Genomic DNA, 42,429 nt, shown 5'->3' with positions numbered 1-42,429 from the left:
GGCGATGTGTGACCCGTCCAAGCCATAATCTCGCGCTCCGACGCCCCGGCCTTCGCCAACCGTGTGGCGCAAGCGTTTCGCAACCCGTGGGACGTGCAGTCGGGCAGCTTGGCGGCGTTGCACCATTTGCGCATGGCGTTGGCATGAATCTCAGGTTATCGAGATACACGATATTGTAAGTCAGCGAGAACTTGGTTCCGGCGTTTCCGCGATTTCCATGGAGGGGACGCGTCGCGCGTTTGATGGGCTTTCCTAGCGCGACTCGGGAATGTCAGCCTATTGCGGGAAAATCGTTTTCCAGTCGGACTTCATGTCGATCAGAAGCCAGTTGTTTTCTTTGGCCGCGTCGAGACCCTTGTCGAGTTTTCCGAAATGCGAGTCCCTGTCATAGGCATACTCGCGAACGCCATCGGTGTGATGCACGAAGGCGCCAAGGCGCGGCCCATCGGCGCCGATGGTTGTGTACTGCAACATCTCGAAATCGCCATCGGAATTGCCGAAGGCAGCGAGCGGACGCCGACCGATGTGGGAATTGATGCCCACTGGTTTGCCGGCCTTGTCGTCAATGAAATCGATCTTTTCGGTGCGCATCAGGGCCGGTTTGCCCTCGATCATCTTGAACTCAGTTGTGATTGAGGAGCCAACGACCTGCTGGGGAGGGATGTCGTAGATCTGCTCGGTCCAGGGGCGCATGAACTCGATGCCGCCGCCGGATACGACAAAGGTCTCGAAATCGTTGTCCTGCAGGTAGTCGATCAGTTCCAGCATCGGTTGGTAGACCAGTTCGGTATAAGGCCTGTCGAATCTTGGGTGCTTCGCGGTTGCCAGCCATTGCGTGGTGATCTGTTCAAACTCTTCGGTGCTCATGCCCGAATGGGTTGCCGCGACGATCTCAAGCAGTCCCTTTTCGCCAGACTCGCCAAGCGTCTTCATGTCGCCCTCAAGGACAGCCTGAAACGGCTGAGTGTTTTTCCACTCGGGATGGCTGTCGGCCATGGCCTTCACCCGGTCGAAGGCAAAGGCGAGCTGGGTGTACATCGGTTGCTCGACCCAGAGTGTTCCGTCGTTGTCGAAGGTGGCGATGCGCGCATCTTCTTCGACGTAGGTCTCGCTGCCCTCGGACGTTACGCTCTCGACGAAGGTGATGATCGCCGTCTTGGTGTTGCCGTCGTTCCAAGAGGGCAGCGGATCGTCATCAGCCAGTGCGGGAAGGGCCAGGGCAAGAGCAACGGCAAGGCCGGGGACAAGAGGTTTCATATGGTTATCGCCTTTGGGCTTTTGGTCAGTTAGCGGACAGGAAAGGGCGGACCCCGTGGGATCCGCCGAGTTGATGTTTGGTTTCAGTTGCCGGTTGGCATGCCGATGCTGACACCATCCTTTGCCAGTTCATCGCGAACGTGCTTGAACCGCTGGTACGCGCTCAGCGTGACAGGACCGGTATAGGTCTCGCTTTGCAGTTTACGCGGCGGATAATCGACATAGGTCTTCATGATTTTCTGCATCGATTCATTCGCCGGGACCATGGCCCAGGTGCTTTCGGTGAAGGTGGTCATAAAGATGTCGTAGCGTTCTTGCGGATCGGCCAGCAGGTCAAAAACCTGAGGTACGGTTGCAACGTATTTCTCGGCGCCTTTCCATCCAAGGTTGGTGTCGACCGAAAGGCCACCGGTGGCCGCGCCATTGTCGCCGCGCAAATTGAACACGTATTTGAAGTTGCCAACACGGACGGCACCCGGAGTAAGCTCGTTCTCGGTGAAGTAGAACCATTCGTTGCGGTCCGATTTGCCTTTGCCCGTCCAGACGGGGGTCATGTCGTGACTGTCAAAGGTCATCGGCTCACCCGCGCGATCTTTCTCGGGAAGATCCTGACCAGCCAGCGCCGCAAAGGTCGCCATGAGGTCGAGGCCGCCAAGGATATCGTCACTCTTGGAGCCTGGTGCTACGTTACCGGGCCAGCGGACCATTGACGGAACGCGGCTGCCGCCTTCGCGGTCGGTGCCCTTGGTGCTGCGGAACGGTGTGTAACCGGAATCTGGGTAGACATCCTGCCACGCGCCGTTGTCGACGGTGTAGAAGACAACGGTGTTGTCCTTGAAGCCAAGCTCGTCGAGCTTGTTCACGACATTGCCGACGCGAGTATCGAGCTCAACCACCGCATCTGCATAATCGGACTTGGAGATGGATTTGCCCTCAAAATCCGGGTGCGGTAGGTTTGGCTGGTGGTTCTTCATGAAGTTGACGTTGATGAAGAACGGTGTGTCGGGGTCTTTGGCAGCATCTTCGAGGAACTCAAACGCGGCCTTTTCGACATAGGCATCAAGATATTTGATCCCGACCTTGCCCTCTTCGGGCGTGTCGGCGTCTCCGATCACCTTGAAGTCTTCTTTTGCTTCCTCACCGGCGTTGCCAGACAGCGATCCCTTGGTGATCTTGGCAAACTCGGCGCGCAACTCGTCGCTCATGTTCTTGTGCCAGGCCGGATCGGGATAGGTGTAGGCATTCAGGTGATAGAGAAACGCGTTCTTCATCACGTCGTAACCCTGGGCATTGGGCAGCGCATAGTCTGACTCTCCCAAATGCCACTTGCCGGTGAAATAGGTTTTGTAACCCGCTTCTTTGAGCACCGAAGCGATCGTCCATTCCGCCTCGGGCAAACCGCCGCCCTGACCCTGAAAGGCCACGGTGGTCATGCCAGAGCGGTTGGGGTTACGTCCGGTCTGAATTGCGGCGCGGCCAGGGGTGCACGAGGGTTGACCGTAAAAGTTGGTGAAAAACATGCCTTCGGACGCCAGCTTGTCGAAATGTGGTGTCTGCATGCCGCGTGCTTCGCCACCGAGATATGGCCCAAGGTCGCCCCAACCCGTGTCGTCCGAGACGATCAGCAGGATGTTGGGCTTTGCCTCGTCCTGCGCCCGGGCTTCGAAAGCCCCGAGGCTGCAAATCGTAGCAGCAACGCCGAACGCCAGCGCCCTTCCTGCCCCGATTGGTCCGTTTCCGGTGTGTTTCATCTGTATATCTCCTAGATGTGTCTGGTGTCGATTCCCCGTCAAAGCGGAGAAAATCAGGTGTTCAGACCCTGTTCGATCTCTGCCTCGAGTTCACAAACGAGTCTTTCGTAATCTGCGATTCTGTTCGAATCTGCAGGGTCTACCCCGCGCCATCGATCAAGCGCGGTCCACGCTTCCTCGTAGTCGGAAAGGATCTGGGAAAAGTTCGGGTTAAGGGCGCAGCGCTTTTGAAGTTCAAGCATGTGATCCGGCCAGCGCTTTGCGAAGATCGACCAGGATTGCATGTTGATCTCCCACTGAAGTTGCCGCTCCTTGGCCTTGGCGCATCTCAAATCGTGTGTGGTGAAGAGCCTGCTAAAACCATAGGCGTTTAGCCGCGCGTGGGGGAGTGACGAACATGTTCGTACCCCCTGTTTTCATGGCCCAACCCGTGCCGTTTTGCTGTTTCAACCAGAGGCTGGATCGATATATAAGCCCGTTAGAAAAGGCTGAAACTTGAACGCCAATCGGCGTGAGGCAAACACCGCAAAAGATGGAAAACCCAGTCGATACACCGAATCATCAAGCGGGTGCGAACCCCTCGCATGATGAGATCCGACTGGAGCTGAAGCGGATTCTTTCGCATCCCAACTTTGGTGGGAGCGAGAGGCGGCGTGACTTTCTTCGGTTCGTCGTTGAAGAGGCTCTGGCCGGTCGCGCTCGGGCTCTCAAGGGGTTCACCATCGCGCTCGCTGTTTTTGGGCGCGACGAAAGCTTTGACTCCAAGACCGATCCGGTTGTTCGGTTGGAAGCGCGACGCCTGCGGCAGGATCTCGATAGCTATTACGTCGGACCGGGTGCTGCGGACCCGGTTCGCATAAACATCCCAAAAGGGGGGTACGGACCCCACTTTGAGGCCCGAAACCCAGTTCCGGAACCGGACGTCGATGATGGTGCGGACCTAGATCCAACTCCCCCACCAGCGGGCGTGTCCGAAAGGCGACCGATTCTGACGATTGTCGCCGTTGGTTTCGTCGTTTTAATCGCCGCCCTTGGCGGGGTCTGGTTGGGGTCGCGCGACGATAATGGCGCGCTGACGACATCTGAGACAGACAGTCTTCCACGGGTCGCAATTCTGCCGTTCGAAGCGCTCGACGATTCCCAAACCACGCGGACACTGACTTTGGGGCTGAGTTCAGAGCTTATTCTGAACCTTCGGGGCTTTGACAACCTGCGCCTGTTCGCGCCTTTCGCGGCCCGGGACCTCAAAGATAAGCTGGCGTTTTATAGCAACGACGGGATACCGACCTACGTCGTGCACGGTGCCGTACACACCGAAAGCGATCAGGTTTCGGCCAGCGTGCAACTTTTGTCGGGGGACACAGACGAGTTGGTCTGGGGCGCCTCTTATGATTTGGAACTCGCGCCAGATGCGATTATGGCCCTGCGCGATACCGTATCGGCCGAAATCGCGGCAGTCATTGGGCAGCCCTATGGACCGCTGACCAACGACATCAGGGCACGCGGCGGTGCGCACCCGGCGAGCCTTGATAGTTACCTGTGCGTGCTGCAGGCCTATGCATATCGACGAAGTTTCGCGGAGGCCGAGTTCGACTCTGTGCGACATTGTCTTGAGGCATCTGTAACGCAAAACCCAGAATATGCCGACGCATGGGCCATGCTCGGATGGCTTCATCTTGACGCGGTACGCCACGGGTTCGTCTCATCAGAGCAGATCGAAGCCGAGAGCAAAGCGGCACTGGATGCGGCAGAGCACGCCCACGCTCTTGCGCCAGAAAACACCTTGGCGTTGAAGGCGCTGTCCTCGATCCATCACTATGCCGGGAATTACGAAGATGCGGAGCGGTTTGGCCGAATGGCGCTTGATCTGAACCCGCATGATCCGGACACGCTCGCACAGGTTGGCTGGCGCTTGTCGGCACGGGGAAACTATGACGAGGGCGGCCCCCTCATGGAGCGGGCGATCCAACGCACAGTCGATCCGCCAGGTTGGTATTATCATCTCCCATCGCTCCAGAGTTTTATGCAGGGTGACTACGAACGCGCGCTCAATGAGGCAGAAATCGCGGCAGCGAAGGGAACCGAATTCGCTTGGTTTCTCGTTGCGATCAACGCGGCGGCGTTGGGGCAAACGGATAAGGCTGCGATGGCGTTGGAAGCGCTCGCAACCCGCCCGAGGATTGCCATGGATCCGGAAGGCTTTATGAGGCGACACGGAGCGAGTGATGCGATTATCTCGAAAACGATGAGTGAATATCGTGAAGCACAGGATCTTGTTTCTGGTCGCAATAGTCCGGGCGCGACCATCAATCACTGAACCACCAAGCGTTCCAAATTTCGTTTATTCCGAAGGCAAAGCTCGGACCCGCCGCATCAATACTGCGCGCCTGATCGCGGGCACTTTAACGCGTTGACGGTTCAGATGCCGGACAGACCTGCGTTTGTATTCAGCAGGTATTGCGAGAAGATCGGCGTGCTGGCCGCACCGATGCCACGGGCGTTGCGGCCGATGCTTCCGGCTTCGATCGTCGGCTCGATCAATCCGCGCTTGTCCTGATTGACCAGGTATCGCCGGGTTCTTTCCGCCAGTTCGTCACGAACGTAAGGCGGGAAAGCACCATCTATCAGAACAGCCTGAAAATCGATGACCGAGCAGATCGACAGCGACGCCTTGGCCAGTTCTTGCGCTGTCTGCCCGATCCACGGCTCGACATAGCGATCAAGACCGCTCCAATCCTGAGGGTACTGCCATATCACCGAGGGATCGATGCCAACCTCGACCAACCGCGCCTCGAGCAGATGCAGCGAGGCGACGTCGATCAGCATCTGCGCCTCGCCCAGCGGGCCAGTGCTGCGCATGGAGCCCAGGGCACCGGCATTGCCCATATTGCCCTGTAGCACCGTGCCGTTCAGGACGACGCCGCCGCCGATGTAAGAGCCGATGAAGAAATAGGCATAGTCGCGGAACTGGTTGCCGCGCCCGTAAAGCTGTTCGGCGTGGCAGGCGGCAGTAGATTCGTTGACCACATAGACAGGAAGATCACAGAATGCGCCGACCTCGGCTTCGAAATCTATATCTTTCCACGATCGGAACTTTTCGGCTTCTATTTGGACGAGGTCATGCCATTTCCAAAGTTCGAAAGGTGTGCCGATGCCGATGCCGCAGACACGGTCCTGCAGAGCGGCGGGTATGTGCCCCAGAAGCTGGTCGATGCCGTCGCGCAACAGGCCAAACACGGCTTCAGGCATTGGATAATCATAGGTTTCATGGATCTGGGCGCGTACCGCGCCGGTCAGATCAAGCAGCAGCAGATCCGCGCTCCTTCGCCCAATCTTCAGACCGATGGAAAACACCCCGTCGGGATTCAGCTCCAGCGGGATCGAAGGCTTGCCGATCTTCCCCCGGACAGGTTCGCCGCGGCGCACCAGCTCTTCGGTCTCCAGCTTGCGCAAGATCGTGGACACCGTCGGTTTTGAGAGCCCGGTGCGTCGCGCGAGGTCCGCCGCAGGCACGGCGCGGTCGAACTGCAAGATCGACAGGATCAGCCGTTCGTTATGATTTCGCAGGCCGCTTTGGTTCACGCCCGCGCTTGTCTCGTTTCTGATTACGCCGTCCATGGTCCTGACCATAGAATCCTCCAACATGAAAGGAAATGTACCGCAGAACATTTAGTAAGTAAAGTTTACAAACAAATTGACAGGCGGGGTGGAATCAGTGTTTGTACAGCCTGACTGCAGAGGAAGCCTTTGCAGAACTTGTGCGGGAGGGAGCCCGCAAAAGCACACTGGAATTGATATCCTGGGAGGATACCATGAAGAAACTTATGACCATTTCCGCTTTGGTCCTGACCGCTTCAGCAGGAGCGGTGCTTGCCGAATCCCATTCGATCAGCGCGTGCCTGATCACCAAGACAGACACCAACCCGTTCTTCGTCAAAATGAAAGAAGGCGCGACGGCGGCGGCTGAGGAAAAAGGCATAGAACTGTCGAGCTTTGCCGGGAAATATGATGGCGATGTTGAAACCCAGGTCGCCGCTGTCGAAACCTGCATCGCATCGGGAGCAAAGGGCATTCTGATCACGCCGACCGACAGCCGCGCGCTGGTGCCTGCCATCAGCCAGGCGCGCGAAAACGGCGCTGTGGTCATCGCGCTCGACACCCAGTTCGAGCCCGCGGATGCCGCCGACGCGACCTTTGCCACCGACAACTTCAAGGCCGGTGAATTGATTGGCGAATGGGCCCGCGGCAAGATGGGTGACGATGCCGAAAACGCCAAGATCGCCTTGCTCGATTTGAACGCATCGGAAGTTTCGGTCGACTATCAGCGCAACAACGGCTTTCTTCAGGGCTTTGGCATCGACATCGGCGATCCGACCGACATCGGAGACGAAGACGATCCGCGCATCGTCGGCAACGACGTGACTGACGGCTCGTCCGACGGTGGCCGGACTGCGATGGAGAACCTGCTGCAGGTGGATCAAGACATCAACCTTGTCTACACGATCAACGAACCTGCTGCGGCCGGTGCTTATGAAGCGCTGAAATCCTTCGGCAAAGAAGAGGGCGTGATCATCGTCTCCGTCGACGGCGGTTGCCCCGGCGTGCGCGACGTGGCCGACGGCGTGATCGGTGCGACCTCAATGCAGTTCCCGTTGTTGATGGCGTCCAAGGGCATCGAAGCAATCGTGAGCTTTGCCGAAACGGGCGAAAAACCGCAAAACAGCGAAGGGTTGGACTTTACCAACACCGGCGTTGAGCTGGTGACGGACGATCCGGTCGAGGGCATCACGTCGATCACCTCCGAGGAAGCTATGGAAAAGTGCTGGGGTTGATCCCGGCTTGACCATCCGGCGGGGCGTTTGCATGCCCCGCTACCCCCTAGCTCCCCATTGCAAATTTTGACCGAATCGCACGCCGCAACTATGCTTGTCGGCACAGGAGAGACTTATGTCTGAACCAAACACACCCCCGAAGAAAGGCCAGGATTTCGAACAGGTCCTGGACGGTAGCGCCAGCGAGGTCGCCGCCTTTGATGTACAGCACAATACGATGCTGAAACGCATTCAGCATCTGCTTCACAACAACCCCACGCTCGTTCCGGTGATCGTTCTGCTCATCAGCTTGATCGCCTTTGGGCTGGTTGCGGGCGGAAAGTTCTTCTCGGCCTTCAACCTTAGCCTGATCCTGCAGCAGGTATCGATCATCGGCATCCTTGCCGCCGCGCAGTCGCTCATCATCCTGACCGCCGGCATTGACCTTTCGGTCGCCGCAATCATGGTGCTCATGTCCGTGGTTATGGGCAATCTGGCGGTGTTTGCCGGTGTGCCGTCGTTCTTTGCGATCATCATCGGCCTCTTCGGCGGTGTCGGCGCCGGCCTGATGAATGGCTGGTTCATCACCCGGATCAAGCTACCACCCTTCATCACTACGCTGGGCACATGGTCGATCTTTTACGCACTGCTGCTTTGGCTTTCGGGCGCGCAATCCATCCGCGGCCAGGACATTGACGCCGAAGCACCGTTCCTGAAGTTCTTTGGCGCCTCGTTTGACATCGCAGGCGCAAGGATCACGCTCAGCTCGGTGCTGATGATCGTGGTCTTTGTCGCGCTCTGGTACATGCTGAACAAGACCGCATGGGGTCGGCACGTCTATGCGATCGGCGACGACAAAGAAGCCGCTGACCTTTCGGGTATCCGCACCGACCGCACGCTTTTGTCGGTCTACGGGCTCTCGGGCTTTATCTGCGCACTGGCGGGCTGGGCCTCCATCGGCCGGGTCGGGTCAATCTCGCCACAGTCGTTCTATGAGGGCAACCTAGATTCGATCACCGCTGTCGTCATCGGGGGCATCTCCCTTTTTGGTGGACGTGGCTCAATCCTCGGTGCTCTCTTTGGCGCGCTCATCGTAGGGGTCTTCCGCTCGGGTCTGCGTCTGTCGGGCGTTGACGTGCTCTGGCAGGTGTTTGCCATCGGTTGGCTCATCATCATCGCAGTCGCTATCGACCAATGGATCAGAAGGGTTTCGGCATAATGGAACAGCCAGTTGTACAAGCCCGCGGTATCGTGAAGCGCTATGGCCACGTCACCGCGATCGACCACTCCGACTTTGAGCTCCGCCCTGGCGAGGTTCTGGCAGTCATCGGCGACAACGGCGCTGGCAAATCCTCGATCGTCAAGGCGATCTGCGGTGCCACCATCCCCGACGAAGGCGAAATCCTGATCGAGGGCAAGCCTGTCCACTTCACCTCGCCCATCGAGGCGCGCGACATGGGGATCGAGATTGTCTATCAGAACCTCGCCCTGTCTCCGGCGCTGTCGATTTCCGACAACATGTTCACCGGTCGCGAGATTCGCAAGGAAGGCTGGCAGGGCAAGTACCTGCGCATGCTCGACAATGCGGCGATGGAGAAGTTCGCCCGCGACAAGCTGACCGAACTGGGGCTGATGACGGTGCAGTCGATCAAGCAGCCGGTCGAAACGCTCTCGGGCGGTCAGCGCCAGGGCGTCGCAGTAGCGCGTGCGGCGGCCTTTGCCACCAAGTTCATTATCATGGATGAACCGACGGCGGCCTTGGGAGTCAAGGAAAGCCGCAAGGTGCTGGAACTAATTCAGGATGTGCGGGCACGCGGCATTCCGATCATCCTGATCAGCCACAACATGCCGCATGTCTTCGAAGTGGCCGACCGCATCCACATCCACCGACTGGGCAAGCGGCTCTGCACCATCGACCCCAAGGACTATACCATGTCCGACGCGGTCGCCTTTATGACCGGCGCGAAACAACCGCCCGAGAAGGACGCCGCTTGAGGTTAAATCAAACGCGCTGCCGAGTTTTCCGGCGGCGCGATGCGGTACAGGAGCGGCCACGGGAGGTTTGGCCTGCGAAATCCTTAGGACTGCCTTCGCCTTGAGCTTCGCAGAACGGCGTTTTGCTCTCGTCATTTCGGGTAAGCCGCTAAAACTCAGGTGCTGATCTTAATGCCTGCGACCATCTCTTAGCGAGATGGGCAGCTAGGGCACCCTTGTTCGGATGTATCCGTGATAGATGGAGAATCGCTCATCTCGCCGAGAGCGGGTCGACACCGGGTTGGTGTCGACCGACATGTTCGGGTTGGTCTAGAGGCACCCGGCTAATGTTGTGGCAATGTTGCGGATGAGTTGCGGGTAGAGTGTCGAGCCGGGTTCAAGATCCACACCGATTGGGTCGATCACGGCGGTGTTTGCCTCGGTCCCGCCAAGGACGGTGGTCACAAGGCCTTGATTGAACTGAGGCTCGGCCAGCACGCAATCAATGCCTTCGTTCTGAACACGGTCCTGAATTTCCGCGATCCGCGCCGGGCTTGGGTCCGCTGCGTCACTGAGCGAGATGGCCCCTGACGCGGGGAAATCAAAATCCGTTTCAAAATACTGGAAGGCATCATGGAAGGTAATGAAGCTGCGATTTCGGACGGGTTCCAGGATTGTGTTTACTTCGGCAGTCAGTGCGGCCAACTCTTCACGCGCCGCTGCCGCATTGGCGAAATAGGTGCCCGCATTGTCGGGGTCTGCAGACGACAGTTCGGCCGCAATCAGGTTGAGCCAGACCGCCGCATTTGTAGGTGAGAGCCAGGCATGTGCGTCATGCGCACCATGGCCGTGATCGTGATGCGCGTGGTCTTCGTGATCGTCGTGGCCCTCGTGGTCGTGCTCCGCATGATCATGTTCACCTTCGTGATCGCCCTCGTCTTCGGCATGTTCGTGTCCGTGATCCTCGTGACCATGATCGTGTTCTTCGAACAAGGCTCCTTCACGCAATTCGAGAAAATTCGTGCCTTCTGCCTCTAGCAGAGTGAGGTGCCCGGCATTTCCAGCCAGCGTTTCAACCGCATCTTCCATCCACGGCGCGAGATCTGCACCCATCCAGACTACGATATCCGCGTTTTGCAGTGCCGCAGCTTCTGAGGGGCGCAGGCTGTATTCATGAGGCGACGCACCGGGGGGCAGGATCAGGTCTGGCGTACCGACCCCGTCCATGACACGGGCCACAAGCGAATGCACCGGCGCAATATCGGCAACCACGTTCGGCACGTCTGCCATGGTCGTTCCGGCCATCAGTGTGGCCACAACGGAGAGTGAAGCAAGCTTTCTGGACATTGGAACCTTCATGTGATTTTATAACATGACGAGCCGCATATATGATATGGAATAACATGACAAGCAAGGCTGATGGCATATCTGCTGAAACCGCATCTTTGATCGGGTTCGAAAAGCACGACCACGATGCGTGCGTCGCAGAAGGGCTGGCCGCCGTCGAAGCCCGTTGCGCCGCAGAAGGACTGCGCCTGACGCCTGTTCGCCGGAAGGTTCTAGAGTTCCTCTTGCAGGAACATCGCGCACTTGGCGCTTATGCGATCCTCGATCTCTTGCGGGACGAAGGGTTTGGTTCGCAGCCGCCCGTTGCCTATCGTGCTCTCGATTTTTTGGCGGAACATGGCTTTGTCCACAAGATCGAGCGCTTGAATGCATTCGTGGCCTGCTCTCATCCCGGAGAAACCCATTCACCGGCCTTCATGATTTGTCGCCTTTGCGATGCTGTCGCCGAAGCCCAGTCTATGCCGGCGAAAGGTGCGCTCGGCACTGCGGCGCGCGCCGCTGGATTTCATATCGAGAAGACGGTGGTGGAAGCGGAAGGGGTCTGCCCCTCCTGTGCGGACAAGGCCAACGCATGAGCCTGATTTCAGTGAAGAACCTCAGCGTCGCCTACGGCGCCCACACAGTGTTGCACAACGTGGCGCTGGTGCTTGAGCCGGGTGAGATCGTGACCATCGTAGGCCCTAACGGCTCCGGCAAGACTAGCCTTTTGCGGGCCATCATCGGCGCGAGCGAACCCACCAGCGGAACGATCACTCTGAAGCCCGGCCTGAAGATTGGATATGTGCCGCAAAAGCTTCATATCGACCCGACTCTGCCCATCACGGTTGAGCGCTTTATGCGGCTGACTGATCGGGTGCCACGCGAGGCTTGCCGGTCGGCACTGGAGGCTGCAGGCGTGCCAGATCTGCTGCATCGGCAAATGTCGCAGCTGTCCGGGGGACAGTTTCAACGGGTTCTGCTGGCGCGAGCCCTGATTAACCACCCGGACGTTCTGTTGCTGGATGAGGCAACGCAAGGGTTGGACCAACCCGGTTCGGCCGCGTTCTACCGACAGATCGAAGACGTTCGGCGCGACACCGGATGCGCCGTCTTGATGATCAGCCATGAGTTGCACGTGGTGATGAGCGCCTCTGACCGGGTGATTTGTCTGAACGGTCATGTGTGTTGCGAGGGGGCTCCGGCGGTGGTGGCCTCGGCGCCAGAATACCGGGCGCTGTTTGGGACAGGTACCGGGGGTGCCCTTGCGCTCTATCGACACGATCATGACCACGATCACGATCATCACCACGACCATAGCCACAAGGCGGCAGAGTAATGCTTGACGATTTCATGACCCGTGCCACGCTTGCCGGGGTTGGCGTGGCCTTTGCCGCCGCGCCTCTGGGGTGCTTTGTGGTTTGGCGGCGGATGGCCTATTTCGGGGACGCGACGGCGCATGCGGCCATCTTGGGGATCGCATTGGCGCTTGCGCTCCAGATTTCCGTCTTTGCGGGTGCTACGATTGTCGCTCTGATCATGGCCTTGGCGGTGACACATCTGGCCGGGCGCGGATATGCGATGGATACGTTGTTGGGGGTGCTTGCCCATTCCTCGCTCGCCTTTGGACTGGTTGCGGTTTCGTTCCTTTCGGGCGTTCGGATCGATCTTATGGCCTATCTGTTCGGCGACATTCTTGCCGTGTCGCGTACCGATTTGATGGTGATCTGGGCCGGAGCTGCCCTGGTGGTCGCGCTGATTGTCTGGCGATGGTCAGCTCTGCTGACGTCGACATTGAACGAAGAGTTGGCCTATGCGAGCGGGCTTGATCCGAAGCGCGAACAGCTGATCCTCACCCTGTCGCTGGCGATCACTGTTGCCGTTGCAATCAAGGTGGTCGGCGTGCTTCTCATCGCGGCGATGCTGATCATTCCCGCCGCCGCAGCCCGTGGCCTTGCCCGCACGCCCGAGGCGATGGCGGGGATCGCGGCGGCGATCGGAGCGATTTCTGCGGTCGCTGGTCTGCGAGGCGCCTATATTTTCGATACGCCTGCAGGGCCGTCCATCGTTTGTGTCGCGGCTCTTCTTTTTGCCGGGCTGAACCTCTTGGGCTGGCGCAGTCAAAACGGTGCCTGAGACGATCTGAGCTGACCGAAAGCTATCGCGCCAACATGCCCGCAAGCAAAGTCGCTTAGCGCTGCGCCAATACGAATTCCGCGCATCGGTCGCCCAACATCATTGCCGGGGCATTGGTGTTTCCGGCATTGATGTCCGGAACGGCCGACATGTCGCAAACACGCAGGGCATCAATGCCGCGCACCTTCATATAGGCATCAAGCACCGCGCCCGCATCTCCGTCCGCCCCCATGCGGGCGGTTCCGGCAGGGTGGTAATTGGTCTTCACGAACCGCTTGCAATGGGCCCTTAGGGCAGCATCGGATCGATCCGATGGATCGGGGATCGCGACCTTTGCGATGCGCTTTGCCAAGGGGCCGGCCGCCATGACGTCCAGAAAGAACCTTTGGCCATCAATCATGGCGGCCATATCGTCAGGATGCTTCAGCAGGTTTGGTGAGACCAGAGGCATCGCAGCCGGATCTGACGACGCTAATCGTACTTCTCCGCGCGATTTGGGTTTGACGACAACGGTGGTGATCGTGACACCGTAGTCATCCTGCAGCGCATCCAAGGCGTCTCTGTCGAGATACACAATCGGAACGCAGAATGCCTGAATAGTCGGCGGGGCATTGGGATCGGTGGGATTGACGAAAGCACCGGCTTCGACGCCAGCCGAGGTCACGGGACCAGAGCCGAAAACCTTGAACTGAAGGCCGTTTCGTAACATTCGCCAGCCTTCGCCCTGCTTGTAGTAGCCGTAGGGGCCATTTGCTATCGCGGTGATTGGAACTTCGGGGTGATCGATCAGGTTCTGGCCGACGCCGGGCAGATCGACCTCAACCGGTACGTCAAATTCGGCGAGGTGATCGGCTGGTCCGATACCTGACAGCATCAGTATCTTTGGAGTGACCAAAGCGCCCGCCGCAAGAATGACCTCGCCCGACACGCGGATTTCATGTGTGCCGGTGGCATCGCGATAGATCACGCCGCTTGCGCGGCCATCTTCGACCAGCACCTTTTCCACTTCGGATTGGAGCCTGACGACAAGATTGGGATTGTCTTCCTGTGGTGTGACAAAGGCATAGGCCGCCGAGCTTCGTTTTCCGTATCGGTTGGTAAACTGATAGAAGCCGGTGCCCCGCTGAACAGGCCCGTTAAAGTCGGGGTTATAGGGCTCGCCCAATGTTTGCACGGCCTGCACGAACCAACGCGAAAATTCGTCGATATGGCCCGGGTCCGACACTTGAACCGGCCCGTCCGAGCCATGCAGTTCATTCGCGAGGCGGTTGTTGCCTTCCATCCCGGTGAAATGTGGAAGCACGTCTTTCCAGCCCCAGCCGGGATTGTCGTTGTTGCCGCGCAGTATGTCCTGCCACGCGTCATAGTCAGCGGGCCGCCCGCGCATGTAGACCTGTGCATTTACCGACGAACCTCCGCCCAATACATGGCCTTGGGGGATCTCGTGTACCCGCCCGTCCAGATGCGTCTGAGGCGTCGTGCGATGATAACGCATGAATTTTGAGCCATTGATCATCTTGAAAATACCCGGAGGCATATCGAGCAACGGGTGGCGATTGGAATACCCCGCCTCAAGCAACAGCACGCGGGATGTTCCAGCGGCACTCAGCCTCGCGGCAGCAACGCAACCCGCCGAGCCGCCGCCGACAACGACATGATCAAATTCTTCCACGCTCATTCATCCAGTTCAAAGGTCACGCGCACATATTCCCAAGCTGCGTTGAGATGGTTTGTGAGCGCCTCGTCGGCGGCTTCGGGGTCGCGATCAATGATGGCGTCAAAAATGGATCTATGAGCGCGGTAATTGACCTGGTTGCGTTCGGGCGAGCGCAACATCTTTTCCCAGTGGGGTGCCAGCCAAGAGGTGTATCCCTGATGAACGGCAGGAAAGATCGGGTTCTTTGGCATCCGGTACAGGACGCCATGAAACTGTATGTCGGTCCGATAGAATTCATTGGAGTCAGGTATCGCCAACTCGTTCAGCCGCAACGCTTCTCTGAGCAGCTCGATCTCTGGCTTTTGCGCGGCTGTCGCCGCCTCTCTGACCAGCGCGCGTTCGATGAAAATGCGGCTCCGATAGAGATTTCGGACGCCACCGGAATCCGCAAGGAGATGGCGCACAACGTCGCCCGTGGCGTGCAGCACGGTTTCATAATCGGGTTTGCGCACGATAGGGCGGTATCGTGGCCTGCTCTCGACGAGACCACGATTGGAGAGCGCCGAAATCGCCTCACGGATAACGGTGCGGCTGGCGCCGAATTCCTCCATAAGGTCCCGCTCGGCAGGCAGCGGGTGCTTGTCGGGCAGCTCTCCGGATGCAATCCGCGCGGCAATCGCCGCGACGATGACATCGGCTGCGCGTGGGTGATTGTCTGAATCCATCTTCACGGCCTGCGCACCTTTCACGGCATTCGATAATTTGATCGGACCAAAGTCACGACCCAACGCCGTGATACACAAATCTTCGCTAAAGTTCAGCAGTGAAATTGCGGATTTGCAAGTTTTTTCACGAATGCGTTGACATATTATCTACCAAAGCAATAACTACTCCTAAGTTTGGTCATACCAAAATTAAAGGGAGATAGTTGATTCTCAGATTGCTGACAGGAAATCGCACTCTCAGTGGCGTGGCGGAATGCGCGGAATCGTTCAGCACGGTGTCGGACAGGGCGCGCTTCGGCAACGGAGGCGGGGGAGGGCTGTGATGGATGTCTTGGCAGGCTGACGATTTACGTGAACCGGGGGCAGGCCCCAAACAATCGCGCCAGAAAAAGCGGCGCACACCAGTGGAGGAAAAATTCATGAACCGTAAAGTATTGCTTATGGCGGCGACGGCATTGGGGCTTGGCGCGTCTTCGATTGTGTCCGCACAATCCCTGCCGCCTCTTGAGAAGAAAGATCGCTACACGGTTGGATTCTCGCAGATGGAATCAAACAACCCGTGGCGCATTGCGGAAACCAAGTCATTTCACGACACCGCCGAAGCGTGCAACTGGAACCTGATCGCCACCGATGCCGCGGGTTCGGCTGCGAAACAGGTTGCGGACGTGGACAGCATGATCGCGCAGGGCATCGATGTTCTCTTTCTGCCGCCACGCGAAGAAAAGCCGCTGATCCCTGCCGTCAAGAAAGCCCGAGCGGCGGGCATTCCGACGTTCCTTGTTGATCGTTCGGTTGATCCTGCCGCCGCCAAGCCGGGCGAGGATTTTGTCGCGTTCCTTGGATCGGACTTTATTGATCAGGGCCGCCGCGTCGCCGAATGGACCATCGAGAATTTCGACGGCGAAAAGGGCGTGATCGTACAGCTTGAGGGAACAACTGGTTCGTCGCCCGCCAATGACCGCAAGAAGGGGTTCGACGATGCGATTGCCGCCGATGATCGGTTTGAAATCGTCGCCTCCCAAACCGGCGATTTTGCCCGCGATCTTGGTCGTCAGGTCATGGAAACGCTGCTGCAGGCGCACCCGGACGTCAACATCGTTTATGCTCATAACGACGAAATGGCGATCGGTGCCATTCAGGCGCTCGAACTGGCCGGTCGCAAACCGGGTGAAGACGTGATGGTCGTATCCATCGACGGCACGCGGGATGCCTTGCAGGCCATCATCGACGGCAAAATGGGTGTTACCGTGGAAAGCTCGCCGTTCTTCGGGCCCCTCGCTTGCGAAGTGATGAACCGCTATGCCAACGGCGAAGAGATCGAGCATTGGGTGCAGGTTCAGGATCGCATTTTCACGCAGGACAATGCGGCTGATCACATCGACGAAGCGTATTGAGGCTTTGGTAATCCGGCGGGGGCGTGACGACGTGTTCGCGCCCCTTCCAGACCAGGCGTTCTCATGTCCAAGGGTCTCAATATGACAGAGCTTCTATCGATGACGGGGATCGACAAGGCGTTTGCAGCTGTCAGCGCCCTGTCGCAAGCGTCGCTGTCCGTTGCTCCGGGCGAAGTCCATGCGCTGATTGGACAAAACGGCGCTGGCAAATCGACACTGATCAAGATCCTAACCGGGGTTTATCGACGAGATGGCGGGATCGTTTTGTTCAACGGGGCGCAAAGCGAGATCTCCAACCCGCGCGAGGCGCAGGCTGCGGGGATCGCGACGATCTATCAGGAGCTTAATCTCGTCCCCCTCCGTTCGGTGACTGAAAACGTGGTTCTTGGGTACGAACCCAAAAGGTTTGGTATTCTCATCAACTGGAAAGAAGCGCATCGCCGCACGCGCAAAATTCTTGCGCGGTTCGGGATCAATATAGACGTGCGCGCGCCACTGGGCAGCTATTCGACCGCGATTCAGCAGCTAGTCGCGATTGCGCGCGCAGTATCGCTCGACGCGCGACTGGTGATTATGGATGAACCGACATCGTCGCTGGATTCGTCCGAAATCGAGGTCCTGTTCGGGGTCGTTCGCAGCCTGCGCGATGCCGGGGTTTCGGTTCTGTATGTCTCGCATTTCCTCGACGAGCTTTTCGAGATCTGTGACCGGGTCACGACCATGCGCGACGGGCGCACTGTCGATTGTCGCGACATTACCGGAACCACTAAGCTCGAACTGATTGCAGGCATGCTTGGGCGTGATGCAAAGGATATAGAGCAGGCCGGAATGACCGAATTCGGAGGCGGCGGCACAGGCAAAAAGGGCGAGATTCTTCTGACGGCAAAAGGTGTTTCGACCGGACCTCGGCTCACTGATTTTGACATGACGCTCCATCGTGGAGAGATTGTCGGCCTTGGCGGCCTGCTTGGCGCGGGACGGACCGAGGCGGCAAGAGCGATTTTTGGGGTCGATCGGCTGACCAGTGGGGCGATTTCGGTCAAGGGCAAAGGCGCCGGGCCGGATAATCCTGCTTCTGCAATCAACGCTGGTTTCGGTTACCTCACCGAGGATCGCAAAGCCGAAGGCATCATTCCAGACATGTCGGTGCGAGAAAATCTGACACTGGCTTTGTTGCCCAAGCTTACCAAGAACGGACAGATTGATTGTGCTCGCGAACGCGAATTGGTCACATCTTACATCAAGGCGCTTGGCATCAAGACCGCCAGCATGGAGCAACCCATTCGCGAACTGTCGGGTGGCAACCAGCAAAAGGTTCTGCTTGCCCGGTGGTTGGCGATTGAGCCCGATCTGTTGATCCTTGATGAGCCGACGCGCGGCGTGGATGTTGGGGCCAAGCGCGAGATTCAGGCCATCATCCGTGACAGCGTCGCAAAAGGGGTCGGGGTGGTTCTGATCAGTTCCGAATTCGAAGAGATCGTCGAAGGCGCGGACCGGATAATTGTCTTGAACGAAGGCCGCATCGTAACCGAACTGACCAACCCCGGCATCACCGAGGACGCACTTGTTCGCGCACTTGCCCATACCGAAGGGGCGGCGGCATGAGCACGCAGGACACAGAACTCCAACCCGTCAGAAAGCCGTTTGCGTTGGGGCGGTTCCTGCGTCGCAACGGTGGGATCGTCGCCCTTGTCGTGTTGCTGGCCTTCAATATCCTGGTGACACCGAACTTTCTGCAACTGCAGACACTGTTCGTGAACATCAGCCAGGTGGCGACGATTGCGATTGTCGCAATGGGGATGACGCTGGTCATTGCGACAGCAGGGATCGACCTGTCTGTCGGGGCGATCATGGCCTTGGCCGGGGCGCTTGCTCCCTTGATCTTCATGTCGGAATTCGGGCAGCGTTACCCGTCTCTGGGGATCGCCGCGGCGATTGTCGTGCCGCTCATTGCGGCGCTCGCATGCGGGCTGTTCAACGGCGTGATGATCGCGACGTTGAAGGTTCAGCCGATCATCGCCACCCTCATCCTGTTCATTTCCGGTCGCGGTATCGCGCAGGTTTTGACCAATGGAAACCTGCAAACATTCTCCAACCCCGCTTTCAGTTATCTCGGGACCGGCAAGATACTTGGGTTGCCGTTTCAGGGGTGGCTGGCCATTGCCATCGCCTGCATCCTTTATCTGGTCATGACCCGCACGACGTTCGGGCGTTATGTTCTGGCCATCGGAGGCAATGAACGCGCGGCGGAACTGTCAGGCGGTCCGGTCAAGCGCGTCAAGATCGGCGTCTATATGATTTGCGGTGTGCTTGCAGGTCTGGCCGGGCTGATTGTTGTTGCGATCAATTCGGCCTCGGATGCCGCCCGTAACGGTAACCTAATGGAGCTTGACGCAATCGCGGCGGCGGTTGTCGGCGGAGCGCTGCTGCAAGGTGGGCGGGCTCCGATTTTCGGCGCCATTCTCGGCGCGGTCATCATCCAGTTGGTCAAATACACGCTGCTTGCCAACGGTGTCGAAGATGAAGTCGCCCTTATCGCCAAGGCCATCATCATTCTGGCGGCTGTTTACGTCCAGCAATCGCGGAAGGAATAATCATGCTCGATGCGGACGCATTTGACCTGCGCCATTACATATCGCGCAATCCGCAATCCACCGCTGTCTGGATCGCGCTTGTCGGGCTGATCCTGTTCGGCGTCTTGCGCTATGACAACTTTGGAGGGGCTTACAACATCACGTCCTTCCTGAACTACAACTCGATGTTCATCGTGATTTCCGTGGGCATGTGCTTTGTCATCATGACCGGTGGAATTGACCTGTCCGTTGGCTCTGTCGCGGCGTTTACATCGGTCATCGCCGCCTATCTTTCGCCTTATGGGATCGAAGTCGCTTTGCCTGCGGCGGTTCTGGCGGGTGTCGGTTTTGGTGTGATCAACGCCATCAGTATCATTTTGCTACGCATCCCGCCGTTCATCGCAACGCTGGGTACCATGCTGGGCGCTAAAGGAGGCGCGCTGGTGATATCCGGTGCACAGACCATTGCGGTCGACTGGGGATCGAATTTCACCAAGATGGGGATGGAGAAGGCCCTGGATATTCTGCCGTGGTCCATTGTTGTCGTCGGCGTGGTCGTCATCGGCCTTTGGATCGTGCTGGAAAAAACGTCGATCGGGCGCACGGTTCTTGCGATTGGTGGCAGCGCCGACGCTTCGACCCTGATGGGGCTCAAGGTCAACCGCGCAACGGCTTTTGTCTATCTCATATCCGGCGGCTGCGCAGGCCTCGCCGGGGTCATTCTGGCGTCGGGATTTGGCGCGGGCCAACCGCTTGAAGGGATCGGGTGGGAGCTTTCGGCCATCGCATCGGTTGTCGTTGGCGGTACGTTGCTGACCGGCGGGCTTGGCTCGGTGCCGGCCACCGTGGCTGGTGCGCTTCTTCTGGGGTTGGTGTTCAATATCCTCAATTTCGAAAACGGACGCGGCACCATCAGCTTTAGTGCCTATTGGCAGATGGTGATCCGGGGCGGTTTTCTGTTTGTCGTTATCCTGTTTCAGGCCAAGGTAATGTCTGGACGCAGAACCCGGGAGCCCTCGTCATGAGCGTTATCAAATCCATCAAGACCCGCTTGTTTCATATCCCTCTGGCCGAAGTTCTGGTGGACGCCAAGCATGGGGATCATCACTTTTTTGAACTTGTCACGGCGACCGTTCAATTGGACGATGGCAGCGAGGGAACCGGGTACACCTATACCGGCGGCAAGGGTGGCCATGCCATCAAGGCGATGCTCGATCATGATCTGGTGCCATTCCTCACCGGACAACAGGCCGACGATGTCGAGGCGCTCTATGATGCGATGCAGTGGCACGTGCACTATGTGGCGCGCGGCGGCATTGCGTCTTTTGCGATCTCGGCGGTTGATATCGCGCTATGGGATCTGCGCGGTAAACGCACGGATCAGCCGTTGTGGCAAATGGCGGGCGGAAATGGTCAAACCTGCAACGCCTATTGCGGCGGCATCGATCTGGGCTTTGATCTGCCAAAGCTGCTCGCCTCGGTGCAGGGATACCTTGACCGTGGCTTTAACGGGGTAAAGATCAAGATCGGGCAACCCACGCTTGCCGAAGACCTCGCCCGCATCGGCGCCGTTCGTGATTTGATCGGTCCGGATATCGCATTCATGGTCGATGCCAATTATTCGATGACCGTGGATCAGGCGATTGCAGCGGCCAAGGCCTTTGTGCCCTTTGATCTGCTCTGGTTCGAGGAACCTACGATACCCGACGACTATGTAGGTTATGCCCGTATCGCGGATGCAACCGGCATCCCGCTTGCCATGGGTGAAAACCTGCATACGATCCATGAATTCGAATACGCATTCGAGCAGGCCAAACTGAGCTTTATCCAGCCGGACGCGTCCAATTGCGGGGGCATCACCGGCTTTCTGCAAGTTGCCAAGAAAACGTTGGAGCATGGCATTCCGATCTGCAGTCATGGCATGCAGGAACTGCATGTCAGCCTGGTCTCGGGGCGGCCCAACCCCGGGTGGATCGAAGTCCATTCCTTTCCGATCGACACCTATACCACCCGGCCACTCGTGGTCAGGGATTCCAAGGCCGTGGCACCTGATATTCCCGGTACCGGCGTGACCTTTGACTGGCGAAAACTCGAATCCGCAAATCTCCTGACTTAACAACGGAAACAGACATGAAACATCAGGCGGCCTTTTATCGGGGCGACAAGAACTTTTCCATTGATGCTGTAAAAACCCAGCCCCCCGGCGCAGGTGAGGTTCAGATCGATGTTGCCTATTGCGGCATTTGCGGTACCGATCTGCACATCTATCTCGGGCACATGGATCCGCGGGTGGGGTTTGAACGCACCATCGGTCACGAAATGTCTGGTGTCGTGTCTGCGCTCGGCGAAGGTGTCCAGGGGCTGTCTGTCGGGCAGCGGATCGTTGTGCGCCCGCTGGATCATTGCGGCGACTGTCCTGCCTGCAATGCCGGGCATCAGCATATCTGTCATAACCTCAAATTCATCGGCATCGATTCCGACGGGGCATTTCAGCAGAAATGGAACGTGCCGGCCCATACGCTTCACGTTCTGCCTGACGACCTTGACCTAAGCCATGCCGCCCTGATCGAACCACTTGCCGTGGCCGTGCACGATGTGCGGCGAGGGAACGTGCAACCGGGCGAGGATGTTCTGGTCATCGGCGGTGGCCCCATCGGGATGCTGGTCGCGATGGTTGCGCGCGAAGTGGGTGCAAACGTGACAATATCGGAAATCAATGAAAACCGGCTCGCCTTTGCCGACAAGATCGGGTTCACCACGCTGAACCCGAAAGAGACAGATGTCGCAAAGACGATCCATGAAGCTACCGGCGGCAAAGGGGCGGATGTGGTGTTCGAAGTGTCCGGCAGCCAGCCGGGCGTTGACCTCATGACGGCTGCGGCCGCCACGCGCGGACGGATCGTGATGGTCGCCATTCATGCAACCAAACCGCAGATAGACATGTTTCAGTTCTTTTGGCGCGAACTGGATTTGCTCGGTGCGCGGGTGTATCTGCCTCAAGACTACGACGGTGCCATGGCGTTGCTTGCAAAGGGCGTCGTAGATTGCGACAGCTTTATCACCGACATTCAGGGACTGGATGATATTCAGGGCGCGTTCGAGACGCTGACACGAAACACGAACGCCATGAAATCCATGATCCGCATCTCGGAGGACCTGTGATGTCCCTACGTGACAAATTCGATCTGACCGGCAAGACAGCGCTGGTGACAGGCGCCAAACGCGGCATCGGACGCGGCATGGCAGAAGCCTTGGCCGAGGCCGGTGCCGACATCATTGGGGTGAGCGCCACTCTGTCTCCGTCGGGCTCCGAAGTGGCTGATGCGGTAACGTCTCTGGGGCGTACGTTCACCGGCTATGCCTGCGATTTCTCAGACCGCGCCGCAGTCAAAGCGTTTGCCGCGCAGGTTCTGCAAGAGCATTCTCCGATTGATATTCTGGTCAACAACGCCGGGACAATTCTGCGCAAGCCCGCGGCGGAACACCCGGACGAGATGTGGGATGAGGTGATCGAGGTCAACCTGAACTCGCAATTCATACTGACCCGTGAAATCGGCGCCGGTATGGTGGAAAGAGGCAGCGGAAAGATCATTTTCACTGCCTCACTGCTGACCTTTCAGGGCGGGATCACGGTACCGGGCTATGCCGCCTCAAAAGGTGGTATCGGACAGTTGACCATGGCGTTTGCCAACGAATGGGCAGGCCGTGGGGTGAACGTCAATGCGATCGCGCCGGGGTATATCAACACCGACAATACCGTAGCGTTGCGCGGCGATCCGGAGCGGTCCAGGTCGATCCTTGATCGGATACCCGCAGGGCGATGGGGCACGCCGGACGATTTCAAAGGGCCGATTGTGTTCCTCGCCTCCGATGCGGCGGCCTATATGCACGGGCATGTGATGCTGGTGGATGGTGGATGGATGGGGCGCTAATCGGCGACCGCATTCCCCGCTCACTTCGTTTGCCAGTACAATCCTGATTGAAAATGGGCGCAGACATGCCTGCGCCCATTCGGATGTCTAGAATTTGATCGACGCGGTCAGGAACACGCTTCGTCCGGGTTCATTCAGAGCAACCACGTTGGACAGACCCGCACCGTCCGATCCACGCGACACATAGGTTTCGTCAAACAGGTTGCGGACATCCAGCCGGAACTCGACATTCTGGTAGGATGGTGGCGTGTAGGTCGCATAAACATTGACCACACTGTATCCGGGCAGCGACGACATCCCGTTGACGCCATCGGTTTCGTCGTTCTTCAGCGCGATCTCTGCCGTACCACCGATCGCAATGTCTGGCGTTACGGCATAGCCAGCGGAAATTCCGAAAATCTCACCGACGGGGCGGCCATAGTAATAGGCCGTCGATCCGATTGGCTCACCATCCAGTTTGACATCTGCATTGGTATAGTTGACGCGCACAAAGCCGCGCCCGCCAAAATAGCCAAGCGAGGCGTCAATGCCCTGAGATGTCAGATCAGCAACATCCCTGCTTGCACTCAGCACGTCATTGATGTCGCTGACCTTGGTATAGAACAACGCGCCGCTGGCCTCCCACGGACCGTTTTCATAGCGCAGCCCGATCCGCGCGTTGTTGCCGCGCGAGGCTTCTGGCGTGCCATAGACCCAGGCACCGCCGAGGTTGATCAACGACGCTTCGCTCAACTCATATCCGCCCCAGCTGGAGGCGGCACCGATGTTAAAGCTCAGCGTATCTGTCAGGATGACATCGGCCTGGGCGTTCAGACTGACGCCGGTATCGCTGTATTCGCTTCCATCGGCGAGCTCGAACCGTTGCGAATCGATGCGTCCGCCATAGGACAGGGACAACCTGTCGCCGATATCTTGACGCATCTGGGCGTAGATGCCGATGTTATCCAGCGTTTCCTTGCCCGTTGGTGTCGTCAACGGACCTTCGGGCGTGGCGGTGTCGTGGAAGAAGTCGACACCGGCGGTCAGAGTGCCGTTGCCCAGAGCAAAGTCGTTTTCGATCTTGCCGCTGAGGCTGTCGTTGGTCCCGACCGCTGCACCTGCCTCGGTATACTGCTCGTTATAGCTGAGCTGAACCATCGGGGAAAACGCAGCGCTGGGGGCCTCGTCAGTATAGGTGAAGGTGTAGGATGTGCGTTCTGACAGGGCTGGCAGATAGACACTGTCGCGCCCCACGACGCCTGCAAAATCCGGGCGTGCGAAATACAGCCCTCCCGGCCCTTCTTGCATGGCGCGCAGGCCGTTGTCCTTGGTGCGGTTGGCCGCAAGTTCGAAACGTTTGCCGTCATCAGTGGTGTAGGCGAATTTGCCCGTGATTGCGGACAGGTCAGGTTCCGTACCGGGGACGACGTTGCCCGAACCGTCTTCGTAGTCGTCACCGGTGGTTGCGACTCCGTTCAACAGGTACTCGAACCCACCGCTTTGCCCGTAGACGGTCAGCGATCGCCGAAAGCTGTCGCCGTTGTCACCATAACTCACCGTAGCCTGCCCGCCAAAGGTTTGCCCCGCCTCCAACACATCGCGCGCATCGATTGTTTCATATGCAATGACACCGGCCAAAGCACCCGGCCCTGCGTCTGCGGGTGCGAGGCCCGAACTGATATCGACCTGTTTCAACAGGGACGGGTCCATCAGAACGTTCCCGGTATGGTGAAATGCAGATTTGTTCTGCCGCGCACCGTCAATTGTTACGGCAAGAAGGCTTTCCTCGATACCATGCACCAGGACCTTTTGGGCGATGGCCGCACCACCGCTTGAGATCACTTCGGATTCACCATCAAACACCTCCGCCATCGAGGACGGGTTCCGGGCCTGGATTTCTTCGGTTGTGATTTCCGTGTTGCCCAGTGCTTCCTGCGCCTCATCGGCCTCGACCCGGATAACGTCCAGTTCGAATGCTTCTTGCGCCGAAACTGTGGACGCGCAAATTGCGGCAACGGATGCCAGCAATGCAGCCTTTCTTGTCAGAACCATGTGTCCTGCCCTCTCGTTCATTATATTGGAATTGGCTGGCAGGCCGTGGCTTGTGCGACGGAGTATGCTGGCTGTTGCCATCCGCCTAGGTAAGCTTAGTTAATTAGTCAAGTATTCGCGCCAAGTTTCACACCAACACCACTGGTCTGTCGCCAAGTGTGTGCACTTCTGCATCAGTTTCGAAGACATCAGACATCAAATCCGGTGTAATCACAGCATTTGACGCGCCATCCGCCACGATCCGTCCGTGGCGCATAACCAGCACACGATCGGCAAAGGCAGCGGCAAAGTTGATATCATGCAGCACGATCACGATGCTTTTCTTTCCGGTATCAGCCATCTGGCGCAGCAGGCGCATCAGGTGACGCGAGGCGGCGATATCGAGGTTGTTGAGCGGTTCATCAAGCAACAGGTAATCCGTCTCTTGCGCATAGGCCATCGCCACAAGCGCGCGTTGCCGTTGCCCACCGGAAATCTCGTCAAGAAACTGGTCCGCGAGCGGCTCCAGAGAAAACAACGCCAGCGTTTCGTCGACAATTTCGCTGTCGCGCTTACCAGGGCGACCCCGGTGCCACGGGTAGCGCCCCATCATCACGGCCTCGCCAACACGCAACCGGGCCGAAACGTGTGCCGATTGCGGCATGATCGCAAGCACCCGCGCCAACGCCGCATCCGAACAGGCACCGATCTGCAAATCATCGACCATGATTGTACCGGTCTTTAGCGTCTGCAACCGCGCAACCAGCGACAACAACGTAGATTTGCCAGCTCCGTTCGGACCAATCAGCGCGGTCACACCGCCGCGTGGCAGTTCCAGATTGATGTCCTCAAGGATGGGCCTTCCCTGGATCGTGTGCCCGACACCGCGAATGGAAATCATCGGATATATCTCCGCAGAACAAGGAATAGAAACACCAGCCCGCCGAGCATCTCGACAACAACCGGGAGCGGCGTGGAGAGGTCAAGAACCCGCTCCATCACGGTTTGTCCTGCGACCAGAACAATGCAGGCAACCAGCGCCGCAGTGGGCAAAATCACTGCGTGACGCGAGGCCGGCGCGACAAGATAGGCCAGTGCGGTGACTATCAAACCAAATAACCCCGATGGCCCCGCAAGCGCCGTTGCAGAGGCAACCAAAACGCAGACCAGGGCCAAGACCTGTTTTTGCCCGCGTTGCGGGTTTTCGCCCAGACCTGTCGAAACCTCGGTCCCGAGGGCGAGAACATCCAGCCTGAACCTCATCCGCCAAACCAACACCAGGGCCGGGAGGCTCACCACTGCGGTCAGGGCAAGCAAACCCGGATCGACATGTGTGAAGCGGGCAAAGCTGGCGGCCTGTACCATCTGATATTCATTGGGGTCGATCATGCGTTGCAGGAAATCGGTCAGTGAGCGGAGCAGGATTCCCATGACGATCCCGGTCAGCACCAGTTTGATCATGTCGCTCTTGGCGCCAATCATGAGAACACCGAACAACACCATGCCCAAGACGGTCATCCCGGCAAGATTTATAGCGAACATGACAGGTGCCGGTATTGCGGCAAAACCCGCTGCCCCCAAGGTGTGAACCATACTCGTCAGCACCATTATATAAAGCGCGTCAAAGCCGATGATGGAAGGCGTCAGAATGCGATTGCCCGCGATGGTCTGAAACAGCACCGTGGCGGTGGCAAGACAAACTCCGACCAGCAACAATGCCGCAAGGCGGCGCAGACGAAAGGGAAACAGAAAGTCCCACGAACCGACCGCATCGAAGGTCATGAACGCGAAGCACGAGAGGACGAGGAGCCCGGTCAACACGACAAGCCGTTTATCCATGGCGGGGTTCGCGATAGAGCAGGATCAGGAACAGAACAGCCCCGACAACGCCGATCACCGAGGCTACCGGCACATCGAACGGAGCCCGGATGGTGCGCCCGCAGATGTCCGCCGCAAGAACCAGTCCGGCCCCCGTCAACGCCGTGACGGGAAGTGTTTGTGGCAAGTTGTCTCCCATTTTCCGCGCCACGAGATTGGGCACGACCAGCCCGACAAATGGGATGGCCCCCAATGTCACCACGACCATCGCCGTGACCACCGAAACCGCGAGCAATCCAGCAGCGGTAACGCGTTTGACGTTGATCCCCAGGCCACGCGCCACATCGTTGCCAAGGCTGAGCAAGGTGATGCGTCCGGCTATGAACCACGTGGCCCCTGCCGCCAGCCCCGCGACCCAGAGTAATTCGTACCGTCCCTTAAGAACCCCGGACAATTCACCGGTTAGCCAGACCTGCAAGTATTGCATCATGTCGCCCTGATAGGCGACAAAGGTGACCCCAGCCCCAATCAGCCCGCCATAGATCAACGCAACCAGCGGCACCAACAAGGGCTGCGCAGGCGGCAACGGACGGATCAGCATCAGCAATCCGACACTTCCGGCCAGCGTAGTTGCCCCCGCCAGCCCCATCTTGATCCAGATCGGTGCGGTCGGGATCAGCAATGTCGCGAGCAGCACTCCTAGTGCTGCGCTTTGCCCGGCTCCTGCGGTCATCGGTTCGACAAATCGGTTGCGGGCCAGAACCTGCATGATCTGCCCGGTGATCGCCAGTGCCGCACCCGCCAGCAGCGCCGCGAGGGTTCGGGGTAGGCGGCTGGTGAGGATCAAGCGGCGTGCCTCGGGGTCGGTCAGAAGATCCCGCGGACTCAGCGGAATGACCCCAATAAACAGCGATGCGCCCGCAAGGAGACACACGACACCAAGTCCGACCCACAAGCGCATGGAGGGATCAGGCCGACGCGGCCAGCGCGGCGATCAGATCGTCCAGAGTGCGTATCATCGCTTGGGCGCCGCCGGCTGCGATGTAGGTTTCAGCTGGCGCCAGATAGATGACGCGATCCGATTTCCATGCCTTGGTGCCGTGAACAAGTTCGTTGTCCAGCGTCGATTGCGCAGTTTCGGCTCCGTCACCAACGGCCTGCCCGCGATCAATGACAATCAGCGTGTCCGGATCCGCAGCAGCGATGTATTCAAATGTCACGGCTTCGCCATGGCGCGACTCGGCAACGTTCTCTACGGCCTCTGGCCAGTTCAGGTCGTTGTGTAGCCATCCAAACCGGCTGTCCCGGCCAAAAACCGAGAGCTTTGGGCCATTGGTCATCAGGATCAGCGCGTTGCCCCGATCCGCGACCATCGCACGCGCCTGGTCAAGCCGCTCTGCGATGGCACTCTGCAACGCATCGGAGGCTTCTTGGGTTCCGGTGAGCGCAGCATAGGCCTCAAGCCGCGACAACCCATCCGCGATCGTATCGGTGCCGATGGTCATATCGGCCACCGGGGCAATCGCGGACAGCGCCTCTGACATGGCCGCCGACCGACCGCCAACCACGATTAGGTCGGGTCTCAGTGCGGCAATCGCCTCGAAATCGGGTTCGAACAATGACCCGACCACGGGCAAGTCGGTCGTCGCCCCATCCAGATAGGCGACAAACAGCGGCGCCACCACGCCTGACGGGTTCGATCCGAGGGCCGTCAGCGTATCAATCGCTGCAACGTCGAGCGCCACGATGCTCTGGGGCTGATCTTGCAATGTCATCGACCCGGTTGCGGTGTTGAACGTGACAGGGTCCGAGATCGCGGCGGTTGCGGACAAGGTCAACAGCAAGGGCAAATATCGTAGCAGTCGCAAGGGCATGTCCAACTTTAAGAGATGTGCTGGCTCACGCTGTTGGCGTTGGCTACTGACGTTGAGCGCCGCAATAGGCCGTTGTTCGCAGCGCGTCAAGTTTTTACCATAGTAAAAGAATCGGAATTAGGAATGCAGAATGCTGTCGTCACAAAGTCGCTTTGAAACATCCAACGGCTCGAAATACCTGCAGCAGCTGTGCAAGCATTTCGCCCACAAGGTCGCTGTTGAATTCGATGACAAATCGGGTCACGCCGACCTACCACCGGGCCGCGCCACTCTTGTTGCGGATGCCGAAGGGTTGAGTGTTGTGGTCACGGCAGAGGACGAAAAAGGTTTGGGCGTTGCCCGGTACATTGTCGAAGATCATCTGAAACGGTTCGCGTTTCGCGAGGACTTCTCGGCACTGGATTGGACAGATCAGTAGGTCCATGGTGATCTGAGAAAGCCCGGATTGACCAACATAATGTCGAATTGGACCGATGCCCAACCTGTCTGCGTTAACCGACGTTCAGTCTGGCAAAGCTGTTTGCAATTCGCGTTCTAGGGCGCGTTCCACAGCACCTCGCGGCTTGGTAAACCGCGCCAGCAGATCATAGAGAACCGGAGTCACGACGAGCATCAGCGTGGACGACATGGCCAAACCCGCAATGATCACTGTGCCAATCGCGTTGCGGCTTTCGGCGCCAGCACCGGTTGCTAGAACCAATGGCAGCGCGCCAAGGATCGTGGACAACACCGTCATGACAATCGGCCGCAACCTCAAGACGGCGGCCAGGATCACGGCTTCGCGCGTCGTCTTGCCTTCGTCGCGCAGTTGATTGGCAAATTCAACGATCAGGATTCCGTTTTTGGCGACCAGCCCGATCAGCAAGATGATACCGATCTGGCTGTAGATGTTCAGGGAAAGCCCACCCAGTGCCATGGCATAGATCGCGCCGGCGACGCCCGCCGGCACGGTCAACAGGATGGTGATCGGGTGCACAAAGCTCTCGAACTGGGCGGCCAGCACAAGGAACACGATCAGCAACGAAAGGGCAAACACCATTCCCGTCCCTGCCGAAGTATCCTTGAAAGTGCGCGACTGGCCTTCGTACCCCAACTTGCCAGCGGCGGGTAATATGGTGGCCGCCGCCGCTTCGACCTCGGCCAACACGCTTCCCAGATCTGAGCCGGGAGTCAGCGCGCCGGACAATTGTACCGATGGCAACCGATCAAACCGCCGAAGTGACGGAGACGCGGCGTTTTCGGTGACCGATACCAGCGCGCCCAACGGCACCAGCGTTTCGCCATCGCCCGAACGGATAAAGATGTTGTCGATATCCGACGGAGATTGGCGGTCTTTTTCCTCGGCCTGAAGGATGACCGGATATTCACGTCCTCTGCTGACGAAGGTGGTAACCTGCCGCGAGGCAAGCATCGTTTGCATGGTGTTGGCGACGGTATCGACAGAGATACCAAGATCATCGGCGCGTTCGCGGTCGATGTTAACCTCAAGCTGGGGCAGGTTTTGTTCAAAGTTGATTTCGGGGTTGGCCAACCCCTCGATCGTCTCGGCCTGTTCAAGCAGCGCTGTGGCCCAGTCCTTGACGCTGTCAAAATCCGGGCCGCTCACGACAACGCGCACCGGGGTGGAGTTGCCGCGCAGGCCCAGACCCGCAGGCGTAACAGGAAATCCGCGCGCCAGCGTCAGCCGGGCAATCTGTGGCGCGATGCTTTGAACAACCTTGGCCACCGGCATGATGCGCTCTTCCCAAGGGGCAAGACGAAACACCACAAAGGCGCGCCAGGCCCGGTTTCCCGAACCGGAGAAGGTGAACACGCTTTCGATCACGCCTTCGTCCCGCAGCGGTCGAAGGATCTCTTCGACTTGCTGGGCCGCGAGATCCGAGTACTCTACCGTGCTGCCCTGCGGGGCGGTCAGTGGCACGAAACCGACACCACGATCCTCGCGCGGGGCCAACTCTCGGGGGAGCGTTTCAAAGAACAACGCCGCACCCCCGGTCACCGCAACGGCCACCGCCAGCACGACAAGCGGCATGTTCAGCATCCGGGTCAGAAGCCCGGCATAAGAGCGCTGTATCCATCCACGCGGCTCGTCAGAGGATTGGCCCGGAACCACGGTTCTCTTGCTCAGGATCTTCGACGCGAGGGCAGGGCAGGCGGTCAGCGCTACGAATGTTGAGATTGCCACCGTTCCGGCCATCACCCAGCCAAATTCGATGAACAGCCGCCCGACCTGACCTGGCATGAAAGAAAGCGGGATAAAGACCGCAATGAGAGTCACCGAAGTCGCGAGGACTGCAAAAGTCACCTGCCGCGCGCCTCTGAGGCTTGCAACCGTCGGGCTTTCGCCGTTTTCGATCCGACGCTGGATGTTTTCCAGAACCACGATGGCGTCATCCACCACCAGCCCGATGGCCAGCAGCAGCGCCAGCAGCGTGAGGGTATTCATTGAAAAACCCCAGACACCGATCAACACGAAAACGCCAAGCAAAGATACGGGAATAGTGATCGCGGGGATTAGCGTGGCACGCACGCTGCGCAGAAACAGCAGGATGACCAGAACCACCAGTCCCAGCGAGATAAACAGCGCCTGAACCACCTCGCGGATCGACGCGCCGACAAACAACGCATCATCAGACCCGACGTTGATCTCCATACCCTCGGGCAGCGTTGGGCGCAGCAGGTCGATTTCGGCGCGGACGGCATTGGAAATCCGCAAGGTGTTGGACTGGCTCTGGCGTTGGACGGCGACCCCAACGGCATCCTTTCCGTCGCTGCGAGCGATGGTGGAGTCATCGGCCACCCCCGGTTCGACCCGCGCAACATCGCGCAGCCGCACCGGATAGCCTGCGACCCGGTCGAGAACCACTTCGCGGAAATCATCGACGCTTTTCAATCGGCTGTTCAGCCGAACAGTCAGTTGCCGGTTGCGCGATGTGACTTCTCCGGCGGGCAGTTCCACGTTGTTTCGACGAAGGGCCTGTTCCACATCGGCGACCGTCAGCCTGCGCGCCGCCAATGCGCGGCGGTCAAGCCAGATACGCACCGCAAAGGACCGCTCGCCATAGATCCGAAGGCTGGCAACACCGTCCAGCGTCGCCAGCCGATCGGCAATGAATCGATCCACATAGTCGGTGATTTCGGCCGTGGTCATCCTGTCGGAGGTGACGGCCAGTCGCATCACCGGGTCCGCATCCGCATCGCTTTTCTCGACCTCGGGAATGTCTGCTTCTTCTGGAAGGTCGTCGCGCACCCGTCCCACGGCGTCGCGGACATCATTGGCGGCAACGTCAATATCCCGGCCAACTTCGAATTCGATGGTAACCCGCGATCTGCCTTGCCTGCTTTCCGAACTGATAGAGCGGATTCCCGATATCGAGGCGACCGCACCTTCGACCGTTTCAGTGATATCGGTGTCGATAACTTCGGGTGCGGCACCATTGTAATAGGTGGTGATCGTGACAACGGCATTGTCGACATCCGGTAGTTCCCGCACTGGGATATCACGCAAGGCCCCGATACCGAACACGATCAGCAACAGGCTCGCCACGGCGGCCAAAACGGGGCGGCGGACCGAGATATCGGATAGCGTCATGAATCGGCCCCGTCCGGCTGGGGCCTGGTATCTGATCCGTTCAGGACTTCGACCGCATTGCCATCATGAACCCGGTGCAGACCGCGCACCACGACATCGGCACCGGCCTCAAGGCCTTTGACAACCGCGACCATGCCGTCGCGTCGTTGCCCGGTGGTCACACGGACGCGTTTGGCGATGCCCTCCTGAACGCTGAACACATAGGTTTCAGCAGCCTGAAATATGATCGCCTCTTCGGGAACCACGACATGCTCCGCCTGCGAAAGCGTCAGTTCAAGCGCCATGAACATGCCTGCAGGTAGCACGCCATCGGGGTTCGGAATAATGGCACGGGTTCGAAAGGATCGGCTGACGGGGTCAATGCGGCTGTCCACGGCGTCGATCTGCCCGGTAAAGCTTTGATCCGGGAAGGCGATGCCCGTGGCAAGCAACTGCTGGCCGACTTCGACAACGGCAAACAGGTTCTCGGGCAGTGAAAATTCGACTTCAACCTCTGACAGATCATCCAGCCGGGTGATGACGGTGCCGGTTGCGGCCCGTGCGCCCCGGTCGATTTCGGCAAGACCAACAATCCCCGAAAAAGGGGCGCGAATGCTGCGTTCGTTCAGATGCTGGCGCGCGCGGTCAAGTTCCGCCTTTGCCTCGGCCAAGCGGGCAATAGAATCTTCCAGCGCGGCCTCGGCAACGGCATTGGTGCTGCTGAGTTGGGTCATCCGCTCGAATACTTTTCCACGCTCGCGCAGTCGGGCCTCGGCCTCTGTCAAATTGGCGCGCTCGATGGTGTCGTCGAGTCGCACCAGAACGGCGCCTTCCTGTACCAGTTCGCCTGCGGCAAAGTTCATCTCGACGATGCGGCCCTCGGCCTGGGGCACGATTTCGACCGACTGGCGGGCGCGCGTGGTGCCGACGGCCTCGACCGTCTGGCTGAGGGTCCGGCTCTCGGCCTTGGCCAGTTCTACGACGGCGGTCCGGGACTTACCTTGCGTCCCGCCGCTGACGTCTGCGGTTACGTTCGTATAGCGTTGAAAGCCTTCATACCCACCATAGCCAATGGCGGCGAGCAGGCAGAGGATCAGGAACTGTTTCCAGAGAGGCACGGGGTATCCGAAATTGTGGTTCGACGGCATGCCGACCTTCGCAGGCAACGTAAAGCAGCACCAAAAAATGGCAACTCCAGTTCACGTTACCCTAGGGGTTCGATTTACGTTCTACTTGTTGGCTGGGCATACTCTACCCGAGGTGCCGGTTAAAGACGCGCTAACCGAAACGTGAACTACTCGCCGTCAGCCGGGGGGCCAGCTGCAGCCAAGCTCGCATTGGAATAGCGCGCGTCGTCGGTGACATCACGACCGAACCACGGCGGAGGTTGAAACGCTGCCGCACCGGCAACATTGTCAAACTCAACCTCGACCAGCGTGAGAGGGGCGAGCCTGCCGTCAAAGATATCAAGCTCGAACACGCTGCCACTCTCAAGGGTGCCGGTCCAACGGGTCTTTTCAACGCGCCGCCCTTCGGTGGCTGGCCAGAACAGGTCGAAATGGTCCTGTGAAATCTCCGCTTCGCACTCGATACGCTCCAGCCCGGCCCCCTTTTTCAGAGTGGTCAGATAGGTGTCGCCTTTCTGGCGCAGGCGGATTTCAACCGTGTCCTGCTTGCTGGTCAAATAGCCTTGCCGGATCTGTACGGCACGAGCCTGACCCAGATCGGGCAGGCTCGCGACGAGGAACTTTCTTTCGACTTCGGTTCCCGTGCTCATCAGAGATGGTCCACCACGTTGGCATGAAGATTGCGATAGGCTTTTGCAGCAGAGTGGGTGTCTGCGAACGTGGCCACCGGCGCGCGATGGATGCCCATCTTTTCGATCTCGGATGTGAACGGAATGCTGGTGTCCAGAAACCGTTTGGGGTGTTTTTTCCGCATACGGTCTGCTGTCTCGCGGTGCAGCTTCTTTGTGCGCTGAACCATCGAGAAAAACGCCAGGATCTTTTTACGGTCGAGTTTATTGGCGCGGAAGAAGTCGAGCAACTGTTCGAAGGTATGCTCCGACAAGGTGGTCGGGATCACCGGCACGACGATGCAATCAGCGGCACGAAACACGTTTTCCGAGAGGGTCGAGATGTTCGGCGGACAGTCCAGAATAATCGTATCGTATTCGCTGCCCCCGGCCTTGAGCGCCTTCTTGAGCCGCGACCGGCTGTTCTTCATGCGCGACAGAAAAATATCAAAATCGCGAAAACTCAGGTTGGCGGGCAGAATATCCAGATTGTCAAAGTCACTGGCCCGGATCGCCCCGGTAAACCGCTCTACATCCTTGAAAAAGCTGGCATCCTGCAGTTTTTTGGAGGCCTTGACCCGGAAATAGTAGCTGGATGCTCCCTGCGGATCGAGGTCACACATGAGTGTCCGGGATCCAGCAGCGGCAAACGCGTACGAGAGATTTACGGCGGCTGCGGTCTTGCCGACGCCGCCTTTGTTGGAATAGCAGGCGATGATCTTCATTTCTTGCCCTTTACGTCATGGAACAGGGCGCGAAACGTGTCCCGGGTGGTCTTGCTGTTGAATTTGGCGAAACTTTTCATCACCTTGGCGCGCTCCTCCAGCTGCTTGCGGTGCAGCACCACGATAAGCGCCCCGACGCTTTGCGCGATTTCGAGGTTCTGCTTTTCCGGCTCGCGACCCAGTTCGTCGAGCAGCGCGCGCAGGCTGTCCTGCTGAACCGAATAGTCGTTGAACAGCCCGAGGTTATCTTGAAGCCGCTTCAGTGGTTTCAAAACGCTGAGAAACTCGGCCTTCGGGAATACCGGGCCAAAAAACTCCATGAGATAACGCAGCTTCTTGCATTGGATGCGCAACCGGTGAACTTCGGCATCTTCGGTCTTTGCATCGATTCCAGCGGCGATCTTGCAGACCTTGCGATACCGTTTCCAGATCAAGGCACGCGAGTAGTTCAGTGCCGGACGGTCGGCATCGGGGCCACGTTTGATCTTTTTGCGCTTTGCGAACAACCCGGCAAGATCGTTCATTTCCTGCCGATATTGCTTGCTTTCCAGTCGGCTTTTCAGCTTGGCCTGAGCGTCCTTACGCTGGTCGGCGAACATGGCGAACAGCTGGTCAAGACCCGGGTGCAGTGAATGCGGAAGCAGAGCATAGAACTTGTCTTTTTCGGCCAGATAGACATCGAGATCGCGCAGGCGTCCTGTCGGTTCCATCATTTCGGAAAATCGGGTTTTCAGCTTCTCAGTCGCTTTTTCGCTGTAAACTCCGGAAAACAGGCTGAGCACAGAACGGATTTTCCGAAATGCGATGCGGTAGTCGTGCAGAAACTCGATGTCATGATCGGCGATGATGCCGTGCTCGTTCGCCTTGGCGATGGGCAGATACGCGTTGATTATGATGTTGGCGGCATCAAAGGCCGCTTCATCACGCCCAAAAACGATTTCGGGTTTCGCCCTATAGCTGGCGCGGTCGGGAAAGAGCGATGCATAGATCGACCCGTCCTCTAGGGGTGCTCCGCCGTCGGCGATGATATGTTTACGCGCCTGATCGAGCGCCTTGTCATAGCCGCGAAGTCCCTGCAGCATTATCAGCGCGGCAGACCCGCCCTGTTCTGTGGTCAGAAACCGCAGGTTGGCACGAACCCGGGTTTTGCGTTCTTCGTCCACGAGTGCCAGCCGGGCTTCTTGTATTTCGCCGGCGCCAACAGGCAACAAGGCACGCAATGGCGACACATCAGCCAGTTTGGCCTTTACCGGGCCGTCTGCCAGATCGGCAACAAAGGGTCCGTTGCGATCGGAAGGTTGGTTCAGAATCCCCTCATCCGCAGTCAGAAGTTCCAGACTTCCATCAACGGCGCAAAGCAATTGTCCAGAGCCGCACAGTTCATCGTCAAAGGTATCGAACAACTGAAAGCCCTGGTGCGGTTCGACACCAGTCACGACCGGGGTAAGTTTGCCAAAGTCGATCTTTGGCAAGTCACTCGCCGCTCTTGCGGGCAAGTAATAGCAATCTGTCTGGGTCATCAGTCCTTCTTTCGCGAGGTCTTGAGATAGGCCTCGATAAGCTGCTCAACGATTTTCTGAACGCTTGTTTCTTCTTCTATGGCACGGATTTTCAGCGCCTTCAGGGTTTTCTTGCTAAGTCGCAGCGACGTGTTTCGTTTATCGTCGCTTTCTGCCTCGGTGCCGCGCTTTTCTGCCTTGGCCATTTTGTTTACCTTGTAATGTGACGTCAAAGTGTCATGACATCGTTTCAAGATCAACCCCTGCCGCGTCGTAAAGGGGGGGGCGTGGTGGGCCAGTCCGTCAACAACCCTGTCGCGTGAACCACGGGTTGTGCGCGCTTTGTCAAAGCTCTTGAGGGGTTCGAGGTATCGTGCCAGAGTAAACGCAGTATCTTGTGCAGCAACAGGAGCGAACGCGAACATATGTCCCGAATGAAGTCCCAAGTCGCAGCTTTACCTGTTCGCCTCAACAAGCGAAACAGGGTCGAGGTTCTGCTTGTGACGTCGCGTGGTTCTGGCCGTTGGCTGCCACCCAAGGGCTCCGAGATGGACGGCAAGTCGCGCCGCAAAGCTGCTGAAATCGAAGCCCGTGAAGAGGCAGGTGTGTGCGGCTGCATGGCCGACAGACCGATTGGCCGATACGCGTTCGCCGGAAAGGCTGCGTATCGCGTCATCCTCTATCCGATGTTCGTCGAGACGGTGCTGAAACGGTGGAAGGAAGGCGGCGAAAGAAAACGCCGCTGGTTCACATTGAAAAAGGCGGCGCGTGTGGTTCACGAACGGGAGCTGCAAAGGATCATACTCTCGCTGCAATCCGAGCCGACGGTCAGAAGGCTGTTGCGCGCGCACGGCTGAGACGGGTCTTAATCCAGACGGTGGCTGGATCCCCTCAACCGCAGCGACGTGCGCGTCAGAATTTCACCTGATCACCGCCCTTGAGCGCCAGCATCTCGCGAGCTTCGTCGGGTGTTGCGACTTCAAGGCCCAATCCTTCGATGAGGGCGCGCGACTTGAGAACCTGTTCCGCATTGGTCTGTGCGAGCTTGCCGCGTGAAATCCAGATGCCGTCCTCAAGCCCGACGCGGATGTTCGCACCCATCGCGACCGCCTGCGTAGCGACCCGGAACTGGCTCGCACCCGCGCCGAGGACTGACCAGCGAAAATCCTTGCCAAACAATCGGGCAGCGGTTCGTTTCATGTGCATGACATCCTCGGGATGCGTGCCGATGCCGCCAAGCAGACCGAACACCGACTGCACAAAGAACGGAGGCTTAACCAGGCCGCGATCCGCAAAATGTGCGAGGTTGTAGAGATGCGAAATGTCATAGCATTCAAACTCGAACCTGGTGCCATTTCCATAGCAGGTTTCCAGCATGTACTCGATGTCCTGAAACGAATTGCGGAACACCAGATCGCGAGACCTTTCCAAATGCTCGCGTTCCCATTCGAATTTGAAATCCTGTATTTTCCAAGAAGCGGAAAGAACCCGAAGTTCATTGATCCCATGTTAAGCGAGTCCACCTCGGGCTGCCACTGCGCGGCGGGTTTCGCGCGCTCGGCAACAGTCATATAGGGCGAGCCGCCGGTCGTTATATTGACGACTGCGGCGGTTGCTTGCTTGATCCGCGGCAGAAACCCGCCAAATGCCTCGGGGGTCTGGTCCGGTTTGCCGGTCTCAGGGTCGCGCGCATGCAGATGCAGGATGGCGGCACCGGCTTCGGCCGCTGCGATGGCTCCTTCGGCGATTTCATCCGGCGTGATCGGCAGGTGGGGCGTCATCGAGGGCGTGTGGATCGCTCCGGTCACCGCGCAGGTTATGATCACCTTGTCTGGTCCGCTCGTGTCAGTCTCCCCTGGAATTCGCGTCTATATTTTTTGTTTGGATGGGCATGTTCGGCGCTCAGAGCGCCTCGACATGTCCATCAACCGGGAACGACTGGCCTGACAGGTTGCGCCCCGCATCCGAGATCAAAAATGCCGCCATATCGGCAACGTCCTGAGGCGGCGTCATGCGCCGCAAGGAAATACGGCTGATATAGTCGTCCTTCATTTCAGCATGGCTGACCCCGGTCTGACGCGCCCGGTCAGGCAGACATCAATGCAGCGCGCCCAGTTCTGCTGCAGCACTGTCCAGAGGGGCCTGATCCACATCGCAAATCGCGAGACGCGCGCCTTGGGCCTGCACTGCGCGTGCAATGGCAAGGCCGAGCCCAGAGCCACCTGCCGTGATCGCCACTCTTAACCCTTCCAGTCCGGGAAGTTGCATGTGCACGTCCTGCACCGTCATCCTGTGTTCCTTTCAACTCGGAGAGATCACGCGGCTGGAAATCCTGAGGAGGAGCGGCTTGGCAAGTGACTAGCGGGTGCGCTGGTACAAATGGACGTCCTGATTAAGAGATGAATATCGCATGGTCCGGTGGCAGAAACCCGCCCGCCTTCGGCATGAAATCACCGCGCAGGAAATCGGTGTTGCGTCAGCCTTGATCACAATGATGTCGGCGATCCTTTCGCTTGCTTTTTTTCTGCGATATGGGGCTTGGCGAGCCGGGTCGTGGCGTCATTGCCTGGCGTTGCACAAAAAGGAACCCGCCCATGTCGTTTCGTCGTCTCGCATTTGGCGTTCTGTTGGCTGGCGCCATGCCAGGTCTGTCGCTGGCACAGTCTGCCGAGAGCGCCCCTCAAACCCTGTCTCTTGAGCTAAACGCCGTTCAGGACATGGGCGGGGCCTGCCGGTTGACGTTCCTGGTGAACAACCAAACCGGGCTGGAGATCGACAAGGCCGTGTTTGAGACAGTTATTTTCGACACGTCCGGTGGTGTGGTGAGCCTGTCGCTCTTCAATTTCCGTGATCTTCCGGCTGCGCGTCCAAGAGTGCGCCAGTTCGAAGTGCCCGAGATCGCCTGTGAGACCGTGGGTCAGGCGCTGATCAATGGTGCAAGTTCGTGCATTGTCGAAGGTACCGAGAACGAGGTTTGCGACAAGGCGCTCTCGCTCTCAAGCCGCAACGCGGTGGAGTTGCTCGGATGAACCCGATTGATGCGTTGCTCGGAATATTTGCGCTTGGTGGCCCGGTTGTCGCGATCCTCTTCGTGATGTCGGTGCTTGCGTTTGGCGTCACGCTCTACAAGTTGTGGCAGTTTGCAGTGTCTGGGGTCGGACGCCACCGGGTACTTTCCGAGGCGCTGGAGGCTTGGGATGGTGGTGATCGACAACGCGCACGCGCGCGTCTGACACAAAGCCGCAGTTACCTCGCCCCGCTTTTGGGGTCGGCGATGGACGCGACCGAACAAGCGGGTCTCGAAGGGCGGCTTGACGCCGAAGCGGGATTGGCGCTCGCCGGGCTTGAGCGCGGTTTTCGCTTTCTTGATACGGTCGCCCAACTCGCCCCGTTGCTGGGCCTGTTTGGTACGGTTCTCGGCATGATCGAGGCGTTTCAAAGCCTGCAATCGGCGGGTTCCACCGTCGATCCTTCTTTACTGGCTGGTGGTATCTGGGTCGCCCTGATGACCACGGCGGTTGGCCTGGCGGTGGCGATGCCGACGTCGATGGTTTTGGCGTGGTTCGAAAGCCGGACCGCGCGAGAGCGGGTCTTTGCGGATAAGGCGCTGCGCACCGTATTGGCGCCGGGGCAACCTGATCTCGCGGTCGTCGGGTCAGGGAACGCTGCGCCCGCGCAATCCCATGCGTAACACCGCGCCCTTTGTAAGGCGACGAATGTCGATGACTCCGCTCATTGACGTGATCTTTCTACTTTTGCTGTTCTTCATGCTGTCTTCGACGTTCTCGAGTTTTGGCGAGATCGAGCTGAGTCAGGCAACCGGTGGCGCCGCGACGTCGCAGACCACGTCCGAGCGGGTTTTTGTGCAGCTTGGCGCGGACCGGCTAACCTTGAATGGCGCGTCGATCACGCTCGACGAACTTGCCGCGCAGGTCGAAACAGGGAAGGTTCTGGTCAGTCTGGATGCCGATGCCACGGCACAGCATGTGGTAGACCTGCTGGTAAGAATGCGTGGGCGTGACGGTTTGACCGTTACGGTGCTGGAGTAGGCAGATGATCCGTCCCGCCACCCCACGCAAACCACGCGACGCGACCATCGCGATGATCAATGTCATTTTTCTGATGCTGATCTTTTTCCTGATCGCAGGGACCGTGGCGTCGCCGCTCGATCCGGATCTGAAGCTTGTCGATACGGCTGGTCTTGAGGGGCGCGAGCCGCCCAACGCGCTGGTGCTTCACGCGGACGGAGCGCTGAGTTTTCGCGGGAATTCGACCGACCCGACAACCTATATGGCCGGCCATCCTGAGGGGCCGGTGCGGATCGTGCCGGATCGCGATGTTTCAGGACCTCGCCTGATTGAAGTCACGGGCAGCCTTCGCCGCCTTGGCGCGCCGTCGGTGATCCTTGTCACGGAGCGGTCGTTGGAATGATCCGACAGTCCGCCGCCATCGCAACAGCGGCAGTTCTGATTTCGCTGTTGATCCACTTTCTCGGTGTGGGGCTCACGTCGGGCAGACCAGAGGAACCATCCGCCAAGGATGGCGCTTCCGACGTAGTGGCGTTGGGTAATGCGTTTGAAGATGTTGCCGAAGCGGTATCTGAACCCGTACCGCCTGAACCGGCCCAGGCACCCGAAACGCCAGTCGAACCCGCGCCGGAACCTGAACTCTCGGAGGTCACGACATCAGATGCACTTGTCGCGTCCCCGACGCCGGAACAGGTCTTTGCACCGCAGGGTTCTCCGGGCGAGATAGCCGAGCCTGTTGCGCCTCAGGCGCCACCGGAACCTCCCGCGGATACAGCGCAGCAGCCTGATCCGCCACAAGAGGCTGCCGTCTTGCCGCCGCCGTCAGAGCCTGTCGCACCGGCTGAGAGTGAACCGATCGAACCCGATACGCCGGAACTCGCAGCCGAACCTGAACCTGAGGGACAAGAGCCAGTGGCGCCCGAACCTGATCGTTCAGAACTGGCGGTCGTTACCTCGCCACGCCCACGCCTTCCCGAGCGCCAGCCGGTTGCACCGCAGAGTGACAGCTCGAATGAATTCAGCGAACTGTTGTCGCCACCTCTGATCGAGTCCCCGCTGGCTGCGCATGTTAGGGGCGATACCAACCTGATCGTCAGTCAGAATGGCGGGTCGGGGTTTCTTGAATCCGGCGGCTCGGGGAATTCGGCTGTCACCAACTATGCCGGTCGCGTGCTGGTTCACCTGAACCGTACACTGACAGTCCGAACGCCGGCTCATGGGGCCGCGTGGGTTCATTTTGTAATTAATGCAGATGGAACATTGGCGCGGGTGGGGATCGTTGACAGCAGCGGATCGCAAGAGATTGAACAGGCGGCCATAGCGCAGGTTCGAAAAGCCGCACCATTCCCGCGCCCGCCAGATGGCGCCAGCAGACAGCTGACCTTTGTTTACCGGAACCGGTGAGTGGAGAGGTCGATGCGCCGAATGCAGACGTTTCTACGGAGCGATGTGAACTGAAATGATTTTCCAGCATGAGGGCCCGGTTTCGAAAAACCGGGCCCTCATTTGAAATATTATAGTGGGATTGGACCCGCAGGGCGATAGGCTTACCGCCCTGCAAATTCGCTTATCCCGG

General features: G+C 58.6%; 42 protein-coding genes and 1 pseudogene. 21 read left to right on the top strand and 22 right to left on the bottom strand.

Annotation, left to right across the window (positions count from 1 at the left end; all coding sequences use genetic code 11):
- The 4 genes from ABJO75_RS18490 to ABJO75_RS18475 all read right to left on the bottom strand — a co-directional run.
- On the bottom strand, positions 1-134 hold a 134-nt coding region (locus tag ABJO75_RS18490; protein WP_348133961.1), incomplete at its 3' end, for a tyrosine-type recombinase/integrase.
- 142 nt (positions 135-276) lie between these two features.
- Positions 277-1,257, bottom strand: a complete 981-nt coding sequence (locus ABJO75_RS18485) for an HAD family hydrolase (RefSeq protein WP_348133355.1) — start codon at positions 1,255-1,257, stop codon at positions 277-279.
- A gap of 83 nt (positions 1,258-1,340) precedes the next feature.
- Positions 1,341-3,008, bottom strand: coding sequence for an arylsulfatase (locus tag ABJO75_RS18480; RefSeq protein WP_348133357.1), 1,668 nt, complete (start codon positions 3,006-3,008; stop codon positions 1,341-1,343).
- A gap of 53 nt (positions 3,009-3,061) precedes the next feature.
- Complete coding sequence (locus tag ABJO75_RS18475) at positions 3,062-3,292, bottom strand: hypothetical protein (RefSeq protein ID WP_348133360.1); 231 nt, start codon at positions 3,290-3,292, stop codon at positions 3,062-3,064.
- A gap of 248 nt (positions 3,293-3,540) precedes the next feature.
- On the opposite strand from ABJO75_RS18475, the gene ABJO75_RS18470 reads away from it, so the two are divergent.
- Positions 3,541-5,325: a hypothetical protein gene (locus ABJO75_RS18470; protein WP_348133363.1), complete on the top strand. Its 1,785-nt coding sequence runs from the start codon at positions 3,541-3,543 to the stop codon at positions 5,323-5,325.
- 101 nt (positions 5,326-5,426) lie between these two features.
- On the opposite strand, the gene ABJO75_RS18465 is transcribed toward ABJO75_RS18470, so the two are convergent.
- Entirely contained in the window at positions 5,427-6,638 is a 1,212-nt protein-coding gene (locus ABJO75_RS18465; protein ID WP_348133365.1) for an ROK family transcriptional regulator, read from the bottom strand.
- A 182-nt stretch (positions 6,639-6,820) separates the two neighbouring features.
- On the opposite strand from ABJO75_RS18465, the gene ABJO75_RS18460 reads away from it, so the two are divergent.
- The 3 genes from ABJO75_RS18460 (at position 6,821) to ABJO75_RS18450 (ending at position 9,814) form a co-directional block, all read left to right on the top strand.
- Entirely contained in the window at positions 6,821-7,840 is a 1,020-nt protein-coding gene (locus ABJO75_RS18460; protein WP_348133368.1) for a substrate-binding domain-containing protein, read from the top strand.
- 115 nt (positions 7,841-7,955) lie between these two features.
- A complete protein-coding gene (locus tag ABJO75_RS18455) occupies positions 7,956-9,038 on the top strand; it encodes an ABC transporter permease (protein WP_348133371.1) in 1,083 nt (360 codons plus the stop codon).
- Positions 9,014-9,814 carry an ATP-binding cassette domain-containing protein gene (locus ABJO75_RS18450; protein WP_348133374.1) on the top strand — a complete coding sequence of 267 codons (801 nt, stop codon included), beginning with the start codon at positions 9,014-9,016 and terminating at the stop codon, positions 9,812-9,814. The genes ABJO75_RS18455 and ABJO75_RS18450 overlap by 25 nt, the downstream gene beginning before the upstream one ends.
- Positions 9,815-10,123: 309 nt before the next feature.
- Here the strand turns inward: ABJO75_RS18450 and ABJO75_RS18445 are convergent, their stop codons facing one another.
- Entirely contained in the window at positions 10,124-11,140 is a 1,017-nt protein-coding gene (locus tag ABJO75_RS18445) for a zinc ABC transporter substrate-binding protein (RefSeq protein WP_348133377.1), read from the bottom strand.
- Between the two features lie 56 nt (positions 11,141-11,196).
- Here ABJO75_RS18445 and ABJO75_RS18440 point away from each other — a divergent pair, with 56 nt between their 5' ends.
- The 3 genes from ABJO75_RS18440 to ABJO75_RS18430 are packed head-to-tail and all read left to right on the top strand — an operon-like array spanning position 11,197 to position 13,252.
- Positions 11,197-11,715: a transcriptional repressor gene (locus ABJO75_RS18440; RefSeq protein WP_348133380.1), complete on the top strand. Its 519-nt coding sequence runs from the start codon at positions 11,197-11,199 to the stop codon at positions 11,713-11,715.
- Complete coding sequence (locus ABJO75_RS18435) at positions 11,712-12,455, top strand: metal ABC transporter ATP-binding protein (RefSeq protein ID WP_348133383.1); 744 nt, start codon at positions 11,712-11,714, stop codon at positions 12,453-12,455. Before ABJO75_RS18440 ends, ABJO75_RS18435 begins: the two co-directional genes overlap by 4 nt.
- A complete protein-coding gene (locus tag ABJO75_RS18430; protein WP_348133386.1) occupies positions 12,455-13,252 on the top strand; it encodes a metal ABC transporter permease in 798 nt (265 codons plus the stop codon). Before ABJO75_RS18435 ends, ABJO75_RS18430 begins: the two co-directional genes overlap by 1 nt.
- Before the next feature lie 55 nt (positions 13,253-13,307).
- Here ABJO75_RS18430 and ABJO75_RS18425 read toward each other — a convergent pair whose 3' ends face one another.
- Positions 13,308-14,930, bottom strand: a complete 1,623-nt coding sequence (locus ABJO75_RS18425) for a GMC family oxidoreductase (protein WP_348133389.1) — start codon at positions 14,928-14,930, stop codon at positions 13,308-13,310.
- Positions 14,927-15,634: an FCD domain-containing protein gene (locus ABJO75_RS18420; RefSeq protein ID WP_348133963.1), complete on the bottom strand. Its 708-nt coding sequence runs from the start codon at positions 15,632-15,634 to the stop codon at positions 14,927-14,929. The genes ABJO75_RS18425 and ABJO75_RS18420 overlap by 4 nt, the downstream gene beginning before the upstream one ends.
- Before the next feature lie 419 nt (positions 15,635-16,053).
- Here ABJO75_RS18420 and ABJO75_RS18415 point away from each other — a divergent pair, with 419 nt between their 5' ends.
- The 7 genes from ABJO75_RS18415 (at position 16,054) to ABJO75_RS18385 (ending at position 23,533) form a co-directional block, all read left to right on the top strand.
- A complete protein-coding gene (locus ABJO75_RS18415) occupies positions 16,054-17,028 on the top strand; it encodes an ABC transporter substrate-binding protein (protein WP_348133392.1) in 975 nt (324 codons plus the stop codon).
- A gap of 81 nt (positions 17,029-17,109) precedes the next feature.
- Positions 17,110-18,633 (top strand): sugar ABC transporter ATP-binding protein, encoded by a 1,524-nt coding sequence (locus ABJO75_RS18410; RefSeq protein WP_348133395.1) that lies wholly within the window; start codon positions 17,110-17,112, stop codon positions 18,631-18,633.
- The gene (locus ABJO75_RS18405) at positions 18,630-19,622 is read left to right on the top strand and encodes an ABC transporter permease (RefSeq protein WP_348133398.1); all 993 of its coding nucleotides are present in this window, start codon (positions 18,630-18,632) and stop codon (positions 19,620-19,622) included. The genes ABJO75_RS18410 and ABJO75_RS18405 overlap by 4 nt, the downstream gene beginning before the upstream one ends.
- Before the next feature lie 2 nt (positions 19,623-19,624).
- A complete protein-coding gene (locus ABJO75_RS18400) occupies positions 19,625-20,626 on the top strand; it encodes an ABC transporter permease (protein WP_348133401.1) in 1,002 nt (333 codons plus the stop codon).
- Positions 20,623-21,717 (top strand): mandelate racemase/muconate lactonizing enzyme family protein, encoded by a 1,095-nt coding sequence (locus ABJO75_RS18395; protein WP_348133404.1) that lies wholly within the window; start codon positions 20,623-20,625, stop codon positions 21,715-21,717. The genes ABJO75_RS18400 and ABJO75_RS18395 overlap by 4 nt, the downstream gene beginning before the upstream one ends.
- Before the next feature lie 14 nt (positions 21,718-21,731).
- Positions 21,732-22,763 carry an alcohol dehydrogenase catalytic domain-containing protein gene (locus tag ABJO75_RS18390; RefSeq protein WP_348133407.1) on the top strand — a complete coding sequence of 344 codons (1,032 nt, stop codon included), beginning with the start codon at positions 21,732-21,734 and terminating at the stop codon, positions 22,761-22,763.
- A complete protein-coding gene (locus ABJO75_RS18385) occupies positions 22,763-23,533 on the top strand; it encodes an SDR family oxidoreductase (protein WP_348133410.1) in 771 nt (256 codons plus the stop codon). The genes ABJO75_RS18390 and ABJO75_RS18385 overlap by 1 nt, the downstream gene beginning before the upstream one ends.
- An 87-nt stretch (positions 23,534-23,620) precedes the next feature.
- Here the strand turns inward: ABJO75_RS18385 and ABJO75_RS18380 are convergent, their stop codons facing one another.
- The 5 genes from ABJO75_RS18380 to ABJO75_RS18360 all read right to left on the bottom strand — a co-directional run bounded on the left by ABJO75_RS18380 (position 23,621) and on the right by ABJO75_RS18360 (position 29,229).
- Positions 23,621-25,564 (bottom strand): TonB-dependent receptor, encoded by a 1,944-nt coding sequence (locus ABJO75_RS18380; protein WP_348133411.1) that lies wholly within the window; start codon positions 25,562-25,564, stop codon positions 23,621-23,623.
- 127 nt (positions 25,565-25,691) lie between these two features.
- On the bottom strand, positions 25,692-26,444 hold the full coding sequence (locus ABJO75_RS18375) for an ATP-binding cassette domain-containing protein (RefSeq protein ID WP_348133413.1): 753 nt from the start codon (positions 26,442-26,444) through the stop codon (positions 25,692-25,694).
- Positions 26,441-27,382: an iron chelate uptake ABC transporter family permease subunit gene (locus tag ABJO75_RS18370; protein ID WP_348133416.1), complete on the bottom strand. Its 942-nt coding sequence runs from the start codon at positions 27,380-27,382 to the stop codon at positions 26,441-26,443. Before ABJO75_RS18370 ends, ABJO75_RS18375 begins: the two co-directional genes overlap by 4 nt.
- Positions 27,375-28,322: an iron chelate uptake ABC transporter family permease subunit gene (locus ABJO75_RS18365; protein ID WP_348133418.1), complete on the bottom strand. Its 948-nt coding sequence runs from the start codon at positions 28,320-28,322 to the stop codon at positions 27,375-27,377. Before ABJO75_RS18365 ends, ABJO75_RS18370 begins: the two co-directional genes overlap by 8 nt.
- A gap of 7 nt (positions 28,323-28,329) precedes the next feature.
- Positions 28,330-29,229 (bottom strand): siderophore ABC transporter substrate-binding protein, encoded by a 900-nt coding sequence (locus ABJO75_RS18360; RefSeq protein WP_348133421.1) that lies wholly within the window; start codon positions 29,227-29,229, stop codon positions 28,330-28,332.
- Between the two features lie 139 nt (positions 29,230-29,368).
- Here ABJO75_RS18360 and ABJO75_RS18355 point away from each other — a divergent pair, with 139 nt between their 5' ends.
- Entirely contained in the window at positions 29,369-29,653 is a 285-nt protein-coding gene (locus tag ABJO75_RS18355; RefSeq protein ID WP_348133965.1) for a DUF2218 domain-containing protein, read from the top strand.
- A gap of 84 nt (positions 29,654-29,737) precedes the next feature.
- On the opposite strand, the gene ABJO75_RS18350 is transcribed toward ABJO75_RS18355, so the two are convergent.
- The 6 genes from ABJO75_RS18350 to ABJO75_RS18325 form a co-directional block, all read right to left on the bottom strand.
- Positions 29,738-32,827 (bottom strand): efflux RND transporter permease subunit, encoded by a 3,090-nt coding sequence (locus ABJO75_RS18350; protein ID WP_348133424.1) that lies wholly within the window; start codon positions 32,825-32,827, stop codon positions 29,738-29,740.
- Positions 32,824-33,954: an efflux RND transporter periplasmic adaptor subunit gene (locus tag ABJO75_RS18345; RefSeq protein ID WP_348133427.1), complete on the bottom strand. Its 1,131-nt coding sequence runs from the start codon at positions 33,952-33,954 to the stop codon at positions 32,824-32,826. The genes ABJO75_RS18350 and ABJO75_RS18345 overlap by 4 nt, the downstream gene beginning before the upstream one ends.
- A 146-nt stretch (positions 33,955-34,100) precedes the next feature.
- Positions 34,101-34,583, bottom strand: a complete 483-nt coding sequence (locus ABJO75_RS18340) for a CYTH domain-containing protein (protein WP_348133430.1) — start codon at positions 34,581-34,583, stop codon at positions 34,101-34,103.
- Positions 34,583-35,326: an AAA family ATPase gene (locus tag ABJO75_RS18335; protein ID WP_348133433.1), complete on the bottom strand. Its 744-nt coding sequence runs from the start codon at positions 35,324-35,326 to the stop codon at positions 34,583-34,585. Before ABJO75_RS18335 ends, ABJO75_RS18340 begins: the two co-directional genes overlap by 1 nt.
- Positions 35,323-36,846: a CHAD domain-containing protein gene (locus ABJO75_RS18330; RefSeq protein ID WP_348133436.1), complete on the bottom strand. Its 1,524-nt coding sequence runs from the start codon at positions 36,844-36,846 to the stop codon at positions 35,323-35,325. Before ABJO75_RS18330 ends, ABJO75_RS18335 begins: the two co-directional genes overlap by 4 nt.
- Positions 36,846-37,031, bottom strand: coding sequence for a ribbon-helix-helix protein, CopG family (locus ABJO75_RS18325; RefSeq protein WP_348133439.1), 186 nt, complete (start codon positions 37,029-37,031; stop codon positions 36,846-36,848). The genes ABJO75_RS18330 and ABJO75_RS18325 overlap by 1 nt, the downstream gene beginning before the upstream one ends.
- A gap of 219 nt (positions 37,032-37,250) precedes the next feature.
- Here ABJO75_RS18325 and ABJO75_RS18320 point away from each other — a divergent pair, with 219 nt between their 5' ends.
- On the top strand, positions 37,251-37,682 hold the full coding sequence (locus ABJO75_RS18320; protein ID WP_348413761.1) for an NUDIX domain-containing protein: 432 nt from the start codon (positions 37,251-37,253) through the stop codon (positions 37,680-37,682).
- A 55-nt stretch (positions 37,683-37,737) separates the two neighbouring features.
- Here ABJO75_RS18320 and ABJO75_RS18315 read toward each other — a convergent pair.
- The 3 genes and pseudogenes from ABJO75_RS18315 to ABJO75_RS18305 all read right to left on the bottom strand — a co-directional run bounded on the left by ABJO75_RS18315 (position 37,738) and on the right by ABJO75_RS18305 (position 39,114).
- Positions 37,738-38,606, bottom strand: a pseudogene (locus ABJO75_RS18315) (3-keto-5-aminohexanoate cleavage protein).
- Between the two features lie 121 nt (positions 38,607-38,727).
- Positions 38,728-38,877, bottom strand: a complete 150-nt coding sequence (locus ABJO75_RS18310) for an SDR family oxidoreductase (protein ID WP_348133442.1) — start codon at positions 38,875-38,877, stop codon at positions 38,728-38,730.
- 45 nt (positions 38,878-38,922) lie between these two features.
- The gene (locus ABJO75_RS18305) at positions 38,923-39,114 is read right to left on the bottom strand and encodes an SDR family NAD(P)-dependent oxidoreductase (RefSeq protein WP_348133445.1); all 192 of its coding nucleotides are present in this window, start codon (positions 39,112-39,114) and stop codon (positions 38,923-38,925) included.
- 305 nt (positions 39,115-39,419) lie between these two features.
- On the opposite strand from ABJO75_RS18305, the gene ABJO75_RS18300 reads away from it, so the two are divergent.
- From ABJO75_RS18300 to ABJO75_RS18280, 5 genes are read left to right on the top strand one after another with little or no spacing between them, the layout of a single operon-like run.
- Positions 39,420-39,854: a hypothetical protein gene (locus ABJO75_RS18300; protein WP_348133448.1), complete on the top strand. Its 435-nt coding sequence runs from the start codon at positions 39,420-39,422 to the stop codon at positions 39,852-39,854.
- The gene (locus ABJO75_RS18295; RefSeq protein WP_348133450.1) at positions 39,851-40,516 is read left to right on the top strand and encodes a MotA/TolQ/ExbB proton channel family protein; all 666 of its coding nucleotides are present in this window, start codon (positions 39,851-39,853) and stop codon (positions 40,514-40,516) included. Before ABJO75_RS18300 ends, ABJO75_RS18295 begins: the two co-directional genes overlap by 4 nt.
- A 31-nt stretch (positions 40,517-40,547) precedes the next feature.
- Positions 40,548-40,874: a biopolymer transporter ExbD gene (locus ABJO75_RS18290; protein ID WP_348133453.1), complete on the top strand. Its 327-nt coding sequence runs from the start codon at positions 40,548-40,550 to the stop codon at positions 40,872-40,874.
- 4 nt (positions 40,875-40,878) lie between these two features.
- Complete coding sequence (locus ABJO75_RS18285; protein WP_348133455.1) at positions 40,879-41,256, top strand: biopolymer transporter ExbD; 378 nt, start codon at positions 40,879-40,881, stop codon at positions 41,254-41,256.
- Positions 41,253-42,257: a TonB family protein gene (locus tag ABJO75_RS18280; RefSeq protein ID WP_348133458.1), complete on the top strand. Its 1,005-nt coding sequence runs from the start codon at positions 41,253-41,255 to the stop codon at positions 42,255-42,257. Before ABJO75_RS18285 ends, ABJO75_RS18280 begins: the two co-directional genes overlap by 4 nt.
- Positions 42,258-42,429 lie beyond the last annotated feature (172 nt).

Origin of the sequence: Sedimentitalea sp., from assembly GCF_039973035.1 — a bacterium.
Taxonomy (GTDB): Bacteria; Pseudomonadota; Alphaproteobacteria; order Rhodobacterales; family Rhodobacteraceae; genus Sedimentitalea.
The sequence above is the reverse complement of the archived record's forward strand: the minus strand, read 5'-3'. Positions and strand labels throughout refer to the sequence as shown.

Bases quoted from the DNA above. Each gene is read 5' to 3' on its own strand.
- ABJO75_RS18365 (WP_348133418.1), bottom strand. From the start codon at position 28,322: ATGCGCTTGTGGGTCGGACTTGGTGTCGTGTGTCTCCTTGCGGGCGCA.
- ABJO75_RS18335 (WP_348133433.1), bottom strand. From the start codon at position 35,326: ATGAAGATCATCGCCTGCTATTCCAACAAAGGCGGCGTCGGCAAGACC.
- ABJO75_RS18375 (WP_348133413.1), bottom strand. From the start codon at position 26,444: ATGATTTCCATTCGCGGTGTCGGGCACACGATCCAGGGAAGGCCCATC.
- ABJO75_RS18435 (WP_348133383.1), top strand. From the start codon at position 11,712: ATGAGCCTGATTTCAGTGAAGAACCTCAGCGTCGCCTACGGCGCCCAC.
- ABJO75_RS18420 (WP_348133963.1), bottom strand. From the start codon at position 15,634: ATGGATTCAGACAATCACCCACGCGCAGCCGATGTCATCGTCGCGGCG.
- ABJO75_RS18440 (WP_348133380.1), top strand. From the start codon at position 11,197: ATGACAAGCAAGGCTGATGGCATATCTGCTGAAACCGCATCTTTGATC.
- ABJO75_RS18470 (WP_348133363.1), top strand. From the start codon at position 3,541: ATGGAAAACCCAGTCGATACACCGAATCATCAAGCGGGTGCGAACCCC.
- ABJO75_RS18485 (WP_348133355.1), bottom strand. From the start codon at position 1,257: ATGAAACCTCTTGTCCCCGGCCTTGCCGTTGCTCTTGCCCTGGCCCTT.
- ABJO75_RS18480 (WP_348133357.1), bottom strand. From the start codon at position 3,008: ATGAAACACACCGGAAACGGACCAATCGGGGCAGGAAGGGCGCTGGCG.
- ABJO75_RS18415 (WP_348133392.1), top strand. From the start codon at position 16,054: ATGAACCGTAAAGTATTGCTTATGGCGGCGACGGCATTGGGGCTTGGC.
- ABJO75_RS18430 (WP_348133386.1), top strand. From the start codon at position 12,455: ATGCTTGACGATTTCATGACCCGTGCCACGCTTGCCGGGGTTGGCGTG.
- ABJO75_RS18385 (WP_348133410.1), top strand. From the start codon at position 22,763: ATGTCCCTACGTGACAAATTCGATCTGACCGGCAAGACAGCGCTGGTG.
- ABJO75_RS18345 (WP_348133427.1), bottom strand. From the start codon at position 33,954: ATGCCGTCGAACCACAATTTCGGATACCCCGTGCCTCTCTGGAAACAG.
- ABJO75_RS18305 (WP_348133445.1), bottom strand. From the start codon at position 39,114: ATGACGGTGCAGGACGTGCACATGCAACTTCCCGGACTGGAAGGGTTA.
- ABJO75_RS18340 (WP_348133430.1), bottom strand. From the start codon at position 34,583: ATGAGCACGGGAACCGAAGTCGAAAGAAAGTTCCTCGTCGCGAGCCTG.
- ABJO75_RS18465 (WP_348133365.1), bottom strand. From the start codon at position 6,638: ATGGTCAGGACCATGGACGGCGTAATCAGAAACGAGACAAGCGCGGGC.
- ABJO75_RS18475 (WP_348133360.1), bottom strand. From the start codon at position 3,292: ATGCAATCCTGGTCGATCTTCGCAAAGCGCTGGCCGGATCACATGCTT.
- ABJO75_RS18460 (WP_348133368.1), top strand. From the start codon at position 6,821: ATGAAGAAACTTATGACCATTTCCGCTTTGGTCCTGACCGCTTCAGCA.
- ABJO75_RS18410 (WP_348133395.1), top strand. From the start codon at position 17,110: ATGACAGAGCTTCTATCGATGACGGGGATCGACAAGGCGTTTGCAGCT.
- ABJO75_RS18300 (WP_348133448.1), top strand. From the start codon at position 39,420: ATGTCGTTTCGTCGTCTCGCATTTGGCGTTCTGTTGGCTGGCGCCATG.
- ABJO75_RS18285 (WP_348133455.1), top strand. From the start codon at position 40,879: ATGATCCGTCCCGCCACCCCACGCAAACCACGCGACGCGACCATCGCG.
- ABJO75_RS18330 (WP_348133436.1), bottom strand. From the start codon at position 36,846: ATGACCCAGACAGATTGCTATTACTTGCCCGCAAGAGCGGCGAGTGAC.
- ABJO75_RS18390 (WP_348133407.1), top strand. From the start codon at position 21,732: ATGAAACATCAGGCGGCCTTTTATCGGGGCGACAAGAACTTTTCCATT.
- ABJO75_RS18320 (WP_348413761.1), top strand. From the start codon at position 37,251: ATGTCCCGAATGAAGTCCCAAGTCGCAGCTTTACCTGTTCGCCTCAAC.
- ABJO75_RS18295 (WP_348133450.1), top strand. From the start codon at position 39,851: ATGAACCCGATTGATGCGTTGCTCGGAATATTTGCGCTTGGTGGCCCG.
- ABJO75_RS18405 (WP_348133398.1), top strand. From the start codon at position 18,630: ATGAGCACGCAGGACACAGAACTCCAACCCGTCAGAAAGCCGTTTGCG.
- ABJO75_RS18350 (WP_348133424.1), bottom strand. From the start codon at position 32,827: ATGACGCTATCCGATATCTCGGTCCGCCGCCCCGTTTTGGCCGCCGTG.
- ABJO75_RS18280 (WP_348133458.1), top strand. From the start codon at position 41,253: ATGATCCGACAGTCCGCCGCCATCGCAACAGCGGCAGTTCTGATTTCG.
- ABJO75_RS18395 (WP_348133404.1), top strand. From the start codon at position 20,623: ATGAGCGTTATCAAATCCATCAAGACCCGCTTGTTTCATATCCCTCTG.
- ABJO75_RS18290 (WP_348133453.1), top strand. From the start codon at position 40,548: ATGACTCCGCTCATTGACGTGATCTTTCTACTTTTGCTGTTCTTCATG.
- ABJO75_RS18370 (WP_348133416.1), bottom strand. From the start codon at position 27,382: ATGGATAAACGGCTTGTCGTGTTGACCGGGCTCCTCGTCCTCTCGTGC.
- ABJO75_RS18455 (WP_348133371.1), top strand. From the start codon at position 7,956: ATGTCTGAACCAAACACACCCCCGAAGAAAGGCCAGGATTTCGAACAG.
- ABJO75_RS18310 (WP_348133442.1), bottom strand. From the start codon at position 38,877: ATGAAGGACGACTATATCAGCCGTATTTCCTTGCGGCGCATGACGCCG.
- ABJO75_RS18450 (WP_348133374.1), top strand. From the start codon at position 9,014: ATGGATCAGAAGGGTTTCGGCATAATGGAACAGCCAGTTGTACAAGCC.
- ABJO75_RS18400 (WP_348133401.1), top strand. From the start codon at position 19,625: ATGCTCGATGCGGACGCATTTGACCTGCGCCATTACATATCGCGCAAT.
- ABJO75_RS18380 (WP_348133411.1), bottom strand. From the start codon at position 25,564: ATGGTTCTGACAAGAAAGGCTGCATTGCTGGCATCCGTTGCCGCAATT.
- ABJO75_RS18445 (WP_348133377.1), bottom strand. From the start codon at position 11,140: ATGTCCAGAAAGCTTGCTTCACTCTCCGTTGTGGCCACACTGATGGCC.
- ABJO75_RS18425 (WP_348133389.1), bottom strand. From the start codon at position 14,930: ATGAGCGTGGAAGAATTTGATCATGTCGTTGTCGGCGGCGGCTCGGCG.
- ABJO75_RS18325 (WP_348133439.1), bottom strand. From the start codon at position 37,031: ATGGCCAAGGCAGAAAAGCGCGGCACCGAGGCAGAAAGCGACGATAAA.